The sequence below is a fragment of the Gallionella capsiferriformans ES-2 genome (genome assembly GCF_000145255.1).
In the GTDB taxonomy this organism is placed as follows: Bacteria; Pseudomonadota; Gammaproteobacteria; order Burkholderiales; family Gallionellaceae; genus Gallionella; species Gallionella capsiferriformans.
The window spans coordinates 2,996,322-3,053,992 of sequence record NC_014394.1 but is presented as its reverse complement, the minus strand read 5'-3'; the positions used below and the strand labels follow the sequence as shown (position 1 = coordinate 3,053,992).

The window sequence follows — 57,671 nt, the reverse complement described above, 5'->3', positions numbered from 1 at the left end:
GATATCTGAAGCAGAGTGTGAGATTTTCCCAAGGGGTTATCTGGCGATAAGAAATATCGCCTATCAAGGACGGCATCCTACTGGGTATGTTTTTAATAATGAGATGTTGAAATCGATCAAGCTTGTCGAGAGATTTTCTGATTACGCTTTCGTCGACTTGTTCCCCCTTGAATTTGCTTTTGCAGAATTATGTTTGTTGGGGGATGGTGCGATTTACCACAGACCAACATTTACGCCAGAAACAGGGACGATGGTAGTAAAACATAAGTCATCAACTACTAATGGTAAATTAAAGAACGCGTTTTTTTCACCTGAAACCAGATTGAAACTGGCAGTCAACTACTCGAAGCATATAAACACCTTGCAGCTTACACCGCAAGATAAACACAAATTAATTATTGATACTTTTATTCATGAGTTAGCCGCTGCCACCAAGGGGTATCAGTCGATACTGAGAAATGAGAATTTATGCACTCATTACTACATGGAGTGTAAAGAAATAAAAAATAAAGAACTGCTCAGTATTGGACTGAATTTTTATCGGCGCTATAAAAGTGAAACCATGGCCCTATGGGGGGGTGGTTTCATAACACATTTGGATTTTGAACGGCACGTTGTTATGAGACTTTTTTCGAGAGTGGTGCGACGTTCAATTAAGAACCGGTGAGTGGCAGGCTCACTCGTTTGAAAGGTATTACATAGATGCAAACCGCAGGTGAACTCAGTGTAAACAGTCAGCCATTGCTGACAATAGCAATTCCTACCTATAACAGAGCAACGTATCTTGATCTCTGTTTAAAAAGAATTGTTGAGGAGATCGCTGGCTTAAGCGAAGACCAGCGTTGCCTAGTCAAAATTTATGTATCGGATAACGCTTCGTCAGATGGTATTACACCAAAAGTCATTGCCCAATATCAAGGGATGCAAGCGGGTGTATTTGAGGCAGTGCGCAACCCTGTGAATGTTGGTCCTGATAAGAATATTGCGCAATGCTATGACTCGGCCATCACGCCTTACGTGTGGATTATCGGGGATGATGACGTACTACTTCCCGGTAATCTGGGCATTGTGTTGAGTCAACTCCTCAAGGGGAAGATCGATATTCTGTATGTCAATAACTACTGGTTTAAAGATAGCTATCAGGAAAAACCAAGGTGCCAAGAAAGTCACGGTGCTTTAAGCTTCAGAAGTGCTGCAGAATTCACCCGTCGCACGAATGTAATGCTGACGTTTATTTCAGGGCTCGTAGTACGCAGTGGTATCGGCATGAATTACCGAACTGAATTGACTGCTAGTAATCTTGTTCAATTAAGTTGGGTGTTACCCTTGTTGCGTGAAGGCAAGAATTTCATGACTATTGAAGACTGGGTGGTTGCAGCGCAAGGTTCGAACTCAGGTGGCTATGGGCTCGTTAAAGTATTTGGATGTAATCTGGTTAAGATTACAAATGAGATCCTGAAAGATATGCCGGCAGTAGCTAGAACCATTCAAAATGGCACCATCGTTAATTTTTTTCCGGGCTTCATTTTCGAATTTCGCAAAGGGTCGAGCAAGTTCTCGGATATGGATATGGCAGCAGGTTTGAAAGAGGCGTTCGGCGATAACTGGAGGTACCATATTTTTCTTGCGCCATTAATACGATTTCCGTTACCTATTGCAGGTTGTTACAACGTATTTCTCAAAGTGTTTCGTCGTCTTTTTGGTTGGGCCTTAGTGTGAGCAATTGATGACGAAATCATTTATGCAGCGAATTCCTTTCATGACGGGACTTTTAAAGCGTCTATTGCAAATATCAAAAGTGGTCGCACAAGAACGGCCTCTTGTTGCTCTTTTTCGTCTTGTTGGCTGGTTGACTTACATACTTGAAGGAAAATTTTCTGCCTATTTCCTTGGGTGGAACAAAGCATATCTTGGGCGAGGTTCAAGAGTAATTGGTACCCGGTTAATTGAGGTTGGCGAAAGGTTATCAATAGGCCGGTATGCGTGGATTGAGGTTGTAGATCTATACTCCGGGATGTCAGACACTCCAGTGCTTCGGCTGGGTAAAGGATTTCATGCTTCAGAACGATTGCACATTTCTGCCGTAAACAGGGTTGAGATTGGTGATGATTGTTTGTTCGGAAGTGGCGTATATATTAGTGATCATAATCATGGATCGTATAGAGGCGAAGAGCAAAGTCATCCTAGTGAGCCACCTGTCGCGCGAAAATTGGTTTCACACGGACCTGTGGTCATAGGTTCCAAAGTCTGGATCGGAGATAACGTTACAATTGTGGGTTCGATTCGAATCGGTGATGGGGTTGTGGTGGGAGCAAACTCTATAGTTACTCGTGATGTGCCTGACAATGTAATTGTTGGCGGAATTCCTGCAAAAATTTTAAAGAAGTTCAATTTTAGTAGCGAAAAATGGGAAGTTTCGGAAGAATAGAAAGAACAATGAGATATAGTTTAAATTTTGCTGGATAGTATGAGTTGAAGATAAAATATGACTGAAAAAATAAGCAAGAAGAAATTGGCCCGTGTAATTGCCTTTTATCTACCACAATTTCACCCGACACCAGAAAATGATGAGTGGTGGGGTAGTGGCTTTTCTGAATGGACAAATGTCGCTAGTGCGAAGTCTTTGTTTAAAGGGCATGAACAACCTGTAATTCCGGCAGACTTGGGGTTTTATGACCTTAGATTGCCTGAGACCAGAGTAGCGCAGGCGGAAATGGCCGCTGCCTATGGTGTAGAGGGATTTTGCTATTGGCATTACTGGTTTGGTGGGCGGCGTATGTTGGAGCGACCATTTAATGAGGTCCTTTCATCTGGCTCACCTGATTTTCCATTTTGTTTGGGCTGGGCAAATCATTCCTGGAGCGGGATATGGAAGGACGAGCCGCACCGAATGTTGATTGATCAGACCTACCCCGGTGAAGCTGACGACAGAGCGCATTTTGATTATTTGTTAACAGCTTTCCGGGATAAGCGCTATATAACGGTGGACGGGAAGCCACTCTTTGTCATATTTAAGCCAACAGATATTCCTGATGCAAAAAAACGATTTGATCTTTGGCGTGAATTAGCGCTGCAGGCAGGACTTAAAGGCCTGCACATAGTGGGGATCCATATGCTCGACTTTGCCGATCCCGGAGAGCTTGGATTGGATGCCGTCACATTATCTAGACTTGCAGTTACCAACACGGCAAATTCGGTAGTTAACGAAGTGACAAAAAATATTTGGAGAATACGGCGAAAATTGTCATTGGGCGGGCCGCGTGTTGTGGAGTATAGCGAAGCGATCAAACACCTTGTTCCGGATCTTAACCAGTTTGCTTGTGAGGCTTATCCTTGCATTTATCCCAATTGGGACAACACGCCTCGCAAAGGCCGCAAAGGATTAGTGCTTGCAAATTCTACCCCTGCACTTTTTGAGGCTCACTTAAATGATGCGGTAGGTGCGCTTGGTGAGCGTGACGATGAACACAAGCTCGTTTTTGTGAAATCCTGGAACGAGTGGGCTGAAGGTAATCATCTGGAGCCAGACACGAAGTGGGGCTTGCAATATTTGCAGGCACTGAAAAGAGTGATTGAATGAGTGACGGTCGATCTACACACGATTTAAAAACTGTAGTCGTGATCGGCGCCTCGGGTTTCATCGGCGAACATCTCTTAAAGTCTCTTGCGCAAAGAAAGGACATTGAAGTTCGTGTTTTGGTACATCGCAGTAGAATAAAAAGTGATGACAACATTAACTTTATTGAAGGTGATCTGCTTAAGCCGGATTCATTGGATGTGTTGCTAAGAAAAAACTGCACCGTTATCAATCTTGCTTATCTGGCTCAAAGCAATCTTGAAGCAATGGCTAATCTTGCTATGGCGTGTGCCAAAAATCAGATCAAGCGTCTGATTCATTGTAGTACGGCGGTTGTAGTTGGAAGAACAGGCAGTAATTTGGTTACTGAAAGCACTGTGTGTGCTCCTGCTTCAGAGTACGAACGTACCAAGTTGAGTATGGAAAATATAGTGCTTGATGCGGCTATTGGAAAATATGAGGTTACGATCCTTCGTCCTACAGCGGTGTTTGGTCCGGGGGGTAAAAATTTACTTAAACTGGCGAACGAATTATTGACCCAGATTCCATGGATTAATTACATTAGATCATGTGTGTTTAACCGCAGAAGCATGAATCTCGTTTGTGTTGAAAACGTAGTTGCAGCACTTGTATTTCTACTAGATGCTGAGAAAGTTGATCGTGAAGTTTTCATTATTTCTGATGATGATTCAGAGGCGAATAATTATCGCGACGTTGAAAACCGATTGTTAACTATTTTCGGTATATGCTATCCCATTTCAAGGCTGTCTGTGCCAGCATTTATTCTTAGGGAATTCCTCCGCCTGGCAGGAAGATCGAATACGAATCCATCGATAAAATACTGTGACAAAAAACTTGCCGATTTGGGTTTCGATAAACCACAAAAAATTGAAGTTGCCATAGATAGATTCGCGACATGGTACAAAAAATCTTGTGATAATAAAAATGAATGATATCTTTGATGAAGATTTTAAACGTAAGCAACACGATTGATCCTGTAACAGGAGGGGGAGAAGCCGAAAGATCTTATCAGATGAGCAAGTTTCTTGCTCTGTCTGGAGCTGACTGTCGCGTATTGACCATAGACACAGGGTTAAGCGAAGAGCGCAAAAATTTTCTTGGGACAGGTCGTGTTATTGCGCTTCCTTGCCTTTTTAGGCGGTTCTATGTGCCGAAAATTAACTTCAGTGCAATTAATGTAATTGTGAATGAAGCAGACATCATTCATTTAATGGGGCACTGGACTATTTTGAATGCTTTAGTCTATTTCGCTATACGCAAACAAAACAAACCTTATGTGGTTTGTCCCGCTGGTTCGTTGCCTATCTTCGGAAGATCGAAGCTTTTTAAGAGAATATATAATTTTGTTGTCGGAAAAAAGATAGTCCGCAATGCATCTATGTGTATTGCAGTGACACCCGATGAGATAAAGTCATTTGCTGAATATGGTGTGCCTCAAGATAAAATTCGTGTAATTCCTAACGGCATTGCGCAGACTGATTTTCTGGCTAAAGATAATGATCTTTTCAGGAAGAAGTATGGTTTGGGCACACAACCATTTATTCTTTTTGTCGGAAGGTTGAATTTAATCAAGGGACCGGACTTGCTGTTAAAAGCTTTTTGTAAGGTTAGCAGTAAATTCCCGGGAGTTAATTTGGTATTCGCAGGCCCAGACGGTGGGATGCTCGCAGAATTAAAACGCCTTGTAAAACATGAGGATGTGGACGGGAGAGTGTATTTTCTCGGTTATCTGGGCGGTGCTGATAAGTCACAGGCCTATCACGCGGCTCAGTTTCTTGCTATTCCATCCCGGCAAGAGGCAATGTCAATTGTCGTGCTTGAAGCGGGTGTCAGTGGAATACCTGTACTGTTGACCGATCAGTGCGGGTTTAATCAAGTGGCCGATGTAGGTGCCGGTTGGGTTGTTCCGGCTACGATTGAAGGATTAGTTCAAGGATTGGAAGTTGTGTTGTCCAATATAGGCGCTATTGAGCATGCGGCAGAAAGAATCAAAGAATATGTTTTAACGAAATTTTCATGGAATGTAATTGTTCAACAATACTGGGCGCTTTACACGGAAATTATAATGAGTAGACAATGAAAATTGATGTATTTGAAATAATAAATGTAGTAACAGTGTTTGGTTTTTTGGTGCTTATGAAGCAACGAAGGGATGTCGCAACGTTGCTGATAATTTTGTTCTTCTACGGGATGCTGCATTTCGCTTTTGCGGCACTTGCACTGACTTCAAGCGAATCTGCAAATTTGCTAGTTGTAATGCACCAAGAAGGGGGCGGGGCACTGGCAAAGATGTCTACGTTGGTGCTATTAGGGAGTGTTTTTTTTGTGTTGTTTGGACACGCACATAATGGATATTTAACAATCAAGAGAAACGAGATAAAAATAATTATTAGTACTCTTTTTGGAATGGCAGCTTTGCTTTGTGGATACTTTTTTAACATCAGGCAGGGTGACGGATTGCAACTTAAAAATGTCGCCTCTATTGAGGCCATGCTCGCCTTCTTATTGGTCGGATTTGTTGGCTTTCTCGGTAATAATACATTAAAGACTGAAAGTATTTCCAAATGGTTTTTGGGTGGATTATTTATATTATTTTTTGCAGATGGCATAGCGTTTTATGAAATTTTTTGGCATCACTCATGGGCAGGGACCCTTGAAAGTTCAGGTGCGATGGTTTATCGAGCGAGTTCCATCTTATTTAATCCAAACTTGTTAGCTTTTTGGGCTTCTTTTGTTTATCTTGGTTGCGCCTACGGTATGCATGCATATAATGGGCATCAAAAAATTATGTTAATGGGAATGATTTTGGCTTCGATTGCTATTTATTTATCGGGGGCTCGAAGTGCAGGCTACTTATTGTTAGGGGTGTTATTTATTTCTGTTTTATTATTGCAAAAACGTGTTAACTGGTGGTCTTTGATTATTTTACCGCTTACTTTTTTTACGATGTACTTCGGGATTAGGTGGTTTGTGATACCAATCTTTAACAGCGATAAAGGGTGGCACGAAATTGTTTTACTTGGCGATAGGTTTGCCGCATCACCACTGTATTTGATAAATTATGCTTTGTTTAAATTTGGCTATTTAGCCAATGTTCCAGCTGAAATATCGCTGTCGATCGAGGGGCGCTTTGTAGGGGAGGGTCGAGATTCAGGTTGGCTTGTTTTGTATCAAGATGTGGGCTTAGTAGGCACGATCGCTATGTTGTGGATATGCACGATGTCATTCTGGTGGGCTGTACGTAGTTATATAGCAACGCATAGCGTGTCTAGTGTTTATGCATTAATGATTTTATGTTATTGCGTGATGACTGGGCTTGTAATGAGGATGCAGATATTTCCTGTATGGCTTTTTATATCTGTTTTCCTTGCACCATGTTTAGTGCTCTGGTCTAGAGATTTAGACTCAAAGCTAATTCCGTCAGGCATTAAATGCACATATTAATTGTTAGCCAGTATTATTGGCCGGAAAGTTTTCGTATCAATGATGTTGCTACGTCACTGCAGGAAAATGGAGTCGAAGTTGACGTTCTGACAGGCAAGCCAAACTATCCCAGTGGACATATTTTTCCGGGATATAGGGCTGGTGGATACCAGAAGGAATTGCATCAAGGCGTCAACATCAATCGGATTCCATTTTTGGCAAGGGGAAGTGGTGGTTTGCGACTGGCGCTGAATTATTTGTCTTTTGTGATATCCGGATTGTTGTTCGCGCCCTGGATGTTGCGCAAAAAAGAATTTGATGTAATTTTTATTTATGCTCCGTCCCCCATACTTCAGGCGATTCCGGCGATTTTCCTTGGCTGGTTGAAGGGATGTCCCGTAGTGTTGTGGGTGCAGGATTTGTGGCCGGAAAGCCTTTCGGCCACTGGGCATGTGAAAAATCGCATGGCGCTTAAGTTGGTTGAACTGGTCGTGCGATTTATTTATCGACATTGCGATTTGCTTCTGGTTCAGTCTCGGGCGTTCGTTGCCCCCGTTCGATTGCTGGCATCGAATACGCCGATAGTGTACTACCCTAATTCAGTGGATGATACTTTTGCGATGCCAGCAACGAAAATTACACCTGTTGTCGATGGTTTGGGTATGGGTTTTTCGGTTATGTTTGCTGGCAACATTGGTGTGGCACAAGCTGTTGGCGTAATTGTTGAGTCCGCAACTTTGCTGCGTGAATATGCCGACATTCATTTTGTTGTCCTGGGTGATGGTAATTCTCGCGAATGGATGTTGAATGAAGTGAAGTTGCGTGGTCTGACTAATCTTCACTTGCCGGGAAGGTTCCCGGTGGAGACGATGCCCGGTTTTATGCAGCAGGCATCTGCGTTGTTGGTAACTTTGGCGGATCAGCCGATTTTTGCGGCGACAGTACCCAATAAGGTGCAGGCTTATTTAGCTGCAGGTAGGCCCATTATTGCTTGCCTGAATGGCGAAGGAGCGCGCTTGGTGGTTGAGGCGGGAGCCGGGTTAGCAACGCCGGCAGAGGATGCGAGGGCATTGGCAGACACCATATTGAATTTGTACCAATCACCGCCAGAACTTCTTGAGCAAATGGGGCGAAGTGGGCGTAACTATTATCAGCAGTATTTTAATCATGATCGTTTAGTTGATCAGCTAATCGGTCATTTACAGGCTGTATCGCAAAGCGGGAAGGAGTACAAATGAAAATATTGGTTGTGGGTTCGAGCGGAATGATAGGTAGCACTGTGCTGCGTGTTTTAAGTGAAAACAATGATAGCGATGTTTTTGGCAGTATTCGAGATGAGAACTGTAAGCGATTTTTTTCTGAATCGATAGCTGCGCGTCTGGTAGCGGGCGTTGATGTAGAGCAGACGGATCATCTGGTAAAATTGCTGGATCAAATAAGGCCGGATGTGGTTGTAAATTGTGCAGGGCTGACCAAACATAAGCCGGAGGCTGATGATCCGTTGGTTTCAATTCCGATCAACACGCTGATGCCGCACCGCTTGGCTGGTTTGTGTAAACTTGTCGGCGCCCGCTTGATACATGTCAGTACGGACTGTGTGTTTTCCGGTGCTAAAGGCCGCTATGTCGAAGATGACTTCGCTGACGCGCGTGATGTGTATGGAAAATCCAAGGCATTAGGGGAACTGCATTACCCTCATACGGTTACATTGCGTACCTCAACTATAGGTCATGAACTTCAAAGTCAATATGGCTTGTTGGATTGGTTTCTGGCGCAGGAAGGTCGTTGTAAAGGATATTCTCGGGCCATTTTTTCAGGGCTGCCGACGGTTGTTTTTGCGCAAATCATTCGAGATTTTGTCATCCCGAACTTAGCTTTATCGGGCCTGTATCACATTGCGGCGAAGCCAATCAATAAGCTCGATTTACTGGGGTTGATCGCCGATGTGTATGCTAAACAGATCGATATCATACCGGATGACAAGTTGATTCTTGATCGATCGTTAGATGCGCAGCGCTTTCAGTTGGCGACAGGTTATATCGCTCCAGAGTGGCCAGAGTTGATTAACACAATGCACGCATATAAATAAAACTGGATACTCTATGTTTAAAAATAAAGTGTTAATGATTACGGGTGGTACGGGTTCCTTCGGGAATACGGTGCTCAAGCGTTTCTTGTCAACGGAGGTACGTGAGATTCGTATTTTTAGCCGTGATGAGAAGAAGCAGGAGGATATGCGTATTGCGTTCAATAATCCGAAGCTTAAGTTTTACATCGGTGACGTGCGTGATTACGACAGTATTAATCAGGCAATGAAAGGCGTTGATTATGTGTTTCACGCGGCGGCTTTGAAGCAAGTGCCTTCGTGTGAGTTCTACCCGATGGAAGCGGTTCGAACTAATGTGCTTGGCACCGAACATGTAATGAATGCCGCAACCGCCAATAACGTTAAGCGGGTTGTCGTGCTCAGTACCGACAAGGCGGTGTACCCTATCAATTCGATGGGTATCTCAAAAGCGATGGCCGAGAAATTGATGGTCGCAAAATCCCGTTCCCAATGTAATGGCGAGACTGTGTTGTGTGCAACCCGTTATGGCAATGTGATGGCTTCCCGTGGTTCAGTGATTCCCTTGTTTGTTTCTCAGATGAAGGAAGGCAAGTCACTCACTGTCACAGATCCAAATATGACCCGTTTTTTGATGTCGTTGGAAGATTCTGTCGACTTGGTTTTATACGCATTTGAACACGGTAAGCAGGGCGATATCTTTGTGCAGAAGGCTCCCGCGTCCACTGTGGAGGATCTTGCGCAAGCATTGAAAGAGTTATTTTCCAACGCTAGTCCAATTCGTGTCATCGGAACCCGTCACGGGGAAAAACTCTATGAATCATTGATTTCAAGAGAAGAAATGGCCAAGGCGGAAGATTTAGGTGGTTACTATCGCATTCCTGCGGACAATCGCGATTTGAATTATGCGCAATTTTTCAGTGAGGGGGAGGAAAAGATCTCTCATCAGGAGGATTACACATCGCATAACACTGAGCGACTGAATGTGGGGCAAGTTAAAGAGTTGTTGTTAAAACTGGATTTTATTAAGGAAGAATTAAATGCTTAAAGTGATGACCATAGTCGGGACTAGGCCTGAGTTGATCAAAATGAGCCGTGTGATCGCCGAATTCGATTTGCACACAAAACACATTCTGGTTCATACCGGTCAGAACTACGATTACGAGTTAAACCAATTGTTTTTCGATGATTTGGGCATTAGAAAGCCTGATTATTTTCTTGAGGCAGTTGGTGAAAATGCGGCTCAAACCATCGCGCGGGTGATCGAAAAAGCTGACGCAGTGATGGAAAAGGAGCTGCCGGATGCGATCATGCTGTATGGCGATACGAATTCATGTCTGGCTGTGATTGCAGCCAAGCGCCGTAAAATTCCGGTGTTCCATATGGAGGCCGGTAATCGTTGCTTTGATCAGCGTGTACCTGAGGAATTGAATCGTAAGGTGCTGGATCATCTGAGTGACATCAATCTGGTGCTGACTGAACATGCGCGACGCTATTTGATCGCCGAAGGAATCCGTCCGGAAACAATTATCAAGACGGGTTCGCACATGCGTGAAGTGCTGGATCATTACATGCCGAAAATTCAGCAATCAGATGTGTTGGAACGCATGGGGCTTGAGGCGAATAAATTCTTTATCGTGAGTGCGCATCGCGAGGAAAATATCGACAGCCCGGAAAATATGTTGAATATGGTCGAAACACTCAATGCTCTGGCGGAAACCTACAAGTATCCAGTCATCGTCTCCACGCATCCTAGAACAAAAAAACGTTTAGATACAATGGAGTTGGGGGGTCTTAATCCACTTATTCAGTTTCTTAAGCCATTTGGCTTCTGCGATTACGTCAAGCTTCAGATGGAGGCTTTGTGTGTGGTATCCGATAGCGGCACGATCACCGAAGAAGCTTCGTTACTCAATCTTCCTGCGATTACTATCCGTAATGCGCATGAACGTCCTGAAGGTATGGATGTTGGCACGTTGATTATGAGTGGCTTGAAAAGGGAGCATGTACTCGATGCTGTTCGAGTCATCATTGCCCAGCATGACAAAACGCGGCGTGTGATGCAGGCGGTTGAGGATTACGAGGCTGGTGCGGTATCCAAGCAGATGTTGCGGGTTGTGCTCAGTTATGTTGACTATGTGAATCGCACAGTCTGGTCCAAATCGGTTTAAATATGACACGCATGCTGGTGACGGGCGCAAGTGGTTTTGTTGGCAGCATGTTATGTGCGGAGTTGGCGCGCCGTGTGCTTGATGTTCGTGCCGCACTTCGCGATTCAGCGAATCTTGATATTGCTGGCTGTGAGACAGTCCAAATTTCAAGTATTGATTTCAAGACTGACTGGGGTGATGCTTTAACTGGTGTGAGTGTCGTTATACACCTCGCAGCTCGTGTTCACGTTATGCATGATATTTCAGCCAGCCCTTTGGCAGAATTTCGCCGAGTGAATGTTGCAGGCACCGAAAATCTCGCGCGGCAAGCAGCGCGCGCAGGCGTTAAAAGGCTGGTGTATGTCAGTTCGATTAAAGTGAACGGTGAAGCGACAGACGGTGTCAGGACATTCTCCGAGTTGGATGTGCCTGACCCGCAAGACCCGTATGGGGTTTCAAAATATGAGGCCGAGCAGGCTTTGCATCGCGTTGCCGCAGAAACAGGTTTAGAGGTGGTGATCGTCCGTCCGCCGCTGGTTTACGGGGCGGGCGTGAAAGGTAATTTTGCGCAAATGCTCAAGGTGCTGGCCCGTGGCATACCGCTGCCGTTAGCATCGGTCAATAATCAGCGCAGCCTCATTTATGTCGGCAATTTAGTGGATGCCTTAATTTTGTGTGCGACTCACCCAGCTGCTGCAGGGCAGACTTATCTGGTGAGCGACGGCGAAGATATTTCTACGCCCGACCTGTTGCGCCAGTTGGGAGATGCAATGGGTCATCCCGCGCGCCTGCTACCCTGTCCGCAGGCTTTGTTGACGCTGGCGGGGCGCATGACTGGTAAAGCGGATCAGGTTGAGAGACTGTTGGGTTTTCTACAGATAGATAATGGTAAAATTTGCCGCGAACTTGACTGGACGCCCCCGTATACTCTGCCACAAGGATTGCAGCTCACGGCGGGAACCCCATAACTAACCGTTGTAAGAAAACAGACCTATGATTTTAGTAACTGGCAGTGCGGGATTTATCGGATCGAATTTTGTGTTGGACTGGTGCGCGCTGCACGATGAGCCGGTAATGAGTCTAGATAAGCTCACCTATGCGGGGAATCTGGAGAATCTGGCTTCCTTGAATGACAATACGCGCCATACTTTCGTGCAGGGCGACATCGGCGATGCGGAATTGGTGGCGCGCCTGTTGGCGGTGTATCGTCCCCGCGCGGTGATCAACTTCGCGGCAGAAAGCCATGTGGATCGCTCGATTCACGGCCCTGAGGATTTCATTCAGACCAATATCGTCGGCACATTTCATTTGCTCGAAGCCGTGCGTGCGTACTGGGGCGCGCTGAATGATTCCGAAAAGGCAAATTTCCGCTTTTTGCATGTGTCCACCGATGAAGTGTACGGCTCGCTGGCGAAAGATGAGCCTGCCTTTACCGAGACGCATCGTTATGAGCCTAACAGCCCGTATTCAGCGAGCAAGGCGGCCAGTGACCATCTGGTGCGCGCCTATCACCACACCTACGGTCTGCCGGTACTGACGACTAATTGCTCGAACAACTACGGCCCGTATCATTTTCCCGAAAAACTGATTCCGCTGCTGATCGTCAATGCGCTGGCCGGAAAAGCGCTGCCGGTGTACGGAGATGGGCAACAGATCCGCGACTGGCTGTATGTAAAAGATCATTGCAGCGCGATACGCTGCGTGCTGGAAAAGGGCCGTCTGGGCGAGGTTTATAACGTCGGCGGCTGGAACGAAAAAGCCAATCTCGATATCGTTCATACCGTCTGCGACTTGCTGGACGAACTGCGCCCTATGAAACCGGGTAGTGGTGAGTCGTCAGTCGTTAGTGGCGCTGATCTTGCAGTTACCCACTTGCCACTCTCCACTTACCGCAGTCTTATAACTTTTGTGACTGATCGTCCCGGTCATGATCGCCGCTATGCGATTGATGCGCGCAAAATCGAGCGCGAATTGGGCTGGAAGCCGGCTGAAACCTTTGAAACCGGCATCCGCAAGACGGTGCAATGGTATCTCGATAATCAGGGCTGGGTGGGCAACGTGCTGTCGGGCAATTACCGCCAGTGGGTCGAGAAACAATACGGGGAGTAGGAAGTGGGAAGACAAACACGGCCAAGTCAGATGAAAATTCTTCTGTTAGGTAAAAACGGTCAGGTCGGATGGGAGTTGCAGCGCAGTCTCGCCCCCTTGGGCGAGGTGCTGGCGTTGGGTTCCGATCGTTGCAATTTCACGGATATGGACGGGCTTACGAATACTGTGCGACAGTTTGCGCCCGATGTGATTGTCAATGCAGCCGCACATACTGCAGTGGATCGTGCTGAGAGTGAGCCTGAGTTGGCGCGCACCATTAACGCGTTGGCGCCGGGCGTGTTGGCCGCTGAGGCCAAGCGCTTGGGTGCCTGGCTGATCCATTATTCCACCGATTACGTGTTCGATGGCAGTGGCAATAAGCCCTGGATGGAAACGGATCCGACCGGACCTTTGAGCGTTTATGGTGCTAGCAAGTTAGAAGGCGAGCGACTGATAGCGGAATCGGGTTGTCGTCACTTTATTTTTCGCACCAGCTGGGTTTACGGCGCACGTGGCGGAAATTTTGCCAAAACCATGCTGCGTCTGGCGCAAGAGCGCGACAGCATGAAGGTGATCGACGATCAGATAGGTGCGCCGACCGGTGCCGAGTTGCTGGCCGATGTTAGCGCCCATGCGATACGCACATCCTTAGTGAATCCTGATGTTGCCGGGCTTTATCATTTGGTTGCGGGTGGCGAAACTTCGTGGCACGGTTACGCTAATTTTGTGATCGATTTTGCAAGGCAGGCCGGTGTGCCGATCAAAGTGATGCCGGATGCGATTGAAGCCGTGCCGACCAGCGCGTTCCCCACTGCGGCAACGCGACCGCACAATTCCCGCCTGAGTACCGGCAAGTTAACGAGTGCTTTCGGCTTGCATTTGCCGCACTGGCAGGTTGGTGTTACAAGGATGCTGACCGAAGTGCTGGAAAGTAGGTAGTAGGTAGTAGAATTCCCAACTAACTACTCACGACTTACAGCAAATATGAAACCGCATGAACAACTGGAAGCATGGAAAATAGCAATGCAATTGGTGAAATCAATTTATGAGCTAACTGCCGCCTTTCCTGCCGAAGAGCGTCATGGTTTGGCTCAGCAGATGCGCAGGGCAGCGGTGTAGATTCCCAGTAACATTGCCGAGGGGGCTGGACGAAATGGCGCAAAAGAATTTTTGAATTTTATTGGAATTGCCCGTGGATCATTAGCCGAATTGGAAACACAACTACAATTAGCGGTGATGCTGAATTTCGCATCACCTGACCACGTTGCTTTTGAATTGTCAGATCACGCCGGAAAATTACTGACCGGCTTACGCAAAAAACTACTGACCACTGACCACTAACTATGTCCCACTCACCACTTACTACTGACCACTCCCGACTTTCCAGAAAAGGCATCATCCTCGCGGGCGGTTCGGGCACGCGACTGCATCCGGTCACGCTGGCCGTTTCAAAGCAATTGCTGCCGGTATACGACAAGCCGATGATCTATTATCCGCTCTCGACTTTGATGCTGGCGGGGATACGCGACATTCTGATCATCTCGACACCGCAGGACACGCCGCGCTTCGCGCAATTGTTGGGCGATGGCAGCAACTGGGGATTGAATCTGCAATACGCAGTGCAACCTACACCGGACGGGCTGGCGCAGGCCTTCATTATCGGCCGCGACTTTATCGGCAATGATCCTTCAGCCCTTGTGCTGGGCGACAATATTTTTTACGGTCACGATTTTCAGCAGCAATTGCGCAATGCAGCACAGCGCAAGGAAGGCGCTTCGGTTTTTGCCTATCACGTGCGCGATCCTGAACGCTATGGCGTGGTCGAGTTCGACAAGGCGGGGCGGGCGATCTCGCTGGAAGAGAAACCGCTGGTACCTAAATCGAATTACGCCGTCACCGGGCTGTATTTTTACGACAATGACGTGTTGGACATCGCGGCAAACTTAAAACCTTCGCCGCGCGGCGAGTTGGAGATCACCGACGTGAATCGGGTGTATCTGGAGCGCGACAGCTTGTCGGTGGAAACCATGGGGCGCGGCTTTGCCTGGCTGGATACCGGCACGCACGAATCTTTGCTCGACGCGAGTCAGTTCATCCAGACCATCGAACATCGTCAGGGCTTAAAAATCGCCTGTCCGGAAGAAATTGCCTATAGCAACGGGTTTATCGATGCCGCACAACTCGAAAAACTCGCCGCCCCCTTGATCAAGAGCGGTTACGGCGCCTATCTGATGCAGGTGTTGCGGGAAAAGGGGCTTGCATGAAAGCCATTCAAACGGCCATCCCGGATTTGTTGATCTTAGAGCCTAAGGTATTTGGCGACGACCGGGGGTTCTTTTACGAGAGTTTCAACCGTCAAAAGTTTTCAGAGTTGACCGGACGCGACGCGGACTTTGTTCAGGATAATCATTCCCGCTCGGTTAAAGGCGTGTTGCGCGGTCTGCATTATCAGATTCAACACCCGCAAGCCAAACTGGTGCGTGTGGTGCAAGGCGCAGTGCTGGATGTCGCAGTGGATATCCGCAAGAGTTCGCCGACCTTCGGGCAGCACGTGGCGCTGGAATTGTCTGCCGAGAACAAGCGCATGTTCTGGATACCGGAGGGTTTTGCGCACGGTTTTGTTGTGTTGTCCGATACGGCGGAATTCCTTTATAAAACCACCGATTACTGGTATCCGGAATTTGAACGCAGTATTGTCTGGGACGATCCTGAGATTGCGATCGACTGGCAGGTGCAAGCGCCGCCTGCTTTGTCCGCTAAAGATTTGCAGGGAAAATCGCTCGCCGGGGCTGAGCTGTTCGAGTGAAAACGATTAACGCTATTTTGGCGTGCGCTATATGAAAATTCTTGTCGTCAGATTGTCGTCGCTGGGCGATATACTGCATTTGTTTCCGGCTATCAGCGACTTGCGCCGCCGCTTGCCTGATGCCGAAATACACTGGCTGGTGGAACCCGCATTTGCCGAGATGGTGAGCTGGCATGCGGCTGTCGATAAAGTGATCACGGTGCCGTTGCGCAGTCATAAGAAGCAGTGGTGGAAGCTGCCCAAGTTGTTGCGTGGCTTGAAGCGACAGCTCAAAGCTGAACATTACGATCTTGCGCTGGATGCGCAGGGATTGCTAAAAAGCGCGCTGCTGGCGCGACTGGCAGGTACTGAAATCTACGGCTTTGACGCGTCAAGCGCACGCGAATCGCTGGCCGCAAAGTTCTATCAGAAGACCGCCAGCATCGCATCCGGCTTGCATATCGTCGATAAAAACAGGCAACTTGTTGCGCAGTTGTTTGGCGCCGACATCTTGCAACCCGCTGACTATGGTCTGGATCAATTTCGCCAAAACCAGATGTCGCTGCCCGACAGCGGAGACGAACGCGCTAATCCTGCCATTGTGCTGTTGCACGGCACGACATGGAACAGTAAATACTGGCCTGAGTCGTCATGGTTTGAGCTGGTTGGTTTGTTGACCCTGCAGGGCATTCATTGTCTGTTGCCGTGGGGCAATGAGGCCGAGTATCAGCGTGCGCAGCGCTTGCAGCAGGCGGGAGGCGAGTTGGCGCAGGTGTTGCCGAAGTTATCGCTGACTGAATTGATGAGCGTACTGCTGCATGCGCAAGGGTTTGTCAGCGTTGAAAGCGGCATCGGGCACCTTGCAACGGTGCTCGATATTTCCGGCATCATGTTGCATGGTCCGACAGCGCCGGAATACAGCGGCATTCTCGGTAAATCCTGTTTGCATATCACCAGTGGACTGTATTGTTCGCCCTGTTTCAAGCGAGACTGCCCGAGACTCGAATTAAAAGAGGATAAGCCGCCTTGCCAGATGGCTATCACGCCTCAGCAGGTTTGCCAGAAGTGCTTTGAGTCGTTGGTCACCAGTGACGCACCCGTGCGTGCTAAAATCCATTCTGCTTAACCTAAGGTAGCACCGCATGAACCATTATCCACCGGTAATTTCCGCTTTAGTCACCTTGCTGCTGACGCTGATTTTGACACTAAGCAAACACGGCACGATTCAAGATATCCCTAACGAACGATCGTTGCATGACACGCCGGTGCCGCGTACCGGTGGCATTGCCTTGATGGCCGGCATATTAGCGGGCTGGGTGCTGCTGTTCAAATTCTGGCAATGGTGGATTGTGCTTCCCATGCTTGGGCTGTTCGTGTTGTCGCTGGTGGACGATGTGCGCGGGTTGCCGCCCAAAACTCGTCTGATCGGTCATTTTATCGCCGCTGCGATGGTATTGATTGGCGCCGGAATTAGCTGGATATGGATGGTGCCGGTGCTGCTGTACATCGTGTGGATGACAAATCTATATAACTTTATGGATGGCTCCGATGGCATGGCGGGCGGTATGGCGCTATTCGGTTTTAGTTTCTACGGCGTTGGCGGATTGATGGCCGGCAACGAAGCCTTTGCGATGATGAATTTTTCGGTCGGCGCCGCATCCTTGGGATTTTTGTACCATAATTTTCATCCTGCTCGCGTATTTTTGGGCGATGCAGGCTCGATTCCGCTGGGTTTTCTGGCCTCAGCGTTCGGCGTATGGGGCTGGCAATCGGGTTACTGGCCGGCCTGGTTCCCGGTGCTGGTGTTCTCTCCTTTTGCGATGGATGCAACCTTGACGCTGTTCAAGCGTGCGCGTAATAAGGAAAAATTGTCCGAGGCGCACCGCAGTCACTATTATCAGCGTCTGGTGCAATTGGGATGGGGGCATCGCAACACGGCGATCGCGGAATATTTCCTGATGATTGCAGCGGGTGTATCGGCCTTGTTTGCCTTGAGTCTCGACGCCAAGGGGCAGGGTAATCTGCTGGCCTGGTGGGGGGTGATCTATCTGGGGTTGAGCATGTGGATAGACCGGCGCTGGCGGAAATATCAAGAGGAAGATAACAATGCTGCGTAAATCGAATGTCCGAACGGTGTTGGCCATATTGCACGACATTGCGGCAGCGGTGCTCGCATGGACGCTGGCCTATTTGCTGCGTTTTAATTTTGAATTGCCGTCCCAATACGGGGCTGAAATGCGGCAGACCTTGCTGTGGATCGTGCCCTTGCAGGTTGCAATATTCTGGAAATTTGGCCTATATCGCGGCATCTGGCGTTATGCCAGTCTGAACGACTTGCGCCGTATCGTGCTGGCCGTATTGTTGGCGGCAGCGGCCATCCCGTTTATGTTATGGATGTTGCGCAGTCAGTTGGTCGTGCCGCGTTCCGTATTAGTGCTAAATCCGCTACTGCTGATTCTGTTTATGGGCGGCAGCCGCATTTTGTACCGCATGTGGAAAGAAACCCGATTTCAGGGGCGCATGAAACTGTCCAGTGAGCCGGTATTGGTGCTGGGCGCAGGAGATGCCGCTGTGGCACTATCCAAGGATCTGGCGAAAAATGAAACGTGGCAACTGTTGGGCTTTCTGGATGATGATGACAACAAGCAAAACTGCATGCTAAATGGCGTGAAGGTGCTGGGTAAATTAGACGAATTGGCGCATTGGATTAATCATTTCGGCGTCGAGCGTGTAATCATCGCAATGCCCTCCAGTTCGCATCAGCAGCGTCAGCGCGCGATCAAACTGTGCACAGCAGCCGGGGTGCAGGCGTTGACCGTGCCATCGTTTGACGACCTGATGAGCGGCAAGGTGGCCGTGTCGCAATTGCGTGCAATCGAGCTGGACGATTTGCTGGGACGGGATCCCGTGGTGCTCGATACGGCGGGATTGCAAGGGTTGATATCCGGCAAGACGGTCATGGTGACCGGCGCGGGCGGCTCGATCGGTTCAGAGCTGTGCCGTCAGATCGCGCGATTTTCACCGGCCAAGTTGGTGTTATTCGAGCAGAGCGAATTTGCGCTTTATACGCTCGAGCAGGAGCTCCATCAGGCATTTCCGGCGCTGTGCTTCGTTTGTCTGGTAGGCGATGTGCGCGATGCGGCGCGAGTCGATGAAGTCTTGCAGTTACATAATCCTGCCGTGCTGTTTCATGCAGCCGCCTACAAACATGTGCCGATGATGGAGACGCACAATGCCTGGCAGGCGATCCGCAACAACGTATTGGGAACCTGGACCGTGGCACGCGCCGCGCAGCGACATAACGTTGCCAAATTTGTGATGATCTCGACCGACAAGGCGGTTAATCCGACTAACGTGATGGGGGCTTCCAAGCGACTGGCGGAACTGGTGTGTCAGGCGTTGCAGCCACTCGCCTCTGAGGTCAGCGGCTGTACGCGGTTCGTCATCGTCAGGTTCGGCAATGTGCTGGGCAGCACGGGGAGCGTGATTCCGAAATTCCGTGCGCAGATTGCGCAAGGCGGCCCGATTACCGTGACTCACCCTGAAATCACCCGCTACTTCATGTCCATTCCGGAAGCCGCGCAATTGGTGTTGCAAGCCGGGCTGATGGGGCAGGGCGGCGAGATTTTCGTACTGGATATGGGCGAACCGGTCAAGATCGTTGATCTGGCAAAGGAGTTGATCCGCCTGTCAGGATTTACTGAGGACGATATCAAGATTGAGTTTAGCGGTCTGCGCCCGGGCGAAAAGCTTTATGAAGAGCTGCTCGCCGACAACGAGCACACCTTGCCGACGCCGCATCCTAAATTGCGCATCGCTCAGGCGCGCGAGGCGGATGCGGCGTGGCTGGAGCAGCTGCTGATATGGACGGATGCGTCGACCCGACCTGATGCCGAAGTAAAAACGGCACTTCAGGGCTGGGTTCCTGAATATCAGCCACAACACATTTAAATGCTGTCTGTCGTTATCATTGCGAAGAATGAGGCCGCCAATATAGGCGCCTGTATTCAGTCGGTGGCGTGGGCGGATGAAATTATCGTGGTGGATTCGGGCAGCACGGACGATACGGTGAGCATTGCGCGTGAAATGGGTGCGCGGGTTTATCTGCACGCTGACTGGCCGGGTTTCGGGCCGCAGAAAAATCGCGCGCTGTCCTATGCATCGTGCGCATGGATATTTTCGATCGATGCGGATGAGCGGGTGACGCCCGAATTGCGTGCTGAGCTCGAGCAGGCGATGAGGGACGCGGCGGCAGACGGATATTACTGCCCGCGACTGTCGCAGTTCTGCGGCACTTTTATTCATCACTGCGGCTGGTATCCGGATTACGTGCTGCGTCTGTTTAAGCGCGCTGCCGGTCAGTTTTCCGACAGTCTGGTGCATGAAAGCGTGCTGCTGACGGGCAAGACCGCCAAATTGCACAGTCCGCTGCTGCACTACAGTTATCTGACAACGGATGATGTGGAGCGCAAGGTGGCCCACTATTCGACGGCCGCGGCGCAGCAAATGTTTGAGGGGGGTAAGGGCTCCAGTCTGGCGGGTGCGGTGCTGAGCGGCGGCTGGGCGTTCATTCGCACCTATGTCATCAGGCTGGGTGTGCTCGATGGTGCTGCGGGTTGGCGCATCGCTCATATGAATGCACGCACCACTTATCTGAAATACCGAAAACTGGCCGCGCTGCATTCAGCAGCGCGTTAACTGAGTGCGCGTTTGATTCGGCTGCGCAGCAGCTGCCAGCGAAAATTGCGCGTATCTTCAGGCTCTTCCAGTCTTAATCCCTGTGCGACTTGACCGCGCCGTAAAAAATACCGATCGAACACGGACTGGCGCATTCCCCATTTGAATAGAAACTGTTTGCCGCCGTCATTTTTCTTGATTTTTCCGGTTGATTTACACTGGAAGTGGTAAACAAGCGAGTCACCGACGCCCAGAAAGATGCGGCAACCTGCGTGCCACAGCTTCATCGAAAAGTCGTTGTCGCTGCTCATGCCGGGAGAGAATTCGCTGCTGTAACCGCCTACCTTGAACCACCAGCGGCGACTGACCAGCGTTGGCGGCCAGGTCGCGCCGTCCCAGTCTGCCTTGCGATGTTGTGGCAATTCGGCAAGCAACAGGGATTCATCGAACGTTTCAACTTCGCGGCCGTAATCCTTTACGATCACACAAGGGTTGCTGGTGTCGCGCGGTTCTATCATGGTGCCGGACAACATGAATAAATCGGTATCGAGCTCTGTTAGTTTGTTGACCAGGGCGGTGTCCCATCCCGGGCAGCAATACATGTCATCGTTCAGGTACAGGATGTAATCCATTGTGGCGTGCATGGCTGCTTCGTTTACAGCCAGACAGATGCCAATGTTGTCGGGCGAGGCGCTGTGTTCGAAGCCTTGTTCTTTAACCCATGCCAGAGTGCCATCGCTACCGTCATTGACGTGAATGATAATCTGGTGTGGGTAGGCTGAGTTTTGCTGAATGCTGCGTACGCAGAGTTTGAGCAACTCGAGGTTGTTCCAAGTTGGAATCAGGATAGAGAACATGTGAAATTACCAAGCTGAGAGGTATGACGAATGCGTCTAATTTTACTGCACAACGGGCAAGGCGGGTGTAGAAGTCGCAGAGCGATAATGCGCACGAGTGCCGATGACGCTACAATGCGCGACTATGCCAGACAAAATGAATATCGTACAGGTGGTGAAGCGCTATGGACCGGTTGGCGGCATGGAGCGCTATGTCTGGGAATTGAGCCGTGAGTTACAGCAGTCGGGGCATACGGTGACGGTGCTTTGCGAACGCTGCCACACAGCGCATCCGGCTGGAATTCGTGTCGTTGAACTGGGCGAGACCGCCAAGCGTCCTCGCTGGCTATCGCAAGTGCGTTTTAGCTGGCGGGTCACGCGCTGGGTGCAGGATAATCTGTCGGCAGACAGGATCATACATAGTCATGAGCGTCTGGGTGTGCATGATGTGACGACGTTTCACGGGCCTCCATTCGCCACGATCTATGAAAAGGGTTGGTGGCGTTTTATTTCAATCAGGGTGTGGGTGCGCCTGTATCTTGAACGCCGCGAGTTGGCAACCGCGCAAGTCATTGTGCCAAACTCATCTTTCATCAGCAGGCAGTTGGCACATTATTATCCGCAGATGACTGAAAAATTGAGTGCGCCGATTGCACCCGGCATTTTGCCGATACGGCAGCGGGCATCGCGTGTTGTTCCGGTGGATGGAGGTGTGGTGTGTTTCGTCGGTTGGGAGTGGCAGCGCAAGGGCTTGCCTCAAGCAGTTGAAATAGTCGCCGCATTGCGTCGCGCACGTCCGAATCTGGAACTTTGGGTGATAGGGCCGCAGCCGTCAGAGCTGGCGCCGTTGTTCGCCGATTGGACAGGCGGCTATCGCCTGCTAGGCTGGCGTGAGGATAACGATTATTTCAGCGAGGTGGATGTGCTGCTTCATCCGGCTATTGCCGAGCCTTACGGCATGGTGATTTCTGAGGCGATGGCAGCGCGTGTGCCGGTGGTGATTTCAGATGTCTGCGGTGCGGCTGAGCATGTCTCGCAGGATGCGGGTTCGGTGCTGCCTTTAAATGCACCGATAGATGCTTGGGTGCATGCGGTAGAGCAGCAGTTAGCCAGGCAGCTAGAAGTGCCGAAATTCGATCGGACCTGGGCTAAAGTTGCGCAGGAGTATTGCGATATTTATGCGGCTTGCTGCAAGTCCGCTGCTGGAAATCTGTTTGAAAAAGTCAGGAGCAAGAGTGAAAAATAACTTAACTATTGAACGCAGCATGATGCTGATCATGCTGATGTATCCTGTGCTGATGCTTTCAGTGAAGGGTAGTTTGAGTGCGTTTTTTATAGTCTTGTGTATTTTGTCTATTGTGACGTTGCTTAAAAATAAAACTCAACCCGTATTTATTAACTCACAGGACAAGATTTACATCTTGGCAATGTCATCGATACTTGTTGCGACAATATTGAGCCAGTTAATTCATGGAAAGATAATCGTATCCTATTGGGATTCACCGGCAAGATTTCTGTTTGCTGTCCCGATATATTTTGCCTTAAAAAAACAAAGTATGAAGGTCTTTGAGTTATTTCAGTTTGGACTCCCTCTAGGCGCCATAGCAGCACTATTAATACAACATCAAGAAGTGGGTGTGTTCGGCACAAGGGCCACTAACACATTTTTAAATCCGATCCATTTTGGGGATCTGGCCTTGATGTTAGGGATTCTGTCGGCCTGTTCTATAAATTGGTTCAGGTTGGATTCACGTTTAGTGGTCATGTTAAAGGTCATTGGGCTTATAGCGGGAATGTATGCCTCAATTTTGTCAGGTACGCGAGGTGGTTGGGTTGCCATCCCGGTCATACTGCTGGTTTGTCTTGTTGTCTGGAAAGTTTACGACGTCAAAAAATTGGCTGGTGGATTGCTGGCTGTGGCAGCTATGCTTGCGGTAAGTTACTTTGCGTTTACGCCGATTCAACAAAGAGTAAGTGACTCTTATGTTGAAATTCGTTCGATTGCCAGTGGAAATTTAGAAACTTCAACCGGATTTCGATTGCAGATATGGAAGGGGGCGAGCCAAATATTTTTGGCTAATCCAATCGCCGGAGTCAGTCCCTCCGGATTTGATAATGCTATATTGTCGCTCGGGAAGGCAGGGGTTATTAGCCCTATGGCGGCCGATTTAGGGGTGAATGAAGTTCATAGTCAAATTTTTTCTAGTGCGGCCCGGTTGGGGATTTTTGGGTTGATTGCTTATTTTTTGGTACATTTGGTGCCGCTAAAGTTTTTTGTCAATTCGATGCGATCTAGAAACAATATAATTCAAAAGGCTGGTCTGATGGGCATGAGCTTGGTGGTTGGATTTATTGTATTTGGCCTAACGGTAGAGATGTACAACTTGAAAATGGTCGCTACTTTTTATAGTTTGACAGGAGTCGTTTTGTTAGCCTGTTGTAATAACGATAATTGTGATGAGTTGACTCATAACCGTTAATGATACGGGTGCTATTTATTATTGAAATAAGGAAAATATATTGAACCATTTAGACTTGGGTTGCGGAACCAACCCTCAAAATCCTTATAAAAGGGCGAATTTATTCGGCCTTGATATTCGGGATGATGCAGAGCAGGTTCTTGCATTAAGAGGAATTTCCATGAAGAAGGCGAATTTGGTTTTTGAAGCAATTCCTTTTTCAGATAATTATTTTTCTAGTATTTCAGCGATCGATTTTTTAGAGCATATTCCAAGACAAATTTGTTTGGGAAGCTCAAATGAGTTGGTCTATCCATTCATTAACATAATGAATGAGGTTTGGCGAGTATTAACCCCGGGAGGAAAATTCTTGGCGGTGACACCCGCCTATCCTTCATCTCTGGCTTTTGCCGATCCTACACATGTAAATTATCTTGCGCAGGGAACACATGAGTATTTTTGCGGCGAGCATCCGGCGGGCCGTATTTATGGATTCCATGGTCGATTTGTTGCGCGCATTGCAAAGTTATCCGCGCCAACCAATTATCGAGACATGCCACATTCGCCTTTTGCATCAGCTATCCGCGATTTAGGGCGGCGAATTTCAAGGAATGGACTTCATCATATGGTGTGGGAACTTGAGGCTATAAAATGATTAGTATCGTTATACCGAGTTGGAACAATCTGAGCTATCTTAAATTGTGTGTGGAAAGCTTGAAGAAGCACTCACAGTGCGAGCATGAAATTCTTGTGCACCTTAACGATGGTTCGGATGGCTCATTGGAATGGGTGAAGTCGCAAGGCATCAAATATACGCAGTCTGATAAAAACGTGGGCGTGTGTTTGTCGGTAAATTTGCTGGTGTCTCAGGCAAGTTGTGACTGGGTGCTGTATATGAACGACGATATGGTTGCAGCTCCGGGCTGGGATACCGGATTTATTGAAGCGATCAAAGCGGCAGGCAGCGATCTGGTCATGCTTTTCGGTACGTTGATTCAGCCTGAAATTGGCAAAAATGCCAATATGATCAAACAGAACTTTGGTGAGTCACCCGCTAGTTTTAATGAGGCGCAGTTTCTGGCTCAATGTATGATTGATCCACGGGGCAACGTCGAGGGGGTGGCCTCTCAACCTACACTGGTTAGCCGAAAGTGGTGGAGTATGCTGGGCGGTTATAGCTTGGAGTTTAGTCCGGGTATGAGTAGCGATGACGATTTGCTGATGAAGTTTTGGGTAGCTGGCTGTCGTACTTACCGTATTGTCGGCAAAAGTCGCTTCTACCACTTCGGTTGCGCGAGCACCAGGAGAATCAAACATAACCTGGGTGGTCGAATTTTCGTGATGAAGTGGGGCATCACTCAGATTGAATTTTACCGCCGGTATCTGGCTACGCTTAAAAATGCGGATGGCGGCAATACCGAAGGTAATCCGCATAACTTCGCGCGTAATTCTTTTCTGGGCAGATTGCGTCGCGTAGGCTATGGCCTAACTAAAGACTACCCGCTGGGTGATATTGAGGCTTGGGATCCACAGCCCGGACAAGGAAAATGGAGTAGCGGGAATTAGCTCTTACGATTTACCTGCTAAGGCCTGGTAAATAGCCCGTCCCATCAACAAGTACGTGGTGGTCGAAAAATGTGTGTTGTTGGCAGGATACACATCCACCGTGTTTTTTTCGATGGCCTGTCGCACGGATTGAAGTAAATTTACCGTGTTTACGCGTTCGGCGGCTTTGTTCCAAAATTGTTTTTCCGGATACAGGTAGGCGGTTGTCTTGTTGGGTACCACCACCCATAAAGGGTTGAATCCTGTCAGTCGTTTATTCAATATTTGCATATTGTCCACGACATCAGTGCTTAAGTCCTGCGGGCTGTCGTCTGCTAGAAATAGCGCATCTGCACAATGTGGATGACTGAACCGCTCGCACCCCCTGTCTACGCGAGCCACGATGCTGCCGCGTCCGGTATCCCAGCGTTTAAAATCAGGGTGTGAGCTGAGCTGCTCATATTTGGACAAATTGATCTGTGTTTGAAAACCGATGGAAATTTTTCCCGAGTAGCCGGCTTTACTACGGTCAATGGTAGTTGGCGGTGCGCTACGAGGCAGGTCGGCATCGAAGCTGGGGTGGTAATCCATTTTTTTGCAGCGGACAGAATCTGCAAGTCCTGACGTGATATTTCGTTCAACGGCCTCGAGTACGATGTATTTTCCCTGGAAGCCTCTGCTGCGCAACCACGGTATAAAATCCTCGCAAATCCCGCGAATATTGGCCCAATGCTCGGTGCGTACGCGCAGTCCATGACTTACCAGTTCGGTTTGCCAGACTCTGGAAATGGAAAAGCTATCGCCAACTACCAGTACATCGGCATTTGTCCACGCGGCTTGTTGAATCAGCGCGGGCTCAATGGCAGGTTGTGGCATGGTCCAGCCAAACAGGCTTTCTGGCAGCAAGCCTGTGCGTGTCTGATCACCTTCAAAATTTGTCAGGGGAAGGAAGTAAAATCCGATGGCGGCGTAAAGCGCCACAATCGAAAAAATAAGTATGGAAAAAATTTTGGCGTGTTTCATGGCTGCAGGCTTTGGTGAATTACGTTACCCAGTATCAGGTAGCCAGCGGTGGACAGATGAGTCTCATTTGCAGGATATAGGTCAATGGTTTTATTGCTGATCGCTTTGCGCAAGACCTGTAATACGTTCGGCGCGTGCAAGTCATTCTCGGCTTTATTCCAGAATTGTTTGTCAGGATGAAGATAGGCCGTCGATTTGTCTGGTACGACAACCCAGACCGGATGGACTTTACTCATCCGCTGGTTAATCGTTTTCATGTCATTTAGCGTTTGCTCGCTGAAATCCGTGACATGGTCGTCAGCAAAAAACAGTACGTCCCGACATTGAGCATGGCTGAATAATTCGCATCCGTTGCTAACACGGTTCATGCGCACAGTATTTGACATGTTCCATGTGCTGAAATCAGTTCGCGCTATCAACTTTTGATATGTGAGTATGTTGAGTCTGGTTTGAATGCCGATGGACAGCTTTCCGGACAGGTTTGCTGTGGCGCGGGGAAGTTGTTGCAGTGGCGGAGTCACAGGCAATTCTGTCATGGGGTGGTAATCCATTTTCTTGCAATGCAGAGAGCGACTGAGTCGATCTTCGAAATTATGTTCGACAACCTCAATCACGACATGGCGCCCTCTGAAGCCCTTTTGATCAAGCCATCCGGAAAAATCCTCGCATATGTTGCGCATACTCTCCCAGGTTTCGGTATGCACCTTGATTCCTCGCTCGACCAACACGCTTTGCCACAGATGAGGCATAGAAAAGCTGTCGCCGATGGCCAGCACATCCGCCTCTTGCCAGGAGGCGTTTACAAGCAGTTCAGCTTTGACGGTTGGTTGCTCTTTAGTCCAGCCAAATAAGGATTCCGGCATCATTCCCATGCGCGTCAGCGGCCCTGTAAAGGTCGCCAGCGGCAGAAAATAAAACCCCACTGCGGCATAGAGTGCCACGCTGGATAATACGATGAGGGTGAACAATCTGGTGTGCTTCATTTTCCTAGAACTGGAAGTAGAGGAAAGGGCTGTAGCTGCCAAACTGGTCTATGGCTAGGCACATGAGATACACGACAGCAACTGCCTGGGCTACGGTCAGAATGAGATTGCGCTTTATAAATACCAGTCGGCTGGAGTTAGGTAGCAGCCAGACCCAGGCCAGTGACAAAATTAGCAGTTTTAACAGGTCGCGTCCTGATAAGTCGGTAACGAGCAGTAATTGTCCGTGCAGCACGGAATCGAAGGTGATCTGGCGTGCATTGATACCGAACATCGCTTCCAGCATGATGCGGGCCTGATGAATGTCACTTGATCTGAATACGACCCAGGCGGCAACCACTGCGATGAAGGTAAGCAGACCGCCTGTCAATGCGCCTATCCAGTTAGGTACCCAACGCAGATAACGTTCTGAAATGGTTTCGCGCCATAGGTGATTGAGGGTCAAAAATGCACCGTGCAATGCACCCCACACGATGAAAGTGACGCCTGCGCCGTGCCACAGCCCTCCCAGCAACATGGTCGTGAAGAGATTCAGATAACGTCGCAGAGGTCCTTTGCGATTGCCGCCCAGCGGGATGTACAGGTAGTCACGCAGAAAGCGCGATAGGGTCATGTGCCAGCGACGCCAGAAATCGATGATGCTGGTTGCCTTATAAGGTGAGTCGAAGTTGATCGGTAGTTTAATATTGAAAAGCAGCGCGATGCCCAGCGCCATATTGGTATAGCCGGAAAAGTCGAAATAAAGTTGCAGGGTATACGCCAGCGCTCCGGCCCATGCTTCATAACTGGTGGGTAACAGCCCATTTTGCACACCGCTGAAAACACCGTTTGCAAAAGGCGCCAGTGCGTCAGCTCCCAGCGTTTTTTTACATAGTCCAAGTGTGAACAGCATGAGTCCCGTGGCGACATGATCCCAGTTCAGTCGGTAGCTGGAAATATGCGCGAACTGCGGCATCATTTCCTTGTGATGCAGAATGGGGCCTGCGATCAGATGGGGAAAATAGGTGACGAAAAGCACATAATGAATGAAGTTGTATTCTTTTACCTTCCCTTGGTAAGTGTCGACCAGAAATGCGATTTGCGTGAAGGTAAAGAAGGAAATACCCAGCGGCAGGATGATTTCGCCCAGACTCCATTGCGTGCCGGCAACACTGTTGACGCTGCCGATGAAGAAATTGGCGTATTTGTAATACGCAAGTAGCGCCAGATTGGCGGCAATCGCCACGACCAATAACGGTTTGCGGCCTCCCCCCACCACTTCCGACTTACCACTCGCCGGTGTTTTCGCTATCCACATGCCGAACGCGTAGTTGCAGATGATCGAGCCTAATAACAATCCGATGTAAGCCGGATTCCAGTAGCCGTAAAAGAACAGCGACGCAAAGGCTAGCCACGCTGCTGCATAGGTGTGCTTGATTTTCGCCAGCTGGAAATAGCCTAGCAATACAATCGGCAGATAGATAAAGATAAAGCTGTATGAGTTGAATAGCATGGGTCAGTTATGTTCCATGTTTTTGACGGGTTGGAGTAGTTCACGTTCGATCAGTTTGACGAGCAAAGCGGCACCGGCCGGGCTGATGTGATTGTTGTCGCCATAGAGAATATTACCATTGCGTCGAGTTTGGCAGTTTTGTTCGTCGCAAAATACGCTGACAGGATCGATAAAGGCCGTATTTGGATTCTGCTTCATAAACTCGGTCATGAACTGATTCTGATGGCGAATCTGCGCGAGCGGCTGCGTGAAATCAACCGGCAGATTCTGGATGACTTTGGGCAGTACCGGCACGCTGTGTACGATGACGACTTCGCTGCCTTGTGCCTTCATCAGACTAAGGGTGTCCGTCAGGTGACGCGAGATGACGTTCTTGCTGGAGGCCGCATCCTGGGAGGAGGTTGTGGCGTCCGAGATGAAGTGGTTCGGCTGATTGTTCGGGTCGCCTTCGGTGTACATGCTCCACGAGGCGACCAGAAAAATTTTCCGGAAGGCGCGCGTCTCAATTAAAGTGCGTATGCGCCGGTCGAAGCCTTCTGCGCAGATATTTTTTGCGCCGTCAAAGCTGCTGATGCCAAAAATTGGCGGGCAGCCGGGTAAGGTCACCAGTACGCCTTGCGCATCCATCGCTTCGGCGGCGGCCTGAAACGCCGGATACCAGGCGGCGGTGTGCGAGTCGCCCAGCACGAGGAAGCGGTTGTCCGCGCTTGAGTCGCCAAATGCGCAATGCTTCAGGATGGCATCGGGATCATCACCAATCAGGCAGTTGGCCGGGTAGTTGATTTGCGTACCGGTTGCGGCTTTAAAATCGAAAGCGGCTAGATTGTTTTTTGCGTTGACCCAGCTAGGGAAGCGTTCTTCCATGCCGCCTTTTGCATAAACATACATGCCCGTTGCGATGCAAAATACGGCAAAGCTTGCGGTCAGCAGGGCGACGGATTTTCCGCTAAATTTTTCACGTCGCTGGCGGCAGGGCTCTTCAACGTATTTCCACGCTAAGTAGGCGATCAGCACGGTCAGAAAAAGCAGCAGGGTTGTCTGAACGGTATCGTTCAAACTGTAATCGGCATTGTGGAACCACACGATCAGCGGCCAGTGCCACAGGTAGAGTGAATAAGACAGTCCGCCGATAAATACCAGTGTCTTGCCGCTCAACCATTTGCCGGCTGTCGTGTTCGGGCTGGATAAAATAAACAGCGCGGTCGCAAGACAGGGAATCAAAAGCAGCAGGGGGGATGCGCTCTCGTCCAGCCATAGCAAAGAGGCCGCGATCAGCGCGAGGCTGGTAAGCGAGATAGCCCCGTTATGGAGAAGCCGGTTTTTGATTTCAACGGACATCAGGGCTGCCAGCGCGCCGATGATAAATTCCCAGATGCGTCCGGCAAAGGAGAAGAATCCCTCGGTCGGCAAATAGTGTTGAATGTAGTCGAAGCGAACCCAGAGCGATGCCGCGGCGATGACAATGAGTGCCGCGATCCGGTGCGTCTTGAACTTGTAGAGCAGGATGAGAAAAACCGGAAAGATCAGGTAAAATTGCTCTTCAATCGACAGCGACCAGGTATGCAGCAGCGGTTTGGCATCGCGAGACATATCGAAATAGCCCTGCTGGCGTGCAAAAACCATATTGGTCAAATAGATGGCAGAAAATTGCAGGCTCTTGGCATATTGAAAAAAGTCGTACGGCTTCAGTACGAAATAGGAGATGACTGCCGAGGCTGCGATCATCAAAAACAGATTGGGCAGCAAGCGGACGACGCGATTTTTGTAGAAACGGGCGATCGAAAAGGTGCCGCTGGCGAGTTCGCCGGCGATCATCTGCGTGATGAGATAGCCTGAGATAACGAAGAACATGTCGACGCCGACATAGCCGCCCGGCAGGATATGGAAGCCGAAGTGAAACAAAATGACCGCGATGATAGAAATTGCCCGTATACCTTGGATTTCGGGGTAAAACTTCTTGGCAATATTTGGCATGTGCGGTAAATGGGCTGCAATTAATGGGGCAGAGAGGTTAATCTGCTAATCTTTAGCGATATTTTAACAGGTGTTTGCTCATGGCGATCTATGCGGTAGGAGATATTCAGGGTTGCTACACCGAGTTGGTGCAGTTGCTCGAAAAAATCCGGTTCGATCCGGCCGTCGATAAACTCTGGCTGGTGGGCGATCTGGTCAATCGCGGCGCGGATTCGTTGCAGGTATTGCGGCTGGTCAAATCGCTGGGGGATGCCGCGATCACGGTGCTCGGCAATCACGACCTGCATTTGCTGGCCGTCGCCTACGGTCAGGGCAGGTTGCATCGGGGCGATACGCTGGACGAGATTTTAAACGCGCCGGATCGCGAAGAATTGCTGACCTGGTTGCGTCATCAGCGTCTGCTGCACGTCGAGGGCGAATTTGTGCTGGTGCATGCGGGGTTGTTGCCGGGCTGGACGGTGGCGCAGGCGGCGGGTTTAGCGCGCGAAGTCGAGAACGCCTTGCAAAGCGCGGATTACGTGGATTTTCTCGCCCATATGTATGGCAATCAGCCCAATGCTTGGGATGACACGCTGACTGGCTATAAACGGCTGCGCGTGATTACCAACGCGCTGACACGGATGCGCATTTGCACCGAGCGGGGCCGGATGGAATTCGATTTCAAGGCGGAGCAGCAGAACATTCCGGAAGGCTATCGCCCCTGGTTTGATGTCGCCGGGCGCGCCAGTTTCAATGCGACGGTGATTTTCGGCCACTGGTCGGCGCTGGGGTTGATGATCAAGCCCAACGCCGTGGCACTCGATACCGGATGTCTATGGGGCGGGCCGCTGACGGCGATACGGCTGGACGACCGCGAAATCATTCAGGTCGATTGCGCCGATTCCTCTGTGGCGAAACACTGGTGAGATTCCTCTACACAGTGCTGTTGTGGCTGCTGCTGCCCTTCATTTTTTTGAAGCTGCTGCTGCGTTCACGCCGTCAGCCTGAGTACTTACAGCATCTGGGCGAGCGTTTCGGTTTTTATCAGGTTAGCAGCACTAAACCTGTCATCTGGCTGCATGCAGTGTCGGTCGGCGAGACGCGTGCGACGGTGAGCTTGGTTGCCAAACTGCGCGCGAGCTATCCTGATCATCAAATTGTGCTGACCCATACGACCCCGACCGGTCGCGCAACCTCCGAGCAACTCTACGGCGATGACGTGCTGCGCGTGTATTTGCCCTACGACTATCCGTTTGCGGTGCGGGGTTTTCTGCGCCATTTCAAACCGAATCTTGGCATATTGATGGAAACCGAGATCTGGTTCAATTTGATCCATGAAGCTCATGCGGCAGGGGTGCCGGTCTTGCTGCTCAATGCGCGCCTGTCTGAAAAGTCGGCAAGAGGCTATGCGCGCGCAGCGCAACTCACGCGCAATGCGTTGCGGCAACTCAAGGCCATCGCCGCACAAACGCCTGACGACGCGGCGCGTTTAATCCAACTGGGCGCGTGGTCAGTGTCGGTGATGGGCAATCTGAAATTCGACATCGCCCCTCCCTCTAAAATGCTGACGCTGGGCGCCGCGTTGCGCGGACAGTTCGGTCCGGGAAGAAAGGCCTTTCTTGCCGCCAGCACCCGCGAGGGTGAGGAAGCCTTATTGCTCGATGCCTGGCAAGACGGGGACGCGCTGCTGGTCATCGTGCCGCGTCATCCGCAGCGCTTTGACGAGATCGCACAGCTGCTTGAGCGCCGTGGCCTGCGCTATCAGCGCAGAAGCGAGGACAGAGACGTTGCATTCGACATTCAGGTCGTGCTGGGCGACAGTATGGGTGAGATGTTTGCCTATTATGCGGCCTGCGATATCGCCTATATCGGCGGCAGCCTGCTGCCCTTCGGCGGACAGAATCTGATCGAAGCCTGTTCGGTCGGCACGCCGGTGTTAGTCGGTCCGCACACCTATAACTTTACGGACGCCACCCGACTGGCCGTCGAGGCAGGGGCCGCAGTGCGGGTGAAGGATGCTGCCGAGTTGTTTCAGGTTGCGGGGAATTTGCTTTGCGATGAAGGCAGATTGGCTGCGATGCGCCAGCATGGCATGCAGTTCGTGGCCTCTCACAAAGGCGCGACAGACAGGGCCATGGACATCATCATCGCAGCGCTTGAAAGCCGGGAGTCATAATAAATGATGACAGAACAGATCTTAGCGGCGCAAAAATCAGGAAATCACCTGATGGTCTACGAGCTGGCTGAAGAAGCGCTCAAAACCCATCCAGATGATATTTTTCTTCAATACCATCTGGTGCTCGCGCTGGCAAAATGCGATGCCACGCAGCGCGCGTTGGATTGTTTCTATCAGTACAAACTGTATCTGCACCCGAGTGAAGATGTGCTGGCCTTGGAAGCGCTGATATTGAAACATCTGGCCTTCGCCAGTTATGACGCCGTCAGCTTGCGCAAGGCTGCCGATTCTTACCAGAGGATACTTAGCCAGGCCGGAGGCTATTACCGGGCGATCAATGCGGCGACGCTGTATTTGCTCTCGGGAGACAGGGGGCAGTCTGTCGCGCTGGCGCAACATGCACTTGAACTGGCGGCTCAGGATGAGGGCGATCTTTTTTTCAAGATGGCGACGCAGGCGGCCGCGCTACTTATGCTGGATCGGCAGTCCGATGCAAAACGGGTGATAGACGCGGTGGCCTGTCTTGAAGGCGATAATCTGCAAAGAAGGGCGAGGACCCGGCAGCGGCTCAAACTGATTTGCGATTACCTGCATCTTGATGCGTCGATTCTGGATTCGCTGCTGCCCGAAATGGTTGTCTATTACTGCGGTCACATTTTCGATCAGACGATATTGCCGGCGCAGGAGGCTGAACTTGTGCGTCGGATTGAAAGCATCCTGTCGGAAAATAAAGTGGCGATCGCGTATGGTTCACTCGCTGCCGGTGCGGACATCCTGTTTGCCGAGTGCATCTTGCAACGGGGCGGGGAGCTCAATGTCTGGTTGCCTTTTAAAAAGTCCGACTTTTGCGAAGCCGCCGTGCAGCCCGCAGGTGCCGCCTGGCTTGCGCGTTTCGAATCGTGTCTTGCTCGCGCGCATTCGGTTTCTTATGCAACTGATTCGAGTTTCATGAAGGACGACTCCCTTTTTGAATATTGCGCCGACGTGTCCATGGGGATGTCCATCACGCGCGCCAATATCTTGAGCGCCAGAGTATTGCAGGTGGCGGTATGGAATGAAATTGCCTCTGCCCGATTTTCAGGTACGCACCGCAATGTGAACAAATGGCGCGATCTTGGCCACTCGGCCTGTGTCATTCCTTATCCGCACAGCAGTCACGTTCGCAAGGTGCTGACACAGCCGGATGTCGTGGCGCGCCGCGAACCGCATGCGATCCTGTTTTCAGACGTGAGGGGGTACAGCAAGCTTTGTGATCGCGACGTGTTGTGGTATTTCAATGTGCTCAATCCGCATCTTGCCAGAGCTATCGAAAAATTCAGGCCGGATATTCAGCTCATCGATACCTGGGGCGACGGCATTTACATGATCACGAAAAAGGCTTCAGTTGCGGCGCGGATCGCCTTCGCGCTGAACGAAGCGCTGGCACAGCTTGACCAGTCCATGCTCGATTTGCAGGAGCCCTTGATGATGAGGACGGCGCTGCATTACGGTCCGGTTTTCACGCTTTACGATCATTTCGAGCAGAAGGAAACTTTTTCCAGCAACGAGGTTACCAAAACTGCGCGTATTGAACCTGTTACGCCGCCCGGTGAAATATTCGGAACGGAAGCATTTGTTGCGATTTTGGAGCTGGAAGGCGACAAATGCGCGACGTTCGAATATGCAGGTACCTTGCCGAGTGCAAAAAACTACGGTGCATTCAGCATGTTTCATATCCGCCCCGGTTTGCAGTCAGATTCCACCTGGCGCGTGAAAAAGCAGAAGGCCTGAAAGAAAAATCAGGGTGCGAACTTAATGTCCGGCTCGACGCGCACCACGCCTTTTTTCTGTACGATACGCACGCGCTCGCCAACCCGGAAGGCTTCCGGTTTGCCGGGCTGCATCACATAGGTGCTCTGCTCTGCACCGTCCAGTTTTACCCACAATTCAAGACCATTCTTACTGTCGATGCCAGCACGCTGTCCCAGCGTGCCGCCGAGCACGGAGCCTAACACGGAACCTACAACGGCACCCCGTCCGGCGCCGGTGTTCGCGCCGCCGATCTGACCGAAGATGCCGCCCGCCATGGAGCCGGTATTGGAGCTGGCGTCCATTTCAATGGGCGTCACGCTTTCTAGCACGCCGTATTTAACGGTATCTTTAGCCGTGACGCCCTTACCGCTGGCGCAACCGGCCAGCAGCAGGACACAGAGGAAAAACAGGCGGCTCATAAATTACAGCGTGATGGCAAAGCCGAAGTGCTGTTCGAATTGCGCTTCAATCTCGCCGCGCGTCAGCACATGGTTTTGGCCGCCGCGACTGGCGATCTTGATCGATCCCATCAGCGAGGCCAGACGACCTGTGGTTTCCCAAGCCCAGCCGCGCTGAATGCCGTACATCAGGCCAGCGCGATAGGCGTCCCCGCAGCCGGTTGGATCAACAATCGCGGCAGGTTTCGGTGTCGGAATGGCGATTTCGCGCCCCTCCGTGTAGATCATCGAACCATCGCCGCCCAAGGTTACGATCAGCGCGGTGACGGATTTGGCGATCTCGGCCAGTGTCTTGCCGGTCTTGTCTTGCAGTAGTTTTGCTTCGTAATCGTTCACGGTCACGTAGGTGGCCTGATCGATGAAGCGCAGCAGATCGTCCTTGCCAAACATCGGCATACCCTGACCCGGATCGAACACGAAAGGGGTGCCGGCTGCGACAAACTGCTCGGCATGTTCGATCATGCCGTCACGTCCGTCAGGCGATACGATACCCAGTGTCACGCCGGTTGCCTCTGCAACCTTGTTCTGTTCGGAAAAGCCCATCGCGCCCGGATGGAAGGCAGTGATTTGATTGTCGTCCAGATCGGTCGTGATGAAGGCTTGACCTGTGAAACTGTCCGGTACATGGCGGATGTGTTTTTGTGAAATGGACAGCTTTTCCAAGCGCTTCGCATAAGGGCCGAAATCGTCGCCCACCGTCGCCATGATCAGCGGGTTGCCGCCCAATAGATGCAGGTTGTAGGCGATGTTGCCTGCACAGCCGCCGTATTCGCGGCGCATTTCCGGTACCAGAAACGCGACGTTCAGAATGTGGATCTGTTCAGGCAGGATGTGTTTTTTAAATTGGTCTTTGAACACCATGATGGTGTCGTAAGCCATAGAGCCGCAGATAAGTGTGTTCATGTGGTTAACCCAATTAATAGTTGAAAGTTGATAACGGATTGTTAATTATCAATTGATAATTGTCGTAACGCGGCATCGTAATCAGGTTCGTGCGTAATGTCGCTCACCAGTTCGGCATGCAGCACACGGTCTTTTTCATCCAGTACCAGTACCGCGCGGGCAGTGAGTCCGGCCAGTGCGGTATCGGCGATCTTCACGCCGTAATTGCGCATGAAATCGCGGCCGCGCATCAGCGACAATGTAATTACGTTGTCCAAGCCCTCGGCCACGCAAAAACGGCTCATCGCGAACGGCAAATCGGCAGAAATTACCAGTACCACGGTATTTTCCAGCCCACTCGCCGCTTCATTGAAACGACGTGTCGAGGTGGCACACACCGCCGTGTCCAGGCTTGGCACGATATTGAGCACCTTGCGTTTACCTGCAAAACTTTGCAGCGTCACGTCTTGGAGGTCTTTATCGACCAGCGTGAACGCCGGTGCGGTTTGGTTTACGGCTGGAAATGTCCCGTATAGCGTGACCGGGTTGCCATCGAGCGTGACGGCAACTTTATTGGATGCTTCTTTTTTACGGGTCATGGTGTGTCCTTTAGGTTAGAGGTAGGACTCAATAGGCGGGCAGGCGCAAACCAGATTTTTGTCGCCATACACATTATCTATTTTCGCGACAGAAGGCCAGAATTTATTCTCGCGTACCCAGGGAAGCGGATAGGCTGCCTGCTCGCGGCTGTACGGACGGTCCCAGTTGCTCGATACCACGGCTTTCGCGGTATGTGGCGCGTGTTTGATCACGTTGTTCTTTTTGTCGGCGCGACCGGCGATAATTTCGTCGATCTCACCGCGTATTGCAATCATCGCCTCGCAAAAACGATCAAGTTCGTCTTTTGACTCGCTTTCGGTCGGCTCTACCATCAGCGTGTCTACCACCGGAAATGAGGTGGTCGGTGCATGGAAACCGAAATCCATCAGGCGCTTGGCGATGTCGGCGACTTCGATGCCAGCTTCCCTTTTAAAGTCGATGCACTGCAAGATCATTTCATGTGCGCAGCGGCCGTTTGTGCCCTGATACAGCGTTGAATAGTGATTTTTCAGCGATTCCTTGATGTAATTGGCGTTCAGTATCGCCATGCGGGTCGCTTGCGTGAGGCCTGCGCCGCCCATCATCTTGATGTAGCCGTAGGAAATCATCAGGATCAGTGCGCTGCCGAAGGGTGCAGCAGATACCGCGTGTATGCCTTGTTCGCCGCCGGTTTTAACCAGCGGATGAGAGGGCAGGAATGGAGTTAGATGTTCCGCCACGCCGATCGGGCCGACGCCCGGGCCGCCACCGCCGTGGGGGATCGCAAATGTCTTGTGCAGGTTCAGATGGCACACATCCGCCCCGATGTTGCCGGGGCTGGTGAGTCCAACCTGCGCATTCATGTTGGCGCCGTCCATGTAAACCTGGCCGCCGTTAGCATGGATGATGCTGGTGATCTCAATGATGGACTCCTCATACACGCCGTGCGTGCTGGGATAGGTGACCATCAGACATGAAAGATCGTTCTTGTGCAGTTCGGCTTTTTCGCGCAGATCGGCGACATCGATATTGCCGTTCTGGTCGCATTTGACTACCACGATGGAGAGTCCGCACATCGCCGCGCTGGCAGGATTGGTGCCGTGTGCCGAGGAGGGGATCAGCGCTACGTTACGCTGACCTTCGCCGCGCGAGCGGTGATACGCCTGAATCACCAGCAGACCTGCATATTCGCCGGAGGCGCCGCTGTTGGGTTGAAAACTCATCTGTGCAAAGCCCGTGATCTCGCATAGCGCGGCATCCAGCCCTGCGATGAGTTCCTGATAGCCGGTGGCTTGTTCGACCGGCACGAAAGGGTGCAGGCTGGCGAATTCGGGCCAGGTCAGCGCAAGCAATTCGGATGCGGCATTCAGTTTCATGGTGCAGGAACCCAGCGCGATCATCGAGTGCGTTAGTGACAGATCCTTGTTTTCGAGGCGCTTGATGTAACGCATCATCAGCGTTTCTGAGTGGTAGGAATTGAACACCGCGTGGTTCAAAATGGCCGATTTTCTGACCGTCAGATGCATCGCAGACGCAGTCACTTGCGATTCGCTCAATCGCGGTGTGGCTTTTCCTGCCGCCTGTGCGAACACGGCGAGAATCGCATTCAAATCGTTGATGCTGGTTGTCTGATCAAGCGCAATCCCCAGGCCTTCGCCGCTGTAGCGGAAGTTGATTTCTGCGGCTTCGGCTAAGGCATGAATCTTCACGTTGTCCGTGTGGGTCAGTTTCAGCGTGTCGAAAAATGTGTCGTGCGCGATCTGGTAGCCCAGTTTTTTCAGCTCATTTGCCAGTGCGACGGCGGACAGGTGAACACGGCGTGCGATACCGCGCAATCCTTGCGGGCCGTGATAGACGGCATACATGCTGGCCATGATGGCAAGCAGCGCTTGTGCTGTGCAGATGTTGGAGGTGGCCTTTTCGCGGCGGATATGTTGCTCGCGGGTTTGCAGCGCCATGCGCAGGGCGGGGTTGCCGTCGGCATCCACCGACACACCGATGATGCGTCCCGGCATCGAACGCTTGTAGGCATCACGGCACGCAAAGAAAGCCGCGTGAGGGCCGCCGTAGCCCATCGGTACGCCGAAGCGTTGCGTAGAACCCAGCACGATGTCCGCGCCCCATTCGCCAGGCGGCGTCAGCAGCACCAGACTCAAGATATCGGCGGCAACCGCGATGGTCATGCCGTGTTCTTTCGCGCGTCCGACAAACTCGCTGTAGTCGTGTACCACGCCGTTGGCTGCCGGATATTGCAGCAATGCGCCGTACAGTTTGTCGTTTAGGGTGACGGTCTTGAAGTCGCCAATGACCAGCTCAATTCCTAACGGTTTGGCGCGGGTTTTGAGCAACTCGATGGTCTGCGGGAAGCATTCGTGCGACACGAAAAAGCTGTTCTTGCCAGCAGCGTCCCGACTGCGCAGGCCGTGCATCATGGTCATCGCTTCGGCTGCTGCAGTGGCTTCATCGAGCAAGGACGCGTTGGCGATTTCCATGCCGGTCAGATCCACAATCATGGTCTGGAAATTGAGCAGCGCTTCTAAGCGACCTTGCGCGATTTCAGCCTGATAGGGGGTGTAGGCGGTATACCAGCCCGGATTTTCCAGCACGTTGCGTTGAATCACCGGCGGCAGGATGGTGTCGTAATAGCCCAGACCGATGTAGGATTTATACAGTTTGTTTTTCGCCGCAATGCCGCGCAGGTGTTGCAGATAGGCGTGCTCGGACAGTCCTTCGGGCAGGTTCAGTGGCGATTTTAAACGGATTGCTGCCGGGATCGTCTGGTCGATCAGCGCATCCAGAGACGATGCATCGATGGCTTTGAGCATATCCTGAACATCTTTGTCGGACGGGCCGTTGTGGCGGTTTACAAATTGGTCTGTATTCATAGGAGTGAGGAATTAGGAGTGAGGATTGAAACGTCAGGATTGAGGATTGAAAAGCTGGTTTTACTCAATCCTCAATCCTGATTTTTAGTGTGCTTCGCTGTCGATGACGGCCTGATAAGCCGCGGCATTAAGCAGTGCCTCTACATCGCCTGCGTTGTCGGGTGTGAGCTTGAACATCCAAGCGCCGTAAGGATCGTTGTTGATGTCTTCCGGGCTGCTGTCCAGCGCCACGTTGATTTCGGTCACGGTGCCTGATACCGGCGCATAGACGTCGGCTGCAGCTTTGACTGATTCTACGACTGCGCATTCCTCTTTAGCCTTCAGGTGGCGGCCGACAGCCGGCGCTTCGACGAATACCATGTCGCCCAGCAATCCCTGTGCGTGTTGCGTGATACCGACGCTGACCGTGCCGTCGGCTTCTGTTTTGACCCATTCGTGGGAGGCGGTGTATTTCAGGTTGGACGGGTTGCTCATGAGTTCTCCAAAATCAGTCGTAAGTTATTGGTTGGGGGTGTCGCTGTGTGGTCGTTAACTCGCCGCTAACGACTAGAGACTAACGACTGCTTTTCCATTTCGTGCGAACGGATATTTTACTACCTGCGCGTTCAGCATCTTATCGCGAATTGCGACCTGTACGGTATCGCCGATTGCAACATCGATCGGCAGGCGCGCCAAGGCGATCGATTTTTCCAGTGTCGGGGAGAAACTGCCGCTGGTGATTTCGCCGATGCCGTGCGGGGTATGCACTTTTTGATGGCCGCGCAATACGCCGCGATCGAGCAGCAGCAGACCTGCCAGCTTCTGGGTTGGCGGATTAGCCAGCAACGCCGCTTTGCCGATAAAGTCACGCTCACTCTTCAAGTCCACCGTCCAGGCAAGACCTGATTCCAGCGGACCTACGGTTTCGTCCATGTCCTGACCATACAGGTTCATGCCTGCTTCAAGACGCAGGGTATCGCGCGCGCCAAGCCCGATCGGTGCGACGCCGGCTTTGTTCAAGTCGTACCAGAACGCTTCGACTTTTTCTTTCGGCAACATGACTTCGAAACCATCTTCGCCGGTGTAGCCCGTGCGTGCGATGAAGTGTTCACCGCAATCGGCAGCCTGGAAGTTTTGCAGGCCTTCGGTTGCCGCCTGTGTCTGCGGTAAGACCTGCCATACCTTAGCGCGTGCGTTCGGGCCTTGTACGGCGACCATTGCCAGATCATCGCGTGAGGTAATGGTAAGCATCGGTGCATGTACCGCTGCCTGTTCTTTCATCCAGGCGATGTCTTTATCGGCCGTGCCGGCATTCACCACGATGCGGAACCAGTCTTCCGTCATAAAGTAGATAATCAGATCGTCAATTACGCCGCCATCCGGGCGCAGCATCGCCGAATACAGCGCTTTGCCCGGCAGCGTGATCTTGTTGGCGTTGTTGGCCAGCAGGTAGCACAAGAAGCTTCTGACGTTAGCGCCTTTGACATCGACCACCCGCATGTGGCACACATCGAACATGCCGACGTCATTGCGCACCTGATGGTGTTCATCGATTTGCGAGCCGTAGTTCACCGGCATATCCCAGCCGCCGAAATCCACCATTTTTGCGCCCATCGCGCGGTGTGCTGCATTAAGTGGCGTAGTCTTAAGAGTCATATTCGCTTTCAGAAAATAAAAAAGGCGCAGCACGAAATCGCGCTGCGCCCCATCTGTCCTTGGTACCTGAGAGATTACAATAACGCCAATAACCCTGAGGGTTGGTATCGGCATTTAATCGTGTGCCCCTTCGGTGGCGGATTTAGTCCGCGCTCTCCAGATTTGCCTGTGCCAATAGTTCTTTGTGCCTGAGCGGTTACGGGTGTTACGCCTTCGGCGGTGGTTAAAACCACGCTCTCCCATTGGTCTTGACGGCAGTGCGAATTATGCTGGAAAGCCCGAAAGCTGACAACGGCTATTTGTAACCTGGCACGAATAGCGGGAGGTTATGGATAAATCGAGTCTGACCCTAATGGCTCAACCCTAATGGCTCACAACGCTCTCGTTGTAAGCCGCCATAAATCAACGCCTATTTTGCTGCGTCTGCAGAGGTCGGAATACGCCGGGCCAGCGTGAAATGCTTTGCCCAGTAGTTGTCATTCAGGCTAGAAACCATCACGCTGCCGGTCTGAGTGCTCGAGGCGTGGATGAACTGATCGTTGCCAAGGTAGATGCCGACATGAGAAATGGTGTTCGTGAAACTGAAAAATACCAGATCACCCGGGTGCAGATCATGTCTGCGTATGTAATCACCGAGCTTGCTAATTGCAACTGAACTGTGAGGGATTATCACATCCTCGGCCCGGCTGAAAACATAACGCACGAATCCGCTGCAATCAAAGCCGCTCTCCGGACTATTGCCGCCACGCTTGTACAATATTCCTTCAAAGTTACGCGCGTAATTCAGCAGATTTTTCACCGATGCCGACAAAGTCATCGGCTGTTCCGAAGGCGGGTTTTCCTGGTCAGCAGCAACCGACAGGCCGCAGAGCAGCAGGGTGCAGACGAAGAGCAGCGTCCGTAACTTCATCGATTATCCGGCCAGTTTCTTTAGTAGGACTTCATTGAGCTGAGCCGGATTGGCCTTGCCCTTGCTGGCCTTCATGGCTAAACCCACGAAGAAGCCGAACAGTTTGTCTTTGCCTGAACGATATTCGGCGACCTTATCGGCATTCGCTGTGATGATTTCGTCCACCAGAGCTTCGATCGCGCCGGAGTCGGAAACTTGCTTCAGGCCGCGGGCTTCGATAATCGTATCCGCGTCCCCGCCATCGCTCCACAGGGTACGGAAAACTTCCTTCGCGCCTGCGTTCGAGAGGGTGTTATCCGCGATGCGTACCAGCATGCCGCTCATTTGTTGAGGTGAGACCGGGCATTGCGCCATGTCCAGACCGTCGCGGTTGAGTTGGGCGGATAGTTCGCCGATCAACCAGTTGGCGCACAATTTGGCGTTGCCCACTGAGGTGACGCAGGTGTCGAAATAATCCGCCATTTCGCGCGATGAGGTCAGGCTGTTAGCGTCGTAGGCGGATAAGCCGAGTTCGCTGACATAACGCGTGCGGCGTGCCTCGGGGAGTTCAGGCAGTTCGGCGCGCATCGCTTCCAGCATTTCGGGCGTGATATCCAGCGGCAACAGATCAGGGTCGGGGAAGTAACGGTAATCGTGCGCGTCTTCCTTGCTGCGCATCGCGCGCGTCTCGCCGGTATCCGGATTGAACAGAATGGTGGCTTGATGGATCTTGCCGCCGTTCTCGATGGTGTCGATCTGCCACTGCACCTCAAAATCGATCGCCTGTTGCATGTACTTGAATGAATTCAAGTTCTTGATTTCGCGACGCGTGCCGAGTTCTTCGCCGGGTTTGCGCACCGACACGTTGACGTCGCAGCGGAACGAGCCTTCCTGCATATTTCCGTCGGAAATGCCGATCCAGCGCACTAGGTTATGTAAGGTCTTCGCATAAGCGACCGCTTCGGCGGCGGAACACATATCGGGTTCGGAGACGATTTCCAGCAAGGGCGTGCCCGCGCGGTTCAAATCCACGCCGGTCATGCCTTGCGATGCACCGTGCACCGATTTTCCGGCATCTTCTTCCAGATGGGCGCGGGTGATGCGTACGACTTTTTCATAGGGCTTGGCGTTGCCGGACAGCGGTTCGACTTGTATGGTCAATGCACCCATGCCGACCACCGGCAGGTCGAACTGGCTGATCTGGTAGCCCTTGGGCAGATCGGGGTAAAAATAATTTTTGCGCGCAAATACCGAGCGGGGTGCGATATGTGCGCCGACCGCCAGACCAAACTTGACGGCGCGTTCGACGGCGCCCTTGTTCAATACCGGCAGCACGCCGGGCAGTGCGATACTCACGGCATCCGCCTGCGTGTTAGGTTCTGCGCCATAGGTCGTGGAGGCGCCCGAAAAAATTTTGGTGCGGGTGGACAGTTGCGTGTGCACTTCCAACCCGATGACGATTTCCCAAGTCATAAGCATTCCTTACAGTGGTGCGCGACTGTGCCAGTCGGTCGCCAGTTGATATTGGTGGGCGACGTTCAGCATGCGTGCCTCGTCGAAATAGTTGCCGATGATCTGCAAGCCAACGGGCATGTTATTTGTTCCGAAGCCGCAGGGGATGGACATGCCGGGCAGCCCTGCCAGATTCACCGCGATGGTGTAGATGTCGGACAAATACATCTGCACCGGATCGTCGCCCTTTTCGCCTAGGTTAAACGCGGTGGAAGGCGAGGTCGGTCCCATGATCACATCGCACTGCTGGAAGGCATCGGTGAAATCTTGTGCGATCAACCTTCGAATCTTTTGTGCCTGTAAATAATAGGCGTCGTAATACCCGTGCGAGAGTACATAGGTGCCGATCATGATGCGGCGTTTGACTTCCTCGCCGAAGCCTTGCGAGCGGCTCTTTTCATACATATCTGTCAGGTCTGTGTATTCCGGTGCGCGATAACCGTAGCGCACGCCGTCAAAGCGCGACAGATTACTGGACGCTTCCGCTGGCGCCAGCACGTAATACACCGGCACGGCCAGACGCGTGTTGGGCAGGCTGATGCCGACGATCGTCGCACCCAGTTTGCGGTATTCGGCAATCGCTTCCTGGACTCTGGCGCCTACATCAGCAGACAGGCCTTCGGCGAAAAATTCTTTCGGCAGCCCGATACGCAGGCCGGCCAGCGGTTTGTTTAAATCGCGCGTGTAGTCTTCCTTGTCGCGCTGCAAGGAGGTCGAATCCCGTTCGTCGAATCCCGTCATCACGTTGAGCATCAGCGCGCAATCTTCCGCGCTACGCGCCATCGGGCCTGCTTGATCCAGGCTCGACGCGAAGGCGATCATGCCGTAGCGCGACACGGTGCCGTAGGTCGGCTTGATGCCGGTGATGCCGCAAAGGGCGGCTGGCTGGCGGATCGAGCCGCCTGTGTCGGTGCCGGTCGCCGCAGCACAAAGCCGCGCTGCAACGGCAGAGGCAGCCCCGCCTGAACTGCCGCCGGGCACCGCTTTCGGGTTCCACGGATTTCTGACCGGTCCAAAATATGATGTTTCGTTGGATGAGCCCATGGCGAATTCGTCCATGTTGGTCTTGCCCAGATTCACGGCGCCCGCACGGTTGAACTGCTCGATCACATGTGCATCGTAAGGCGCGATAAAGTCGGCAAGCATTTTCGAACCGCAGGTCGTGCGCCAGCCCTTGGCGCAAAAAATATCCTTTTGCGCGATCGGAATGCCGGTCAGTGCCTGGGCGGCGCCTGTTGCTAGCAGCTGATCGGCCGCCGCAGCTTGCGCCAGACTGATTTTATTATCGACTGTGAGGTAGGCGTTATAGACCGGATTGTGCGTCGCGATGCGGTCGAGATAGGACTGTGTCAATTCGACGCTGGAAATTTTTTTGGCGCGCAGTGCTGCGCCCAGTTGTGAGAGGCTGGAATTCAACATGGTATTTACTCGATGACTTGCGGGACAAGGTAGAGGCCGTCTTCGACTTGCGGCGCGATGCGCTGGAACAGTTCGCGCTGATTGTCTTCGGTGACACGATCTTCGCGCAGTCGCTGCGACAGATCCTGCGCGTGCGACATGGGTTGAATGCCCGTGGTATCGACCGCCTGCATTTCGGCGATGAGTTCAAAAATGCCGGATAACTGCGTTCTGGCAGCTTCAATTTCGGTGTCGTTCATGGCAAGGCGGGCAAGGCGCGCCACTTTCTGAACGTCGGCTGTACTTAATGACATAGTAAAAGCTTTATATTAATGAGGCTGATAGGGTATCATATCGTGATTATTCAGCACACCATTTTAGACTTTTCGGGAATCAACATGTTTGGACTTTTTAACGGCTATTTTTCTAACGACCTGGCGATTGATCTGGGGACGGCGAACACGCTGATCTGGGTGCGCGGGCAAGGTATCGTACTGAACGAGCCTTCGGTGGTGGCCATCCGTCAGGAAGGCGGACCAAACGGCAAAAAAATCATTCAACAGGTCGGTTTGGGCGCCAAGCAAATGCTGGGCCGTACCCCTGCCAATATCACGGCGATTCGTCCGATGAAGGATGGTGTGATCGCCGACTTCACCGTGACCGAGCAGATGTTGAAGCAGTTTATCCGCAAGGTATATAAGGCCAGTATCTTCAGCCCGAGCCCGCGTATCGTGATTTGCGTGCCGTGCGGTTCCACTCAGGTTGAACGCCGCGCAATTCGCGAATCTGCAGTCGGTGCCGGTGCGCGCCGCGTGGAACTGATCGAAGAGCCGATGGCGGCTGCAATCGGCGCCGGCTTGCCGGTCGAAGAGGCAACGGGTTCGATGGTGGTCGATATCGGCGGCGGCACGACCGAAGTCGGCGTGATTTCGCTGGGCGGCACGGTGTATTCGGGTTCGGTCCGTGTGGGCGGTGACAAGTTCGATGAAGCGATCATCAATTACATCCGTCGCAACTACGGCATGCTGATCGGTGAAACCACAGCCGAAGAAATCAAGAAAACGATCGGTTCTGCATTCCCGGGTTCTGAAGTGCGCGAAATGGAAGTGAAGGGGCGCAATCTGGCTGAAGGCGTGCCACGCAGCTTTACTATTTCCAGTAACGAAATTCTCGAAGCGCTGACCGATCCTTTGAACAACATCGTCAGTGCGGTGAAAATTGCGCTCGAGCAGACGCCCCCAGAACTGGGTGCGGATATTGCTAACAAGGGCATGGTGTTGACTGGCGGCGGTGCGTTGCTGCGCGACATCGATCGTTTGTTGATGGAAGAGACCGGTTTGCCGGTGCTGATCGCCGATGATCCGCTGACCTGTGTCGTGCGCGGTTCCGGCATGGCACTGGAGAGCATGGACAAATCGACTGGCATCTTTACCACTGAATAAACCTTGATGGGGGAGTAGTCAGTGGATCGGCACTTTGTGCCTCAGTGGGGAGTGAATTTACTTCCCACTTTCCATTTTTCACTTACGACTTGCCACTCACCACTTCCTAGTTAAAATGGACAGCACGCAAACATTTCAGGTTTTTAACCGGGGCCCGAGTCCGGCAGCCCGGCTCGTGTTTTTTGCCGTGTTATCATTGCTGCTAATGTTTGTCGATGCGCGTTTCCGCTACCTTGAATCAACCCGCAGCGCCTTGTCGGTGCTCGTCTCGCCGCTACAGCGGCTGGCAACGATGCCGTTAATGCTGATGCAACAGGCGGGTGATTTTTTCGTCACGCAAAACAGCCTGCTCGCGGACAAGACCGCGTTGCAACGCCAGCACGGAATCGATAGCGTGCAGTTGGTACAGCAGCAAGCCTTGTTGCAGGAAAATATGCAGCTGCGCAACCTGATCGCATTGCAGCAACGCAGTCAGTACACAGGCCAGTTTGCCGAGATTGTCTACACCGAACGCGATGTGTTCAGGCGTAAAGTGCTGATCAATAAAGGCAGCACCGCCAGCGTGCAACCGGGTCAGGTGGTGATGGACGACAAGGGAATCGTCGGCCAAATCACCCGCGTATTCCCCTGGTTGTCTGAAGTGACCCTGATTACTGAAAAAGATCACGCGGTGCCGGTGCAGGTGTTGCGCAACGGGTTGCGCAGTGTGACGTTTGGCGCGGGTGACACCAGCCAGCTGCAGCTGCGCTACATGCCGGTCAGCACCGATATTCAAAACGGCGACATTCTGGTGACATCCGGTATCGATGGTATTTACCCGCCGGGAATTCCTGTCGCAAAAGTTGAAAAAATTGAGCGCGATGCAGCCTATCCCTTTGCGCGCATCGCCTGTCTGCCAGTCGGCGGCGTGGATAAATACCGCCAGTTGCTGGTGTTGTCTGCGTCCCCTAAACTTCCCGAACGTCCTGAGCCGGAGCCGGTCAGGGGGCAATTGAAGAAATCGGGAGGCAATTGATGCCGTTTCTCAATCACACTCAGCCGGAAATATTGCGCCCGGTCAGCACGATGTTCATCGTGACCAGCATCGTCACCGCGCTGTTGCTCAACGGCTTGCCGTGGGGCGGGCTGTGGCTGACATTGCACCCCGATTTTGTGGCGGTAGTGCTGCTTTACTGGTGTACGCATAAACCGCTGCGCATCGGTGTCGGATTGTCATGGGCGATTGGCATACTGGCTGATGTGGGAGATGCCAGCTTGTTCGGGCAACACGCATTGGCCTATACCCTGCTGGCATTCGGCGGTGTGGTGTTGAGCCGTCGTATCAGGATGTTTGATCTGCGCGAGCAAACCACTCAGGTGTTGGTGATTTTGTTCTCGACCTATGCAGTGTATGCGCTGGTGCAATGGCAGGTAAACGGCCAGATTGTTTGGACCTATTTCTTAGGTTGTCTGACTTCGACGCTGTTGTGGGTTCCGATGAGCAGTCTGTTTCAGTCGATGCGTCAGATGCGCGTGGACAGGGAATGAGCAGACAGGTTGAACTGAAAAACCACCAGCAAGAGATTTTCAATTTTCGCTTGCGGTTGTTTATCGGCATCGGCTTTGCGTTGCTTTTGCTGGCTATTTTGCTGGCGCGCTTCGTATATCTGCAAGCGATGCGCCATGACTATTACCAGACGCTGGCCGAAAAAAATCGTATTTCGGTGATGCCTATCGTGCCTAATCGCGGCCTGATCGTCGATCGTAACGGTGTGGTGCTGGCGCATAATTTTTCCGGATATACGCTGGAAATTACCCCTAGCCATGTCAAAAATCTGCAGGCAACTATTGACGAATTGGCGACCCTGGTGGATATACAGCCCAGAGACCGCAAACGTTTCAAAAAGCTGCATGCCGAAAGCCATGATTTCGAGACACTGATGATACGCAGTCGACTCTCTGACGAAGAAGTGGCGCGCTTTGCCGCTCAGCAGTATCGTTTTCCCGGTGTTGAAATCAAGGCGCGCCTGTTCCGTGAGTACCCGTATTCCGAAAAAACCGCCCATTTGCTGGGTTATATCGGCCGCATCAATCAGGCGGACGAGGATAGGCTTGAAGAAAATGAGACCGCCGCGAATTATCGAGGCACCGATTACATCGGCAAAACAGGTCTTGAACAGTACTATGAAAATGAGCTGCACGGCACCACCGGTATTGAACAGGTCGAGGTAGATTCGGCAGGGCGTGCGGTGCGTATTCTGTCACGTACCCCGCCGGTATCAGGTAACACGCTGATTCTGAGTATCGATGCAAAGTTGCAGGATATCGCCGAACAGGCTTTTGGCGATTATCGCGGTGCGTTGGTTGCGATTGATCCTGCCAACGGCGAAGTGTTAGCTTTTGTCAGCCGTCCGGGCTATGACCCCAGTTTGTTTGTCGACGGTATCGATGCGGACAGCTGGAAGACGCTCAATGAATCGCCGGATCATCCGCTCAATAACCGTGCGCTGCGCGGACAATATCCGTCGGGTTCTACCATCAAGCCTTTCATGGCGCTGGCGGGCCTGTTTTACAACATCCGTTCGCCAAGCCAGACGATAGGCGATCCGGGTTATTACACCCTGTCCGGTAGCAGTCACCAGTACCGCGACTGGAAAAAGGGCGGGCACGGCACGGTCGATCTATTCAAATCCATTGTCATTTCCTGCGATACTTATTATTACGGTTTAGCGGTCGAGATGGGTATCGACAATATTTTCAATTTTCTGTCTCGTTTTGGTTTCGGCAAGAAGACCGGCATTGATCTGGAAGGTGAAACATCCGGCCTGTTGCCCTCGCAGGAATGGAAGATGAAGCGTTTTAAACAGAAATGGTTTACCGGTGACACCGTTTCGGTTGGCATCGGTCAGGGTTATAGTCTGGTCACTCCGCTGCAACTGGCGGCGGCGACGGCGACACTGGCCAATGACGGTATAGGCTATCGGCCGCATTTGGTTCGCGAAATAAAAAATTCGGTTAGCGGTGAAATTCGCAAGCTGGAAGATAAACCGGCCTTTGATATTAAGCTCGATGCCGCGCATATCGATCTCGTTAAACGCGCCATGACCGCAGTGACGCAACCGGGTGGTACGGCAGCGCAAGCCTCCGCGGGGGCGCTGTATACGCTGGCCGGTAAAACCGGTACGGCGCAGGTCGTCGGCATGAAGCAAGGCGAGAAATACGATGCGAGCAAAATCGACGAACGTCATCGCGACCATGCGTGGTTCATCGCTTTTGCGCCGGTTGATAAACCCAAAATCGCGGTGGTGGTGCTGGCTGAAAATGGCGGACACGGCGGCGGTACAGCAGCTCCCATCGCGCGCAAAGTCATGGATTACTATTTGCTTGGTAAAGTGCCCGCACCCGTGATTCCGGTTGTAAAACCGGTGATAAATGCTAACCCGGCCGCATCGGGCGTTCCGGAAGTTGAGGCTGACTGATGACCAGACAACGAATTTGGCAGGCAATTATTCGGCATCTCGATCTGCCTTTACTGGCCGGGATGGGGTTGCTGATGGCCGCCAGCCTGCTGACGCTGTACAGCGCAAGCGACCATAGTTTCGACAGGGTACTGGCGCAGGGTGCGAACATACTGGTGGCCTTCTGTTGTCTATGGGTGGTGGCTAATCTGCCGCTGCATTATCTGATGCGCACAGCCGTGCCGATCTATGTGCTGGGCATGCTGCTCCTTATTGGAGTGGCGCTGTTCGGCGAAATCAGCCATGGTGCCAGACGCTGGCTGAACATCGGGGTGGCAACCATACAACCGTCCGAGCTGATGAAAATCGGCGTGCCGCTGATGATGGCCTGGTATTTCGAGAAATACGAAGCGGGCCTGACGCTTAAAAATTACGTGGTGGCCGCCTTACTGCTGCTGTTGCCGGTCGCTCTGATCGCGCGCCAGCCGGATCTGGGCACTGCACTGTTGATTTCAGCGAGCGGTTTTTACGTACTGTTTCTGGCAGGGCTTTCCTGGCGCGTGATGGGTGGATTGTTAGCCACAGGAATCGCCAGTGCGCCGTTTTTGTGGTCGATGTTGCATGACTATCAGCGCCATCGCATCGAGATGTTGTTCGATCCTTCGCAAGACGCACTGGGTAAGGGATATCACACGATACAGGGCATGATCGCCGTTGGTTCAGGCGGTATTCTGGGTAAAGGCTATCTCAATGGTACGCAAACCCATCTGGATTTCCTGCCGGAGCGCACTACCGACTTTATCTTCGCGGTGTATTCGGAGGAGTTTGGTCTGCTCGGCAATTTGATTTTACTGGGAATGTATTGTTTCGTGATCGCGCGCGGTTTTGTTATTACGGCAAACGCCTCGACTTATTTCACACGTCTGATGGCAGGTTCCATCACGCTGACGTTTGCAACCTATGCCTTCGTCAATATGGGCATGGTCAGCGGTATTTTGCCGATCGTGGGTGTACCGCTGCCGCTGGTCAGCTATGGCGGGACTTCCATGCTGACGCTGCTGCTGGGGTTTGGTATGCTGATGAGCATACAGACACACAAGAAGCTCGTTAAGAGTTAAATAAGGAGTAAGTATGAGTAAAAATATTTTTGTCGTGGCAATGTCTGTTCTGGTACTCACTGCCTGCGGCACGACGCCGCAACGTCAGACAGAATCACGCGCAACCCCCGCGCCGATTGAAGACCGTTCAACCGACGATAAACCGGTTGGCGGCGGTTATCTTGCAGGTGATGGCCCGGGCGCAAATCCTCCGGCAAATATCGATGCAATTCCCGATGCTATTCCGGTCAATGAACCGCTGCATCGCTATGCTAACCGACCCTATTCGGCGCTGGACAAGAGCTATACGCCGCTGACACAAACCGGTAATTTTAAACAGCGCGGTATCGCATCGTGGTACGGCAAAAAATTCCACGGTCAGCGCACTTCGAGCGGCGAAAAGTACGACATGTACCAGATGACCGCTGCGCACCCGACTTTGCCTATTCCGAGCTATGCAAGAGTCACTCACGTTGCAAGCGGTAAGTCGGTCGTGGTACGCGTTAACGATCGCGGTCCTTTCCTGCATAGCCGCGTCATCGACTTGTCCTATACCGCTGCGCATAAGCTGGGCATTACCGGTAGCGGCAGTTCGGAAGTTGAAATTGAAAGTGTGACTGCAGACAGCAGGCCGATCGCCAGAACTGAAGCGGTGCAGAGCGTACCGCTGGATCCTGTCGCAACAAATAGCGCAACGCCGGCAGCAGCAGGCAGCAACGTATTCTTGCAGCTGGGCGCTTTCGGCAGTAAAGAGGCCGCTGAAAAATTCCTGTCGGAAATGCGCGGAAAACTCGGCGAGACAGGCAAACAGCTGATCTTGTTCAGTCAGGACAACAAGACCCGGGTTCATCTTGGCCCCTATGCCAGTCAGATCGAGGCACGCAACAGTCGTGAAGCGCTGCGTAGCAAGTTGGGCTTTATGCCGATGGTAAATCTGCACTAAAAGTGGCAAGTGGTAAGTCGAAAATCATGAGCGACACTACCAAAAAACTGCGTATCGACAAATGGCTGTGGGCGGCACGATTTTATAAAACGCGCTCGCTGGCACTGCATGCGATTGAAAATGGCCGTGTGCTGATGGATGGGGTACGTGTTAAACCGGCCAAAACCATTGCGACAGGCGATCATATCGTTTTGCATTTTGGCCAGGCTAAATTCGATATCGAGGTGCTGGCGCTTTCGGATAAACGCGGGCCGGCGCCGGTTGCACATCAGTTATATCGGGAGTCCGATGAAAGTGCCGCGCGTCGCGCTTTGATGGCCGAACAGCACAGAATGCAACCCGAGATTGCTGTCTTCAAGTATCGTCCCACCAAAAAAGACCGGCGCGAGATCGAAAAATTCAGAAATGGTGAATAAGCGCGCCCTCAATCTGTTGCTGTTTGTGGTGCTGATTGCGGGCATTCGTCTCTGGCAGCAGCGCGATATGGTAAGCGGTGCGGCACCCGGTTTGCAGGGCGTTACGGTTGCAGGTCAGCCGTACCATTTGCCGGCACATCCCGAACATCCTGTTTTGGTGCATTTTTGGGCGAGCTGGTGTTCCGTTTGTCGTGCTGAACAGAGTTCCATTGCAGCGCTCGCGCATGAGGATCCCAATGTGATCACCGTTGCGATGCAGAGCGGATCACCAGCACAGGTTGCGGCTCATATGCGTGAGCAGGGCATTGATTTTCCGGTGGTGAATGATCCCGATGGCAGCATTTCCCGTGCATGGGGTGTGCATGCCGTTCCGGCCAGTTTCATCATCGCACCGGACGGGACGATAAGTTTTGTTGAGGTAGGCTATACCACGCAGGCCGGACTGATCATCAGGCGTTGGCTGGCAGGCCTGTAACACATGACTTTAAGCCAGTAAAACCAGCACCCAGATCACCGTTGCATTAACCAGACTGACGAGGACTGCCGCGCTGCCGATATCCTTGGCGCGTTTGGCCAGATCGTGGCTGTCGAGCGAAATACGATCGACCGTGGCTTCGATGGCCGAATTCAGCAGTTCGACGATAATCACCAGCAGCACGCTGCCTATCATCAGTGCACGTCCCGTCATGCTGACCGGCAGCCAGAACGCCAATGGAATCAGGATAGCGGCCAGCAGCGCTTCCTGACGAAACGCATCCTCGTGCTTGTAGGCGGCGCGAAAACCGGCGAGGGAATAACCGAACGCATTGAGCAGACGTCTTAAACCGGTTTTTCCTTTGTAAGGGCTCTCCATAAAGCACTCCAGAAGTAAAGGGAGCGATTATGGCGTAAAAACATGACAACAAAATGTCTGCATCAAAAAAAGCTGCAATCAGACGGTATTACGAGGCTTTGCGCATGAAGTGTTTGCTAAAGCGCGCAGTGATGCGAGAGACCGGCAGCAGGATAAACAGATCGGCGCAATTAAATTCCGGATCCCAGGCCGGTTCCCCCGCGATATAGGCGCCCATGCGCAGATAGCCTTTGATCAGCGGAGGAATGATGACTTCCATTTCGCCATTGAGTGATTCGAGCGGCAGGCGGTTATGCGGGGTGACGGTATATTCGTCCGGTGCGGCATGCAGTTTATGCACCTTGTTGAACACGCTGGCGGCGTAATGCCCGCCATCGGACATGCTCATGCTGGCGCAGCCGATCAAATATTCATGGCCGTGCTTCGTGATGTAGTCTGCCAGGCCGCTCCACAGCTGGGTGATGGTTGCGCCGTCGCGGTAATCGGCATCGACGCAGGAGCGTCCAACTTCCGCCATATTTGCGCGTAGGCTGGCCAGTTTGCTCATATCGAATTCAGTTTCAGAATAGTATCCACCGGCCATGCGCGCCTGTTCGGGCGGCAAAATACGGTAGGTGCCGACAACTTTGTTGCTATTCTGGTCGCGTACCAAGAGGTGATCGCAATACATATCGAAACGATCCACATCAAGGCCTGTCGCCGCACTCGGCAATTTTGCGCCCATTTCCTCGCCGAAGACCTGATAGCGAATGCGCTGGGCTTCCTGCATCTGGGTATGGGTCGTTGCCAAATCGCAACTTAAGCGGCGTACAGGGTTTGCAGCGGGCTGGCGAATCAGATCTAGCATGGTCGTTCTCCGTCGGGTAGATACGAACAGCTTAAGGGGGGTGTATTGCGGGAGGGTTAAGCAAATATGAACAAAAAATTAAATGCAACCGCGAGCTGCCCAATCTTTTTTTGACTGATCGATTTAATAATCAAACCAACTTGTGCAGTGCATGGCACAGACTAAGGCACCGCTAACTTATCACCCCCCCCAATAAGCTAATATCTATTTCGTGTATAAGCTGCTAAATTGCAACGGAGTACGCTGATATATTCAACGAAACTGTCACTATGATGACAGGCTGTTAGATGCGAATCTATTGATCGTAAACTAGAAATTTTTAAAGTTAATTGAAATTATCGATTGTCATGCAGTTACGTGATTGTAAATGCTGAATGGATCACATGTTTAATCACTCCAAAGCCGACAGTGACGATAGGCGACAATGTGCCAATTGCAGTCGTTCGAGGTTGTAATCTGGCGGCCAGAGGTGCTTCAATAAAAACGAGAAAATAAGCTCGTCTCTAAGAATTTTCCAATATCTATGTGGGTGCTTAACTGATAACCTTTGGTAAGCGCTTTCCTTATTATTTCGATAGTGAATCCCTGTTGTGTATCGGCAATAATTCGACGCGACGATCAGTAATCCGGCAGGCTAAATTTTGAACCGAGAAAAATTTTCAAGGGCAGGTTTCAGTCGGTTTATCATCTAAACCGTTCAGCGGTTGAGTCCCATCAGCAGTCATTCGATGTTGAAAATGGGCGGCTAGTAACCAGCACGTTGTGTGTCCTTTGTAATCTGGATGGACAGCAGATAATCGTTCCTCCATATCAATACACTTCTTGTGTAAATTTGAGTCGTATCATTTTGGGATATGTTAAAGTTTCAAAAGGTGTAGCATTCTGAGGTATATTTTTCTCAAATTTAAGGGTTCTATATGAGTAAAAAAATTGTTGCCACTATTTTACTAGTGGCGTTGTTTCTGCCGCTTACTACCAGTGCGAAGGAAGTAAAAAATAAAACCAACAATGGGGAGAAACCAAAATCTGAGTCAATCAATGGGGAAAAACCAAAATCTGAGTCAATTTGGACTCCGACTCCATTCGACGCAAGCCTCCAAAAACTGCCTGCAAATTATATTGGTTTAGAGATTGGTGAATTTGAGTCTGGATTGCATAAATCTTTAATAAAGAATCACTTTTATAAAGATGAGTATGAAACCATGGAAGAGTGGAATCAGAGAATATTACGCGATGGTCCCCAAATGATATTGCCGATCGATGCATTATCAAAATATGCAATCAAAATTAGCTTAACGAGCCAATATGATGCTGAGTCTCAGGCCTACAATTTTTATTTTGAAGATGACGACGGATTCGCGACAAGATCATATACTTTTAACAAAAATCTGAGCATCCATATTCACACTGGAACAATCAATACAGGTTCATATGTTGCCCAAAATGGATATGGGGAACGGTTTAATGTGGATGTACAAAAAGTCAATAGATACCACATACTTTTCACTGAAAGAAATCAGGATAAATTGAAGGAAAAGATTGGCTATGCCGAAAAACTTTCCTATGGCGAAGTGAAGACGCTCAGGTATGTTTTACCAATGCCGCGTTCTCAGGCGCAAGAGTACAAGGGATTAAACATTGGAATGTTATTTGTTGGGAAATTGCACACTCCCTATTTACAGATATACGGAAGAGGTACAGCTCCGCCTACAAGCAGCAATCGCACGAATAGAGACATCTATGACCGAGAGCTGCACATGGATGATGCCGAGATAATTTTCTACGTGGTTGAAACCGGGGATATATTGTCTAGAAGACCTCTTTAACAGAGCAGAGGGTTTTATCTAGCTACTTATGATTCCGCGCTTATGGAAGATAGGTGCCAGATGGTCACAGTATCACGGTAGCTGTTGGATTATTCATCTCCATGGTCGTGCGGAAATTGTTTTATGAGTTTCTCTAGCCTCAGAATCTTGCGAGTATCCTGGATTCGCAGGCTGCGCATCAATCTCAAGAGCCGGATATCACGTTTGGACACCGGCATTGTCTTATGAGTATTTTTAAAATTTCAATGGGGATTCGCTAATGCCGCTCAATCCAAAAAAATTTAATGATGCCCACAGGGCTTGGCTGAAAATTAAAGCCGAGGCTGCTGACTATTTGGATCAATGGGATGTTGACCGATTAGACCTTCTTTTCCTCCGTGCCGGTTGGGCAAGACGACCTTTTGTGAGTCGAGTGCCATTAGATAAGCTGGATAGATGTGGCGATATTTTAAGCGGTCCACTGTTCGCTTCTGAAAAACACCCATGGCCGGTTAACAGCAACGGCTTGTATATGCTGCCTTGTGTGCAAATAAATTTAACGGAATGCAGCAGAGTCATGCAAGCGGAGTATGGCACTGGAATGTTACAGGTATGGGGAGATCAGGAGGATGTATCGAAGTTCTATCTCCGCCTCATCCCCAGACGTGATGTGCAGGAAAAGTATCTTATTCATGGGCATCCTCTGCTCAATCAAATAGCTGGCAACAAAAACTTCATTATTCCTACCTACTGGCTGACAGATGATGAAGCATGGACTGTTTCAGGTTATGGCGATTTGTACTTTACCTCTCAAAGTTTATTTAATGGCGAGCCGCTGATCAATCGCTATGAAATTGAGCAGATTAGCCCGTTGGATAAGGCCTTATATTCAAAAGCGAAGCGAATTTGCCGATTAGAAGATCGGTACATTGAGCTGGTGAATGGGCTAGGTTCACTATTTGATCCGAGTGGATATCATGTGGGCGGAACATTTTATGACATTCAGTATAGCGCTGCTGATATGCCACAAATGTTGTGGTCTATTGGTTCGGAGTATCCCTATTGCTGGGGCGATGAAGGCAATGCACAAATATTTTATGAGAAACTGGACGATGGCACCCTGAGCTATTCGTTCAAATGGAGTTCATATTAGGCCGAGAGTTGATAAGCAGACCGGGAGTCTGATTTACCTTCTCGTCCGAGGTACCTGTAAAAAATAGACTGGATTTATTACTGGTCTATGAACGACAATCTCAAAACAATAATTTCCAGGGGCGAGCAATGAGATTTTCGGGATACTGCATTACCAGACGAGTATGCTCGAACGACTGATTGCAGCAGCCAACCAGCTCTTCGCCAGATTCTGGCTGATTGTCTTGGTCATCCTGCCATTTCTGTTGATTTTCGGCTTCCTCCAGCGACATTTTTTTGAGTAAGCGCGCGTCCAATACACCTCATAAAATATGACATCCAGACACTCATCGGCCAGTCGTTTACTGAATATCGGACTGTTCGACAACCTGAATTTATTCACCGAACTCGAAGCCAG

The 57,671-nt window shown here is 51.2% G+C and carries 56 protein-coding genes, 1 pseudogene and 1 riboswitch (2 of these 58 cut by a window edge); of the genes and pseudogenes, 39 read left to right on the top strand and 18 right to left on the bottom strand.

Annotation, left to right across the window (positions count from 1 at the left end):
- From GALF_RS14175 to GALF_RS15795, 21 genes and pseudogenes are all read left to right on the top strand, one after another.
- Positions 1-667: the 3' portion of a glycosyltransferase family 2 protein gene (locus GALF_RS14175; protein ID WP_013294736.1), read on the top strand. 365 nt of this gene lie to the left of the window's left edge; only the last 667 of its 1,032 coding nucleotides appear in the window; the start codon falls outside the window, past its left edge; its stop codon occupies positions 665-667.
- A gap of 35 nt (positions 668-702) precedes the next feature.
- Positions 703-1,719 (top strand): glycosyltransferase family 2 protein, encoded by a 1,017-nt coding sequence (locus GALF_RS14170; RefSeq protein ID WP_013294735.1) that lies wholly within the window; start codon positions 703-705, stop codon positions 1,717-1,719.
- A 7-nt stretch (positions 1,720-1,726) separates the two neighbouring features.
- Entirely contained in the window at positions 1,727-2,428 is a 702-nt protein-coding gene (locus GALF_RS14165) for an acyltransferase (protein ID WP_013294734.1), read from the top strand.
- Between the two features lie 57 nt (positions 2,429-2,485).
- The gene (locus tag GALF_RS14160; RefSeq protein ID WP_013294733.1) at positions 2,486-3,580 is read left to right on the top strand and encodes a glycosyltransferase WbsX family protein; all 1,095 of its coding nucleotides are present in this window, start codon (positions 2,486-2,488) and stop codon (positions 3,578-3,580) included.
- Complete coding sequence (locus GALF_RS14155; RefSeq protein ID WP_013294732.1) at positions 3,577-4,530, top strand: NAD-dependent epimerase/dehydratase family protein; 954 nt, start codon at positions 3,577-3,579, stop codon at positions 4,528-4,530. The genes GALF_RS14160 and GALF_RS14155 overlap by 4 nt, the downstream gene beginning before the upstream one ends.
- An 8-nt stretch (positions 4,531-4,538) precedes the next feature.
- The gene (locus tag GALF_RS14150) at positions 4,539-5,678 is read left to right on the top strand and encodes a glycosyltransferase (RefSeq protein WP_041938573.1); all 1,140 of its coding nucleotides are present in this window, start codon (positions 4,539-4,541) and stop codon (positions 5,676-5,678) included.
- Positions 5,675-7,042: a hypothetical protein gene (locus tag GALF_RS14145; RefSeq protein WP_013294730.1), complete on the top strand. Its 1,368-nt coding sequence runs from the start codon at positions 5,675-5,677 to the stop codon at positions 7,040-7,042. The genes GALF_RS14150 and GALF_RS14145 overlap by 4 nt, the downstream gene beginning before the upstream one ends.
- On the top strand, positions 7,030-8,259 hold the full coding sequence (locus tag GALF_RS14140; RefSeq protein ID WP_013294729.1) for a glycosyltransferase family 4 protein: 1,230 nt from the start codon (positions 7,030-7,032) through the stop codon (positions 8,257-8,259). Before GALF_RS14145 ends, GALF_RS14140 begins: the two co-directional genes overlap by 13 nt.
- The gene (locus GALF_RS14135; RefSeq protein ID WP_013294728.1) at positions 8,256-9,110 is read left to right on the top strand and encodes a dTDP-4-dehydrorhamnose reductase family protein; all 855 of its coding nucleotides are present in this window, start codon (positions 8,256-8,258) and stop codon (positions 9,108-9,110) included. The genes GALF_RS14140 and GALF_RS14135 overlap by 4 nt, the downstream gene beginning before the upstream one ends.
- Before the next feature lie 13 nt (positions 9,111-9,123).
- The gene (locus GALF_RS14130) at positions 9,124-10,134 is read left to right on the top strand and encodes a nucleoside-diphosphate sugar epimerase/dehydratase (protein WP_013294727.1); all 1,011 of its coding nucleotides are present in this window, start codon (positions 9,124-9,126) and stop codon (positions 10,132-10,134) included.
- Positions 10,127-11,257: a non-hydrolyzing UDP-N-acetylglucosamine 2-epimerase gene (gene wecB, locus GALF_RS14125; protein ID WP_013294726.1), complete on the top strand. Its 1,131-nt coding sequence runs from the start codon at positions 10,127-10,129 to the stop codon at positions 11,255-11,257. Before GALF_RS14130 ends, wecB begins: the two co-directional genes overlap by 8 nt.
- A 2-nt stretch (positions 11,258-11,259) precedes the next feature.
- Complete coding sequence (locus tag GALF_RS14120; protein WP_013294725.1) at positions 11,260-12,204, top strand: UDP-glucose 4-epimerase family protein; 945 nt, start codon at positions 11,260-11,262, stop codon at positions 12,202-12,204.
- A 25-nt stretch (positions 12,205-12,229) separates the two neighbouring features.
- Entirely contained in the window at positions 12,230-13,345 is a 1,116-nt protein-coding gene (gene rfbB / locus GALF_RS14115; protein WP_013294724.1) for a dTDP-glucose 4,6-dehydratase, read from the top strand.
- Positions 13,346-13,375: 30 nt separating this feature from the next.
- Positions 13,376-14,263, top strand: a complete 888-nt coding sequence (rfbD, locus tag GALF_RS14110; RefSeq protein WP_013294723.1) for a dTDP-4-dehydrorhamnose reductase — start codon at positions 13,376-13,378, stop codon at positions 14,261-14,263.
- A gap of 45 nt (positions 14,264-14,308) precedes the next feature.
- Positions 14,309-14,665 (top strand): annotated as a pseudogene (locus GALF_RS14105) (four helix bundle protein).
- 2 nt (positions 14,666-14,667) lie between these two features.
- Positions 14,668-15,588, top strand: coding sequence for a glucose-1-phosphate thymidylyltransferase RfbA (gene rfbA, locus GALF_RS14100; RefSeq protein ID WP_013294722.1), 921 nt, complete (start codon positions 14,668-14,670; stop codon positions 15,586-15,588).
- On the top strand, positions 15,585-16,130 hold the full coding sequence (rfbC, locus tag GALF_RS14095; protein ID WP_013294721.1) for a dTDP-4-dehydrorhamnose 3,5-epimerase: 546 nt from the start codon (positions 15,585-15,587) through the stop codon (positions 16,128-16,130). Before rfbA ends, rfbC begins: the two co-directional genes overlap by 4 nt.
- Before the next feature lie 31 nt (positions 16,131-16,161).
- Positions 16,162-17,235: a lipopolysaccharide heptosyltransferase I gene (gene waaC, locus GALF_RS14090; RefSeq protein WP_013294720.1), complete on the top strand. Its 1,074-nt coding sequence runs from the start codon at positions 16,162-16,164 to the stop codon at positions 17,233-17,235.
- A 16-nt stretch (positions 17,236-17,251) separates the two neighbouring features.
- Positions 17,252-18,226, top strand: a complete 975-nt coding sequence (locus GALF_RS14085) for an MraY family glycosyltransferase (protein ID WP_013294719.1) — start codon at positions 17,252-17,254, stop codon at positions 18,224-18,226.
- Positions 18,216-20,060, top strand: a complete 1,845-nt coding sequence (locus tag GALF_RS14080) for a polysaccharide biosynthesis protein (RefSeq protein WP_013294718.1) — start codon at positions 18,216-18,218, stop codon at positions 20,058-20,060. Before GALF_RS14085 ends, GALF_RS14080 begins: the two co-directional genes overlap by 11 nt.
- Positions 20,061-20,807, top strand: coding sequence for a glycosyltransferase family 2 protein (locus tag GALF_RS15795; RefSeq protein WP_013294717.1), 747 nt, complete (start codon positions 20,061-20,063; stop codon positions 20,805-20,807).
- Here the strand turns inward: GALF_RS15795 and GALF_RS14070 are convergent.
- Entirely contained in the window at positions 20,804-21,643 is an 840-nt protein-coding gene (locus GALF_RS14070) for a glycosyltransferase family 2 protein (protein WP_013294716.1), read from the bottom strand. The two genes, GALF_RS15795 and GALF_RS14070, sit on opposite strands and share 4 nt — an antisense overlap.
- 124 nt (positions 21,644-21,767) lie before the next feature.
- On the opposite strand from GALF_RS14070, the gene GALF_RS14065 reads away from it, so the two are divergent.
- From GALF_RS14065 to GALF_RS14055, 4 genes are read left to right on the top strand one after another with little or no spacing between them, the layout of a single operon-like run.
- A complete protein-coding gene (locus GALF_RS14065) occupies positions 21,768-22,868 on the top strand; it encodes a glycosyltransferase family 4 protein (RefSeq protein ID WP_013294715.1) in 1,101 nt (366 codons plus the stop codon).
- Positions 22,858-24,102: an O-antigen ligase family protein gene (locus tag GALF_RS14060; RefSeq protein ID WP_013294714.1), complete on the top strand. Its 1,245-nt coding sequence runs from the start codon at positions 22,858-22,860 to the stop codon at positions 24,100-24,102. Before GALF_RS14065 ends, GALF_RS14060 begins: the two co-directional genes overlap by 11 nt.
- A gap of 40 nt (positions 24,103-24,142) precedes the next feature.
- Positions 24,143-24,736, top strand: coding sequence for a methyltransferase domain-containing protein (locus GALF_RS15415; protein ID WP_013294713.1), 594 nt, complete (start codon positions 24,143-24,145; stop codon positions 24,734-24,736).
- A complete protein-coding gene (locus tag GALF_RS14055) occupies positions 24,733-25,647 on the top strand; it encodes a glycosyltransferase family 2 protein (protein WP_013294712.1) in 915 nt (304 codons plus the stop codon). Before GALF_RS15415 ends, GALF_RS14055 begins: the two co-directional genes overlap by 4 nt.
- 3 nt (positions 25,648-25,650) lie before the next feature.
- Here the strand turns inward: GALF_RS14055 and GALF_RS14050 are convergent, their stop codons facing one another.
- Genes GALF_RS14050 through GALF_RS14035 form a run of 4 tightly spaced genes read right to left on the bottom strand, consistent with a single transcriptional unit; the run spans position 25,651 to position 31,098 of the window.
- Positions 25,651-26,649 (bottom strand): hypothetical protein, encoded by a 999-nt coding sequence (locus GALF_RS14050; protein WP_013294711.1) that lies wholly within the window; start codon positions 26,647-26,649, stop codon positions 25,651-25,653.
- Positions 26,646-27,617, bottom strand: coding sequence for a hypothetical protein (locus GALF_RS14045; RefSeq protein WP_223293710.1), 972 nt, complete (start codon positions 27,615-27,617; stop codon positions 26,646-26,648). Before GALF_RS14045 ends, GALF_RS14050 begins: the two co-directional genes overlap by 4 nt.
- A 19-nt stretch (positions 27,618-27,636) precedes the next feature.
- The gene (locus GALF_RS14040; RefSeq protein ID WP_013294709.1) at positions 27,637-29,124 is read right to left on the bottom strand and encodes an MBOAT family O-acyltransferase; all 1,488 of its coding nucleotides are present in this window, start codon (positions 29,122-29,124) and stop codon (positions 27,637-27,639) included.
- Positions 29,125-29,127: 3 nt separating this feature from the next.
- Positions 29,128-31,098 carry an acyltransferase family protein gene (locus GALF_RS14035; RefSeq protein WP_013294708.1) on the bottom strand — a complete coding sequence of 657 codons (1,971 nt, stop codon included), beginning with the start codon at positions 31,096-31,098 and terminating at the stop codon, positions 29,128-29,130.
- A gap of 80 nt (positions 31,099-31,178) precedes the next feature.
- Between GALF_RS14035 and GALF_RS14030 the strand changes: the two genes are divergently transcribed.
- From GALF_RS14030 to GALF_RS14020, 3 genes are read left to right on the top strand one after another with little or no spacing between them, the layout of a single operon-like run.
- Complete coding sequence (locus GALF_RS14030) at positions 31,179-32,003, top strand: symmetrical bis(5'-nucleosyl)-tetraphosphatase (RefSeq protein ID WP_013294707.1); 825 nt, start codon at positions 31,179-31,181, stop codon at positions 32,001-32,003.
- Complete coding sequence (waaA, locus tag GALF_RS14025) at positions 31,997-33,253, top strand: lipid IV(A) 3-deoxy-D-manno-octulosonic acid transferase (protein ID WP_041938570.1); 1,257 nt, start codon at positions 31,997-31,999, stop codon at positions 33,251-33,253. Before GALF_RS14030 ends, waaA begins: the two co-directional genes overlap by 7 nt.
- A gap of 3 nt (positions 33,254-33,256) precedes the next feature.
- A complete protein-coding gene (locus GALF_RS14020; protein ID WP_013294705.1) occupies positions 33,257-35,023 on the top strand; it encodes a tetratricopeptide repeat-containing protein in 1,767 nt (588 codons plus the stop codon).
- A gap of 8 nt (positions 35,024-35,031) precedes the next feature.
- Here the strand turns inward: GALF_RS14020 and GALF_RS14015 are convergent, their stop codons facing one another.
- From GALF_RS14015 to gatC, 10 genes are all read right to left on the bottom strand, one after another.
- Positions 35,032-35,463 (bottom strand): outer membrane lipoprotein, encoded by a 432-nt coding sequence (locus GALF_RS14015; protein WP_013294704.1) that lies wholly within the window; start codon positions 35,461-35,463, stop codon positions 35,032-35,034.
- A 3-nt stretch (positions 35,464-35,466) separates the two neighbouring features.
- Positions 35,467-36,405, bottom strand: coding sequence for a carbohydrate kinase family protein (locus tag GALF_RS14010; protein WP_013294703.1), 939 nt, complete (start codon positions 36,403-36,405; stop codon positions 35,467-35,469).
- Positions 36,406-36,446: 41 nt separating this feature from the next.
- A complete protein-coding gene (tpx, locus tag GALF_RS14005) occupies positions 36,447-36,983 on the bottom strand; it encodes a thiol peroxidase (protein ID WP_013294702.1) in 537 nt (178 codons plus the stop codon).
- A 15-nt stretch (positions 36,984-36,998) separates the two neighbouring features.
- The gene (gcvP, locus tag GALF_RS14000; protein WP_013294701.1) at positions 36,999-39,848 is read right to left on the bottom strand and encodes an aminomethyl-transferring glycine dehydrogenase; all 2,850 of its coding nucleotides are present in this window, start codon (positions 39,846-39,848) and stop codon (positions 36,999-37,001) included.
- Between the two features lie 84 nt (positions 39,849-39,932).
- Positions 39,933-40,322 (bottom strand): glycine cleavage system protein GcvH, encoded by a 390-nt coding sequence (gene gcvH / locus GALF_RS13995; RefSeq protein ID WP_013294700.1) that lies wholly within the window; start codon positions 40,320-40,322, stop codon positions 39,933-39,935.
- 72 nt (positions 40,323-40,394) lie between these two features.
- Complete coding sequence (gcvT, locus tag GALF_RS13990) at positions 40,395-41,483, bottom strand: glycine cleavage system aminomethyltransferase GcvT (RefSeq protein WP_013294699.1); 1,089 nt, start codon at positions 41,481-41,483, stop codon at positions 40,395-40,397.
- A gap of 165 nt (positions 41,484-41,648) precedes the next feature.
- A riboswitch (glycine riboswitch) is annotated at positions 41,649-41,735 on the bottom strand.
- 157 nt (positions 41,736-41,892) lie between these two features.
- Complete coding sequence (locus tag GALF_RS13985) at positions 41,893-42,393, bottom strand: C40 family peptidase (protein ID WP_013294698.1); 501 nt, start codon at positions 42,391-42,393, stop codon at positions 41,893-41,895.
- Positions 42,394-42,396: 3 nt separating this feature from the next.
- On the bottom strand, positions 42,397-43,845 hold the full coding sequence (gene gatB, locus GALF_RS13980; RefSeq protein ID WP_013294697.1) for an Asp-tRNA(Asn)/Glu-tRNA(Gln) amidotransferase subunit GatB: 1,449 nt from the start codon (positions 43,843-43,845) through the stop codon (positions 42,397-42,399).
- 9 nt (positions 43,846-43,854) lie between these two features.
- The gene (gatA, locus tag GALF_RS13975) at positions 43,855-45,303 is read right to left on the bottom strand and encodes an Asp-tRNA(Asn)/Glu-tRNA(Gln) amidotransferase subunit GatA (protein ID WP_013294696.1); all 1,449 of its coding nucleotides are present in this window, start codon (positions 45,301-45,303) and stop codon (positions 43,855-43,857) included.
- A 5-nt stretch (positions 45,304-45,308) separates the two neighbouring features.
- Positions 45,309-45,596 (bottom strand): Asp-tRNA(Asn)/Glu-tRNA(Gln) amidotransferase subunit GatC, encoded by a 288-nt coding sequence (gatC, locus tag GALF_RS13970; protein WP_013294695.1) that lies wholly within the window; start codon positions 45,594-45,596, stop codon positions 45,309-45,311.
- A gap of 84 nt (positions 45,597-45,680) precedes the next feature.
- Between gatC and GALF_RS13965 the strand changes: the two genes are divergently transcribed.
- From GALF_RS13965 to GALF_RS13930, 8 genes are all read left to right on the top strand, one after another.
- Positions 45,681-46,724: a rod shape-determining protein gene (locus GALF_RS13965; RefSeq protein ID WP_013294694.1), complete on the top strand. Its 1,044-nt coding sequence runs from the start codon at positions 45,681-45,683 to the stop codon at positions 46,722-46,724.
- Positions 46,725-46,839: 115 nt separating this feature from the next.
- The gene (gene mreC, locus GALF_RS13960) at positions 46,840-47,739 is read left to right on the top strand and encodes a rod shape-determining protein MreC (RefSeq protein ID WP_013294693.1); all 900 of its coding nucleotides are present in this window, start codon (positions 46,840-46,842) and stop codon (positions 47,737-47,739) included.
- Entirely contained in the window at positions 47,739-48,251 is a 513-nt protein-coding gene (gene mreD / locus GALF_RS13955; protein ID WP_013294692.1) for a rod shape-determining protein MreD, read from the top strand. The genes mreC and mreD overlap by 1 nt, the downstream gene beginning before the upstream one ends.
- A complete protein-coding gene (gene mrdA / locus GALF_RS13950; protein WP_013294691.1) occupies positions 48,248-50,182 on the top strand; it encodes a penicillin-binding protein 2 in 1,935 nt (644 codons plus the stop codon). The genes mreD and mrdA overlap by 4 nt, the downstream gene beginning before the upstream one ends.
- A complete protein-coding gene (rodA, locus tag GALF_RS13945) occupies positions 50,182-51,279 on the top strand; it encodes a rod shape-determining protein RodA (protein WP_013294690.1) in 1,098 nt (365 codons plus the stop codon). Before mrdA ends, rodA begins: the two co-directional genes overlap by 1 nt.
- 13 nt (positions 51,280-51,292) lie before the next feature.
- A complete protein-coding gene (locus GALF_RS13940) occupies positions 51,293-52,201 on the top strand; it encodes a septal ring lytic transglycosylase RlpA family protein (protein ID WP_013294689.1) in 909 nt (302 codons plus the stop codon).
- 26 nt (positions 52,202-52,227) lie between these two features.
- Positions 52,228-52,617 (top strand): RNA-binding S4 domain-containing protein, encoded by a 390-nt coding sequence (locus GALF_RS13935; protein ID WP_013294688.1) that lies wholly within the window; start codon positions 52,228-52,230, stop codon positions 52,615-52,617.
- Entirely contained in the window at positions 52,607-53,092 is a 486-nt protein-coding gene (locus GALF_RS13930) for a protein disulfide oxidoreductase (RefSeq protein ID WP_013294687.1), read from the top strand. Before GALF_RS13935 ends, GALF_RS13930 begins: the two co-directional genes overlap by 11 nt.
- A gap of 9 nt (positions 53,093-53,101) precedes the next feature.
- On the opposite strand, the gene GALF_RS13925 is transcribed toward GALF_RS13930, so the two are convergent.
- Complete coding sequence (locus GALF_RS13925; RefSeq protein ID WP_013294686.1) at positions 53,102-53,470, bottom strand: diacylglycerol kinase; 369 nt, start codon at positions 53,468-53,470, stop codon at positions 53,102-53,104.
- An 88-nt stretch (positions 53,471-53,558) separates the two neighbouring features.
- Positions 53,559-54,317, bottom strand: a complete 759-nt coding sequence (locus GALF_RS13920; RefSeq protein WP_013294685.1) for a GNAT family N-acetyltransferase — start codon at positions 54,315-54,317, stop codon at positions 53,559-53,561.
- Between the two features lie 917 nt (positions 54,318-55,234).
- On the opposite strand from GALF_RS13920, the gene GALF_RS13915 reads away from it, so the two are divergent.
- Both GALF_RS13915 and GALF_RS13910 read left to right on the top strand, forming a co-directional pair.
- A complete protein-coding gene (locus tag GALF_RS13915) occupies positions 55,235-56,143 on the top strand; it encodes a hypothetical protein (protein ID WP_013294684.1) in 909 nt (302 codons plus the stop codon).
- A gap of 259 nt (positions 56,144-56,402) precedes the next feature.
- Entirely contained in the window at positions 56,403-57,275 is an 873-nt protein-coding gene (locus tag GALF_RS13910) for a DUF1963 domain-containing protein (RefSeq protein WP_013294683.1), read from the top strand.
- Between the two features lie 100 nt (positions 57,276-57,375).
- Here GALF_RS13910 and GALF_RS13905 read toward each other — a convergent pair whose 3' ends face one another.
- Entirely contained in the window at positions 57,376-57,570 is a 195-nt protein-coding gene (locus tag GALF_RS13905; protein ID WP_041938104.1) for a hypothetical protein, read from the bottom strand.
- A 15-nt stretch (positions 57,571-57,585) separates the two neighbouring features.
- Between GALF_RS13905 and GALF_RS13900 the strand changes: the two genes are divergently transcribed.
- Positions 57,586-57,671, top strand: the start of a protein-coding gene (locus GALF_RS13900) for a DEAD/DEAH box helicase (RefSeq protein WP_013294682.1). Its footprint extends 2,947 nt past the window's final position; 86 of the gene's 3,033 nt are visible here — the first part of the coding sequence; its start codon is at positions 57,586-57,588; its stop codon lies beyond the right edge, outside the window.

Coding starts and splice junctions, on each gene's coding strand:
- GALF_RS14055 (WP_013294712.1), top strand. CDS start 24,733: ATGATTAGTATCGTTATACCGAGTTGGAACAATCTGAGCTATCTTAAA.
- GALF_RS13940 (WP_013294689.1), top strand. CDS start 51,293: ATGAGTAAAAATATTTTTGTCGTGGCAATGTCTGTTCTGGTACTCACT.
- rfbA (WP_013294722.1), top strand. CDS start 14,668: ATGTCCCACTCACCACTTACTACTGACCACTCCCGACTTTCCAGAAAA.
- mreC (WP_013294693.1), top strand. CDS start 46,840: ATGGACAGCACGCAAACATTTCAGGTTTTTAACCGGGGCCCGAGTCCG.
- GALF_RS14020 (WP_013294705.1), top strand. CDS start 33,257: ATGATGACAGAACAGATCTTAGCGGCGCAAAAATCAGGAAATCACCTG.
- GALF_RS14085 (WP_013294719.1), top strand. CDS start 17,252: ATGAACCATTATCCACCGGTAATTTCCGCTTTAGTCACCTTGCTGCTG.
- GALF_RS14150 (WP_041938573.1), top strand. CDS start 4,539: ATGAAGATTTTAAACGTAAGCAACACGATTGATCCTGTAACAGGAGGG.
- gcvP (WP_013294701.1), bottom strand. CDS start 39,848: ATGAATACAGACCAATTTGTAAACCGCCACAACGGCCCGTCCGACAAA.
- GALF_RS14160 (WP_013294733.1), top strand. CDS start 2,486: ATGACTGAAAAAATAAGCAAGAAGAAATTGGCCCGTGTAATTGCCTTT.
- GALF_RS13910 (WP_013294683.1), top strand. CDS start 56,403: ATGCCGCTCAATCCAAAAAAATTTAATGATGCCCACAGGGCTTGGCTG.
- GALF_RS14035 (WP_013294708.1), bottom strand. CDS start 31,098: ATGCCAAATATTGCCAAGAAGTTTTACCCCGAAATCCAAGGTATACGG.
- tpx (WP_013294702.1), bottom strand. CDS start 36,983: ATGACCCGTAAAAAAGAAGCATCCAATAAAGTTGCCGTCACGCTCGAT.
- GALF_RS14070 (WP_013294716.1), bottom strand. CDS start 21,643: ATGTTCTCTATCCTGATTCCAACTTGGAACAACCTCGAGTTGCTCAAA.
- gatC (WP_013294695.1), bottom strand. CDS start 45,596: ATGTCATTAAGTACAGCCGACGTTCAGAAAGTGGCGCGCCTTGCCCGC.
- wecB (WP_013294726.1), top strand. CDS start 10,127: ATGCTTAAAGTGATGACCATAGTCGGGACTAGGCCTGAGTTGATCAAA.
- GALF_RS14015 (WP_013294704.1), bottom strand. CDS start 35,463: ATGAGCCGCCTGTTTTTCCTCTGTGTCCTGCTGCTGGCCGGTTGCGCC.
- GALF_RS13930 (WP_013294687.1), top strand. CDS start 52,607: ATGGTGAATAAGCGCGCCCTCAATCTGTTGCTGTTTGTGGTGCTGATT.
- mreD (WP_013294692.1), top strand. CDS start 47,739: ATGCCGTTTCTCAATCACACTCAGCCGGAAATATTGCGCCCGGTCAGC.
- rfbB (WP_013294724.1), top strand. CDS start 12,230: ATGATTTTAGTAACTGGCAGTGCGGGATTTATCGGATCGAATTTTGTG.
- GALF_RS14010 (WP_013294703.1), bottom strand. CDS start 36,405: ATGAACACACTTATCTGCGGCTCTATGGCTTACGACACCATCATGGTG.
- gcvH (WP_013294700.1), bottom strand. CDS start 40,322: ATGAGCAACCCGTCCAACCTGAAATACACCGCCTCCCACGAATGGGTC.
- GALF_RS14165 (WP_013294734.1), top strand. CDS start 1,727: ATGACGAAATCATTTATGCAGCGAATTCCTTTCATGACGGGACTTTTA.
- GALF_RS14130 (WP_013294727.1), top strand. CDS start 9,124: ATGTTTAAAAATAAAGTGTTAATGATTACGGGTGGTACGGGTTCCTTC.
- GALF_RS14065 (WP_013294715.1), top strand. CDS start 21,768: ATGCCAGACAAAATGAATATCGTACAGGTGGTGAAGCGCTATGGACCG.
- GALF_RS14030 (WP_013294707.1), top strand. CDS start 31,179: ATGGCGATCTATGCGGTAGGAGATATTCAGGGTTGCTACACCGAGTTG.
- GALF_RS13925 (WP_013294686.1), bottom strand. CDS start 53,470: ATGGAGAGCCCTTACAAAGGAAAAACCGGTTTAAGACGTCTGCTCAAT.
- gcvT (WP_013294699.1), bottom strand. CDS start 41,483: ATGACTCTTAAGACTACGCCACTTAATGCAGCACACCGCGCGATGGGC.
- GALF_RS13915 (WP_013294684.1), top strand. CDS start 55,235: ATGAGTAAAAAAATTGTTGCCACTATTTTACTAGTGGCGTTGTTTCTG.
- gatA (WP_013294696.1), bottom strand. CDS start 45,303: ATGTTGAATTCCAGCCTCTCACAACTGGGCGCAGCACTGCGCGCCAAA.
- GALF_RS14120 (WP_013294725.1), top strand. CDS start 11,260: ATGACACGCATGCTGGTGACGGGCGCAAGTGGTTTTGTTGGCAGCATG.
- GALF_RS14170 (WP_013294735.1), top strand. CDS start 703: ATGCAAACCGCAGGTGAACTCAGTGTAAACAGTCAGCCATTGCTGACA.
- GALF_RS15795 (WP_013294717.1), top strand. CDS start 20,061: ATGCTGTCTGTCGTTATCATTGCGAAGAATGAGGCCGCCAATATAGGC.
- rfbD (WP_013294723.1), top strand. CDS start 13,376: ATGAAAATTCTTCTGTTAGGTAAAAACGGTCAGGTCGGATGGGAGTTG.
- rfbC (WP_013294721.1), top strand. CDS start 15,585: ATGAAAGCCATTCAAACGGCCATCCCGGATTTGTTGATCTTAGAGCCT.
- GALF_RS13920 (WP_013294685.1), bottom strand. CDS start 54,317: ATGCTAGATCTGATTCGCCAGCCCGCTGCAAACCCTGTACGCCGCTTA.
- mrdA (WP_013294691.1), top strand. CDS start 48,248: ATGAGCAGACAGGTTGAACTGAAAAACCACCAGCAAGAGATTTTCAAT.
- GALF_RS14040 (WP_013294709.1), bottom strand. CDS start 29,124: ATGCTATTCAACTCATACAGCTTTATCTTTATCTATCTGCCGATTGTA.
- GALF_RS14145 (WP_013294730.1), top strand. CDS start 5,675: ATGAAAATTGATGTATTTGAAATAATAAATGTAGTAACAGTGTTTGGT.
- GALF_RS14140 (WP_013294729.1), top strand. CDS start 7,030: ATGCACATATTAATTGTTAGCCAGTATTATTGGCCGGAAAGTTTTCGT.
- GALF_RS14155 (WP_013294732.1), top strand. CDS start 3,577: ATGAGTGACGGTCGATCTACACACGATTTAAAAACTGTAGTCGTGATC.
- GALF_RS14080 (WP_013294718.1), top strand. CDS start 18,216: ATGCTGCGTAAATCGAATGTCCGAACGGTGTTGGCCATATTGCACGAC.
- GALF_RS13935 (WP_013294688.1), top strand. CDS start 52,228: ATGAGCGACACTACCAAAAAACTGCGTATCGACAAATGGCTGTGGGCG.
- GALF_RS14050 (WP_013294711.1), bottom strand. CDS start 26,649: ATGAAACACGCCAAAATTTTTTCCATACTTATTTTTTCGATTGTGGCG.
- gatB (WP_013294697.1), bottom strand. CDS start 43,845: ATGACTTGGGAAATCGTCATCGGGTTGGAAGTGCACACGCAACTGTCC.
- GALF_RS13965 (WP_013294694.1), top strand. CDS start 45,681: ATGTTTGGACTTTTTAACGGCTATTTTTCTAACGACCTGGCGATTGAT.
- GALF_RS14135 (WP_013294728.1), top strand. CDS start 8,256: ATGAAAATATTGGTTGTGGGTTCGAGCGGAATGATAGGTAGCACTGTG.
- rodA (WP_013294690.1), top strand. CDS start 50,182: ATGACCAGACAACGAATTTGGCAGGCAATTATTCGGCATCTCGATCTG.
- waaC (WP_013294720.1), top strand. CDS start 16,162: ATGAAAATTCTTGTCGTCAGATTGTCGTCGCTGGGCGATATACTGCAT.
- GALF_RS13985 (WP_013294698.1), bottom strand. CDS start 42,393: ATGAAGTTACGGACGCTGCTCTTCGTCTGCACCCTGCTGCTCTGCGGC.